The sequence below is a fragment of the Candidatus Phytoplasma fraxini genome (genome assembly GCF_038024965.1).
Classification (GTDB): Bacteria; Bacillota_I; Bacilli_A; order Acholeplasmatales; family Acholeplasmataceae; genus Phytoplasma; species Phytoplasma fraxini.
On the sequence record NZ_CP146843.1, the window covers coordinates 1 to 57,671 of the forward strand.

General features: G+C 23.5%; 63 protein-coding genes and 1 pseudogene (1 of these 64 running past the window's edge). 50 read left to right on the plus strand and 14 right to left on the minus strand.

Going from position 1 to position 57,671, the window contains the following annotated elements:
* Window positions 1-14 precede the first annotated feature (14 nt).
* From dnaA to trpS, 4 genes are all read left to right on the plus strand, one after another.
* A complete protein-coding gene (gene dnaA / locus AADV48_RS00005) occupies window positions 15-1,364 on the plus strand; it encodes a chromosomal replication initiator protein DnaA (RefSeq protein ID WP_341266570.1) in 1,350 nt (449 codons plus the stop codon).
* A gap of 40 nt (window positions 1,365-1,404) precedes the next feature.
* On the plus strand, window positions 1,405-2,541 hold the full coding sequence (dnaN, locus tag AADV48_RS00010; protein WP_341266571.1) for a DNA polymerase III subunit beta: 1,137 nt from the start codon (window positions 1,405-1,407) through the stop codon (window positions 2,539-2,541).
* Between the two features lie 359 nt (window positions 2,542-2,900).
* Window positions 2,901-3,449 (plus strand): hypothetical protein, encoded by a 549-nt coding sequence (locus tag AADV48_RS00015; RefSeq protein WP_341266572.1) that lies wholly within the window; start codon window positions 2,901-2,903, stop codon window positions 3,447-3,449.
* Between the two features lie 20 nt (window positions 3,450-3,469).
* Window positions 3,470-4,492, plus strand: a complete 1,023-nt coding sequence (gene trpS / locus AADV48_RS00020) for a tryptophan--tRNA ligase (protein ID WP_341266573.1) — start codon at window positions 3,470-3,472, stop codon at window positions 4,490-4,492.
* 65 nt (window positions 4,493-4,557) lie between these two features.
* Here the strand turns inward: trpS and AADV48_RS00025 are convergent, their stop codons facing one another.
* From AADV48_RS00025 to rpsT, 14 genes are all read right to left on the minus strand, one after another.
* Window positions 4,558-5,730 (minus strand): NAD(P)-dependent malic enzyme, encoded by a 1,173-nt coding sequence (locus AADV48_RS00025; protein ID WP_341266852.1) that lies wholly within the window; start codon window positions 5,728-5,730, stop codon window positions 4,558-4,560.
* Between the two features lie 706 nt (window positions 5,731-6,436).
* Window positions 6,437-7,411, minus strand: a complete 975-nt coding sequence (gene holA / locus AADV48_RS00030) for a DNA polymerase III subunit delta (RefSeq protein WP_341266574.1) — start codon at window positions 7,409-7,411, stop codon at window positions 6,437-6,439.
* Window positions 7,412-7,439: 28 nt separating this feature from the next.
* Window positions 7,440-8,342: a tyrosine recombinase gene (locus AADV48_RS00035; protein ID WP_341266575.1), complete on the minus strand. Its 903-nt coding sequence runs from the start codon at window positions 8,340-8,342 to the stop codon at window positions 7,440-7,442.
* A gap of 43 nt (window positions 8,343-8,385) precedes the next feature.
* Window positions 8,386-9,174 (minus strand): YitT family protein, encoded by a 789-nt coding sequence (locus AADV48_RS00040; protein ID WP_341266576.1) that lies wholly within the window; start codon window positions 9,172-9,174, stop codon window positions 8,386-8,388.
* Between the two features lie 43 nt (window positions 9,175-9,217).
* Window positions 9,218-11,974 carry an isoleucine--tRNA ligase gene (gene ileS, locus AADV48_RS00045; RefSeq protein WP_341266577.1) on the minus strand — a complete coding sequence of 919 codons (2,757 nt, stop codon included), beginning with the start codon at window positions 11,972-11,974 and terminating at the stop codon, window positions 9,218-9,220.
* Window positions 11,975-12,019: 45 nt separating this feature from the next.
* Entirely contained in the window at window positions 12,020-13,135 is a 1,116-nt protein-coding gene (gene ychF / locus AADV48_RS00050) for a redox-regulated ATPase YchF (RefSeq protein WP_341266578.1), read from the minus strand.
* Between the two features lie 176 nt (window positions 13,136-13,311).
* A complete protein-coding gene (ftsH, locus tag AADV48_RS00055) occupies window positions 13,312-14,892 on the minus strand; it encodes an ATP-dependent zinc metalloprotease FtsH (RefSeq protein ID WP_341266579.1) in 1,581 nt (526 codons plus the stop codon).
* Complete coding sequence (locus AADV48_RS00060) at window positions 14,873-16,012, minus strand: hypothetical protein (protein WP_341266580.1); 1,140 nt, start codon at window positions 16,010-16,012, stop codon at window positions 14,873-14,875. The genes ftsH (AADV48_RS00055) and AADV48_RS00060 overlap by 20 nt, the downstream gene beginning before the upstream one ends.
* A gap of 483 nt (window positions 16,013-16,495) precedes the next feature.
* Window positions 16,496-17,083 (minus strand): lambda-exonuclease family protein, encoded by a 588-nt coding sequence (locus AADV48_RS00065; RefSeq protein ID WP_341266581.1) that lies wholly within the window; start codon window positions 17,081-17,083, stop codon window positions 16,496-16,498.
* 71 nt (window positions 17,084-17,154) lie between these two features.
* A complete protein-coding gene (gene argS, locus AADV48_RS00070; RefSeq protein WP_341266582.1) occupies window positions 17,155-18,846 on the minus strand; it encodes an arginine--tRNA ligase in 1,692 nt (563 codons plus the stop codon).
* Window positions 18,847-18,979: 133 nt separating this feature from the next.
* Window positions 18,980-19,879 (minus strand): RluA family pseudouridine synthase, encoded by a 900-nt coding sequence (locus AADV48_RS00075; RefSeq protein WP_341266583.1) that lies wholly within the window; start codon window positions 19,877-19,879, stop codon window positions 18,980-18,982.
* A gap of 193 nt (window positions 19,880-20,072) precedes the next feature.
* On the minus strand, window positions 20,073-22,031 hold the full coding sequence (gene ftsH / locus AADV48_RS00080) for an ATP-dependent zinc metalloprotease FtsH (protein ID WP_341266584.1): 1,959 nt from the start codon (window positions 22,029-22,031) through the stop codon (window positions 20,073-20,075).
* 63 nt (window positions 22,032-22,094) lie between these two features.
* Window positions 22,095-23,369, minus strand: a complete 1,275-nt coding sequence (gene serS, locus AADV48_RS00085; RefSeq protein ID WP_341266585.1) for a serine--tRNA ligase — start codon at window positions 23,367-23,369, stop codon at window positions 22,095-22,097.
* A gap of 128 nt (window positions 23,370-23,497) precedes the next feature.
* Window positions 23,498-23,764 carry a 30S ribosomal protein S20 gene (gene rpsT / locus AADV48_RS00090; RefSeq protein ID WP_341266586.1) on the minus strand — a complete coding sequence of 89 codons (267 nt, stop codon included), beginning with the start codon at window positions 23,762-23,764 and terminating at the stop codon, window positions 23,498-23,500.
* Window positions 23,765-24,488: 724 nt separating this feature from the next.
* On the opposite strand from rpsT, the gene AADV48_RS00095 reads away from it, so the two are divergent.
* The 46 genes and pseudogenes from AADV48_RS00095 to AADV48_RS00320 form a co-directional block, all read left to right on the plus strand.
* Window positions 24,489-25,655 carry a hypothetical protein gene (locus AADV48_RS00095; RefSeq protein WP_341266587.1) on the plus strand — a complete coding sequence of 389 codons (1,167 nt, stop codon included), beginning with the start codon at window positions 24,489-24,491 and terminating at the stop codon, window positions 25,653-25,655.
* Window positions 25,656-26,192: 537 nt separating this feature from the next.
* A complete protein-coding gene (gene ftsH / locus AADV48_RS00100) occupies window positions 26,193-27,968 on the plus strand; it encodes an ATP-dependent zinc metalloprotease FtsH (RefSeq protein ID WP_341266588.1) in 1,776 nt (591 codons plus the stop codon).
* Between the two features lie 387 nt (window positions 27,969-28,355).
* Window positions 28,356-28,712 (plus strand): annotated as a pseudogene (locus AADV48_RS00105) (Panacea domain-containing protein); the annotation flags it as partial.
* Between the two features lie 24 nt (window positions 28,713-28,736).
* Window positions 28,737-29,261, plus strand: a complete 525-nt coding sequence (locus tag AADV48_RS00110) for a hypothetical protein (protein ID WP_341266589.1) — start codon at window positions 28,737-28,739, stop codon at window positions 29,259-29,261.
* 866 nt (window positions 29,262-30,127) lie between these two features.
* Window positions 30,128-30,358, plus strand: coding sequence for an acyl carrier protein (gene acpP, locus AADV48_RS00115; RefSeq protein WP_341266590.1), 231 nt, complete (start codon window positions 30,128-30,130; stop codon window positions 30,356-30,358).
* Window positions 30,359-30,411: 53 nt separating this feature from the next.
* Window positions 30,412-32,853, plus strand: a complete 2,442-nt coding sequence (gene leuS, locus AADV48_RS00120) for a leucine--tRNA ligase (RefSeq protein ID WP_341266591.1) — start codon at window positions 30,412-30,414, stop codon at window positions 32,851-32,853.
* Between the two features lie 38 nt (window positions 32,854-32,891).
* Window positions 32,892-33,515 carry a guanylate kinase gene (gmk, locus tag AADV48_RS00125; protein ID WP_341266592.1) on the plus strand — a complete coding sequence of 208 codons (624 nt, stop codon included), beginning with the start codon at window positions 32,892-32,894 and terminating at the stop codon, window positions 33,513-33,515.
* A gap of 13 nt (window positions 33,516-33,528) precedes the next feature.
* A complete protein-coding gene (rpoZ, locus tag AADV48_RS00130) occupies window positions 33,529-33,744 on the plus strand; it encodes a DNA-directed RNA polymerase subunit omega (RefSeq protein WP_341266593.1) in 216 nt (71 codons plus the stop codon).
* 49 nt (window positions 33,745-33,793) lie between these two features.
* A complete protein-coding gene (rsmH, locus tag AADV48_RS00135; RefSeq protein ID WP_341266594.1) occupies window positions 33,794-34,720 on the plus strand; it encodes a 16S rRNA (cytosine(1402)-N(4))-methyltransferase RsmH in 927 nt (308 codons plus the stop codon).
* A gap of 389 nt (window positions 34,721-35,109) precedes the next feature.
* Window positions 35,110-35,463: a 30S ribosomal protein S10 gene (gene rpsJ / locus AADV48_RS00140; protein ID WP_423064655.1), complete on the plus strand. Its 354-nt coding sequence runs from the start codon at window positions 35,110-35,112 to the stop codon at window positions 35,461-35,463.
* 219 nt (window positions 35,464-35,682) lie between these two features.
* The gene (rplC, locus tag AADV48_RS00145) at window positions 35,683-36,336 is read left to right on the plus strand and encodes a 50S ribosomal protein L3 (RefSeq protein ID WP_341266596.1); all 654 of its coding nucleotides are present in this window, start codon (window positions 35,683-35,685) and stop codon (window positions 36,334-36,336) included.
* The gene (gene rplD / locus AADV48_RS00150) at window positions 36,336-36,977 is read left to right on the plus strand and encodes a 50S ribosomal protein L4 (protein ID WP_341266597.1); all 642 of its coding nucleotides are present in this window, start codon (window positions 36,336-36,338) and stop codon (window positions 36,975-36,977) included. The genes rplC and rplD overlap by 1 nt, the downstream gene beginning before the upstream one ends.
* Window positions 36,977-37,273: a 50S ribosomal protein L23 gene (gene rplW, locus AADV48_RS00155; RefSeq protein ID WP_341266598.1), complete on the plus strand. Its 297-nt coding sequence runs from the start codon at window positions 36,977-36,979 to the stop codon at window positions 37,271-37,273. Before rplD ends, rplW begins: the two co-directional genes overlap by 1 nt.
* 44 nt (window positions 37,274-37,317) lie before the next feature.
* The gene (gene rplB, locus AADV48_RS00160; protein ID WP_341266599.1) at window positions 37,318-38,148 is read left to right on the plus strand and encodes a 50S ribosomal protein L2; all 831 of its coding nucleotides are present in this window, start codon (window positions 37,318-37,320) and stop codon (window positions 38,146-38,148) included.
* Between the two features lie 18 nt (window positions 38,149-38,166).
* On the plus strand, window positions 38,167-38,448 hold the full coding sequence (gene rpsS / locus AADV48_RS00165) for a 30S ribosomal protein S19 (RefSeq protein WP_341266600.1): 282 nt from the start codon (window positions 38,167-38,169) through the stop codon (window positions 38,446-38,448).
* A gap of 18 nt (window positions 38,449-38,466) precedes the next feature.
* Window positions 38,467-38,841: a 50S ribosomal protein L22 gene (rplV, locus tag AADV48_RS00170; protein ID WP_341266601.1), complete on the plus strand. Its 375-nt coding sequence runs from the start codon at window positions 38,467-38,469 to the stop codon at window positions 38,839-38,841.
* Window positions 38,825-39,586 carry a 30S ribosomal protein S3 gene (gene rpsC / locus AADV48_RS00175; protein ID WP_341266602.1) on the plus strand — a complete coding sequence of 254 codons (762 nt, stop codon included), beginning with the start codon at window positions 38,825-38,827 and terminating at the stop codon, window positions 39,584-39,586. Before rplV ends, rpsC begins: the two co-directional genes overlap by 17 nt.
* A 27-nt stretch (window positions 39,587-39,613) precedes the next feature.
* On the plus strand, window positions 39,614-40,033 hold the full coding sequence (gene rplP, locus AADV48_RS00180) for a 50S ribosomal protein L16 (RefSeq protein ID WP_341266603.1): 420 nt from the start codon (window positions 39,614-39,616) through the stop codon (window positions 40,031-40,033).
* Window positions 40,033-40,344, plus strand: coding sequence for a 50S ribosomal protein L29 (gene rpmC / locus AADV48_RS00185; RefSeq protein ID WP_341266604.1), 312 nt, complete (start codon window positions 40,033-40,035; stop codon window positions 40,342-40,344). The genes rplP and rpmC overlap by 1 nt, the downstream gene beginning before the upstream one ends.
* A gap of 115 nt (window positions 40,345-40,459) precedes the next feature.
* Window positions 40,460-40,726 carry a 30S ribosomal protein S17 gene (rpsQ, locus tag AADV48_RS00190; RefSeq protein ID WP_341266605.1) on the plus strand — a complete coding sequence of 89 codons (267 nt, stop codon included), beginning with the start codon at window positions 40,460-40,462 and terminating at the stop codon, window positions 40,724-40,726.
* 1 nt (window position 40,727) lies between these two features.
* Window positions 40,728-41,108 (plus strand): 50S ribosomal protein L14, encoded by a 381-nt coding sequence (gene rplN, locus AADV48_RS00195; RefSeq protein ID WP_341266606.1) that lies wholly within the window; start codon window positions 40,728-40,730, stop codon window positions 41,106-41,108.
* A gap of 8 nt (window positions 41,109-41,116) precedes the next feature.
* The gene (gene rplX, locus AADV48_RS00200; protein WP_341266607.1) at window positions 41,117-41,461 is read left to right on the plus strand and encodes a 50S ribosomal protein L24; all 345 of its coding nucleotides are present in this window, start codon (window positions 41,117-41,119) and stop codon (window positions 41,459-41,461) included.
* A gap of 19 nt (window positions 41,462-41,480) precedes the next feature.
* Window positions 41,481-42,023, plus strand: coding sequence for a 50S ribosomal protein L5 (gene rplE, locus AADV48_RS00205; RefSeq protein WP_341266608.1), 543 nt, complete (start codon window positions 41,481-41,483; stop codon window positions 42,021-42,023).
* A 45-nt stretch (window positions 42,024-42,068) separates the two neighbouring features.
* On the plus strand, window positions 42,069-42,338 hold the full coding sequence (gene rpsN / locus AADV48_RS00210) for a 30S ribosomal protein S14 (protein WP_341266609.1): 270 nt from the start codon (window positions 42,069-42,071) through the stop codon (window positions 42,336-42,338).
* Between the two features lie 14 nt (window positions 42,339-42,352).
* Complete coding sequence (gene rpsH / locus AADV48_RS00215) at window positions 42,353-42,727, plus strand: 30S ribosomal protein S8 (RefSeq protein ID WP_341266610.1); 375 nt, start codon at window positions 42,353-42,355, stop codon at window positions 42,725-42,727.
* 549 nt (window positions 42,728-43,276) lie between these two features.
* On the plus strand, window positions 43,277-43,819 hold the full coding sequence (rplF, locus tag AADV48_RS00220) for a 50S ribosomal protein L6 (RefSeq protein WP_341266611.1): 543 nt from the start codon (window positions 43,277-43,279) through the stop codon (window positions 43,817-43,819).
* Window positions 43,820-43,840: 21 nt separating this feature from the next.
* The gene (rplR, locus tag AADV48_RS00225; RefSeq protein ID WP_341266612.1) at window positions 43,841-44,194 is read left to right on the plus strand and encodes a 50S ribosomal protein L18; all 354 of its coding nucleotides are present in this window, start codon (window positions 43,841-43,843) and stop codon (window positions 44,192-44,194) included.
* Window positions 44,194-44,730: a 30S ribosomal protein S5 gene (gene rpsE, locus AADV48_RS00230; protein ID WP_423064662.1), complete on the plus strand. Its 537-nt coding sequence runs from the start codon at window positions 44,194-44,196 to the stop codon at window positions 44,728-44,730. Before rplR ends, rpsE begins: the two co-directional genes overlap by 1 nt.
* The gene (gene rpmD / locus AADV48_RS00235) at window positions 44,727-44,924 is read left to right on the plus strand and encodes a 50S ribosomal protein L30 (RefSeq protein ID WP_341266613.1); all 198 of its coding nucleotides are present in this window, start codon (window positions 44,727-44,729) and stop codon (window positions 44,922-44,924) included. The genes rpsE and rpmD overlap by 4 nt, the downstream gene beginning before the upstream one ends.
* Before the next feature lie 3 nt (window positions 44,925-44,927).
* A complete protein-coding gene (gene rplO / locus AADV48_RS00240) occupies window positions 44,928-45,365 on the plus strand; it encodes a 50S ribosomal protein L15 (RefSeq protein WP_341266614.1) in 438 nt (145 codons plus the stop codon).
* A gap of 11 nt (window positions 45,366-45,376) precedes the next feature.
* The gene (gene secY, locus AADV48_RS00245; protein WP_341266615.1) at window positions 45,377-46,627 is read left to right on the plus strand and encodes a preprotein translocase subunit SecY; all 1,251 of its coding nucleotides are present in this window, start codon (window positions 45,377-45,379) and stop codon (window positions 46,625-46,627) included.
* Window positions 46,628-46,675: 48 nt separating this feature from the next.
* Window positions 46,676-47,449 (plus strand): type I methionyl aminopeptidase, encoded by a 774-nt coding sequence (gene map, locus AADV48_RS00250; RefSeq protein WP_341266616.1) that lies wholly within the window; start codon window positions 46,676-46,678, stop codon window positions 47,447-47,449.
* A gap of 22 nt (window positions 47,450-47,471) precedes the next feature.
* Window positions 47,472-47,684, plus strand: coding sequence for a translation initiation factor IF-1 (locus AADV48_RS00255; RefSeq protein WP_341266617.1), 213 nt, complete (start codon window positions 47,472-47,474; stop codon window positions 47,682-47,684).
* Window positions 47,681-47,797 carry a 50S ribosomal protein L36 gene (gene rpmJ / locus AADV48_RS00260; RefSeq protein ID WP_121463671.1) on the plus strand — a complete coding sequence of 39 codons (117 nt, stop codon included), beginning with the start codon at window positions 47,681-47,683 and terminating at the stop codon, window positions 47,795-47,797. Before AADV48_RS00255 ends, rpmJ begins: the two co-directional genes overlap by 4 nt.
* 21 nt (window positions 47,798-47,818) lie before the next feature.
* On the plus strand, window positions 47,819-48,214 hold the full coding sequence (gene rpsM / locus AADV48_RS00265) for a 30S ribosomal protein S13 (RefSeq protein WP_341266618.1): 396 nt from the start codon (window positions 47,819-47,821) through the stop codon (window positions 48,212-48,214).
* 2 nt (window positions 48,215-48,216) lie between these two features.
* Window positions 48,217-48,630, plus strand: a complete 414-nt coding sequence (gene rpsK / locus AADV48_RS00270) for a 30S ribosomal protein S11 (protein WP_341266619.1) — start codon at window positions 48,217-48,219, stop codon at window positions 48,628-48,630.
* A 34-nt stretch (window positions 48,631-48,664) separates the two neighbouring features.
* Window positions 48,665-49,615 carry a DNA-directed RNA polymerase subunit alpha gene (locus AADV48_RS00275; RefSeq protein WP_341266620.1) on the plus strand — a complete coding sequence of 317 codons (951 nt, stop codon included), beginning with the start codon at window positions 48,665-48,667 and terminating at the stop codon, window positions 49,613-49,615.
* A gap of 86 nt (window positions 49,616-49,701) precedes the next feature.
* Window positions 49,702-50,058, plus strand: coding sequence for a 50S ribosomal protein L17 (gene rplQ / locus AADV48_RS00280; RefSeq protein ID WP_341266621.1), 357 nt, complete (start codon window positions 49,702-49,704; stop codon window positions 50,056-50,058).
* A 52-nt stretch (window positions 50,059-50,110) separates the two neighbouring features.
* A complete protein-coding gene (locus AADV48_RS00285) occupies window positions 50,111-50,932 on the plus strand; it encodes an ATP-binding cassette domain-containing protein (protein WP_341266622.1) in 822 nt (273 codons plus the stop codon).
* Complete coding sequence (locus AADV48_RS00290) at window positions 50,908-51,777, plus strand: ATP-binding cassette domain-containing protein (protein WP_341266623.1); 870 nt, start codon at window positions 50,908-50,910, stop codon at window positions 51,775-51,777. The genes AADV48_RS00285 and AADV48_RS00290 overlap by 25 nt, the downstream gene beginning before the upstream one ends.
* Window positions 51,764-52,798, plus strand: a complete 1,035-nt coding sequence (locus tag AADV48_RS00295) for an energy-coupling factor transporter transmembrane component T (protein ID WP_341266624.1) — start codon at window positions 51,764-51,766, stop codon at window positions 52,796-52,798. Before AADV48_RS00290 ends, AADV48_RS00295 begins: the two co-directional genes overlap by 14 nt.
* A gap of 350 nt (window positions 52,799-53,148) precedes the next feature.
* Window positions 53,149-53,769, plus strand: coding sequence for a dTMP kinase (gene tmk, locus AADV48_RS00300; RefSeq protein WP_341266625.1), 621 nt, complete (start codon window positions 53,149-53,151; stop codon window positions 53,767-53,769).
* Window positions 53,770-53,771: 2 nt separating this feature from the next.
* On the plus strand, window positions 53,772-54,728 hold the full coding sequence (locus AADV48_RS00305) for a hypothetical protein (protein ID WP_341266626.1): 957 nt from the start codon (window positions 53,772-53,774) through the stop codon (window positions 54,726-54,728).
* A 1-nt stretch (window position 54,729) separates the two neighbouring features.
* Window positions 54,730-55,578, plus strand: a complete 849-nt coding sequence (rsmI, locus tag AADV48_RS00310) for a 16S rRNA (cytidine(1402)-2'-O)-methyltransferase (protein ID WP_341266627.1) — start codon at window positions 54,730-54,732, stop codon at window positions 55,576-55,578.
* Window positions 55,579-55,599: 21 nt separating this feature from the next.
* Window positions 55,600-57,159, plus strand: coding sequence for a methionine--tRNA ligase (gene metG / locus AADV48_RS00315; protein WP_341266628.1), 1,560 nt, complete (start codon window positions 55,600-55,602; stop codon window positions 57,157-57,159).
* A gap of 476 nt (window positions 57,160-57,635) precedes the next feature.
* On the plus strand, window positions 57,636-57,671 hold the 5' portion of the coding sequence (locus tag AADV48_RS00320; RefSeq protein ID WP_341266629.1) for a hypothetical protein. Its footprint extends 204 nt past the window's final position; 36 of the gene's 240 nt are visible here — the first part of the coding sequence; the start codon lies at window positions 57,636-57,638; the stop codon falls past the right edge of the window.

A 57,671-nucleotide genomic window follows, 5' to 3' on the forward strand; every position in this document is an offset into this window, starting at 1 on the left:
AAAGGTAAATTCAAATGAAAGATAAAAAATTGTTAAATAAGGAAATTTGGGAGCATATTTTAAAAGAATTATCTTTTATTTATAGCGAAAAAGTTTTTGAAGAAACTTTTGCTAATATACAATTATATAAAACAAAAAATGAAATTTTTTTTATTTTAGTTGATAATGAATTTGTTAAAAATAAAATTTCACGAATTTATTTAAGTAAAATAAATGAAATTTCTGAAAAATATTCACAAGAAAAAATATTTTTTCAATTAGTTACTAAAAAAGAAATCCAAAATGAAGAAAAAGAAAATAAAAAAAATGATTTTAATAATTATCACCAAGGTTTTTTAGAATCAAATTATACTTTTGAAAATTTTGTTTCTGGTTTAAGCAATGTTTTTGCTTTTGAAATGGCTAAAAAAATTGCTAGTTCGGAAAAAGTAGAAATAAATCCTTTGTATATTTTTGGTTCTGTTGGTTTAGGAAAAACACATTTAATGCAAGCTATTGGAAATTATATTTTCAAAAAAAATCCTAATAAAAAAGTTTTATATATCAAAGCAGATGGATTTATTGAAGATTTTACTAATAAATTAAGACAAAACAGAATAGATGAATTCAATGATAAATATAGAAGTCTCGATGTTCTTTTAGTTGATGATATCCAAATAATGTCAGAAGCATCTAGAACACAAATGGAATTTTTTAAACTTTTTGATTATCTTAATTTAAATAAAAAACAAATAGTAATTACGAGTGATAAAAACGTTTCAGAATTAAAAAATATTATGGAAAGATTGACTAATCGTTTTAAAGCAGGTTTAGTGGTAGATATTAAAAAACCTGATGCTAAACATCGTATTGATATTTTAAAAAAAAAAATATTTACGTTCAAAGATGCGGGTATTAGATTAAAAAAAGAAATTTTAAATTTTATTTCGACTAATTTTTATGATAATATAAGAGAAATGGAAGGAGCTTTGTTTAGACTTTTTAATTATTTTCAAATTTATAATTTAGAAATTAATTTAAAAAATACAAAAGAAGCTTTAGAACCTTTATTAAAAACTAAAAAAATTGTTACTCAAGAAGAAATAACTTGTGAAAAAATTAAAAATATAATAAGTAGTTTTTATAATATTAATGTTAGAGATTTGATTAGTAAGAAAAAAAATTCAAAATTTACTTTACCACGCCATATTACTATTTATTTTTTAAAAAAATTGAATAATTTTTCTTATAAGATGATAAGTTTTGTTCTTGAAAAGAAATATTCTTCCATTTTAAAAGCTTATAAAAAAATTGAACAAAAAATTGAACAAAATCCAGAATTAAAACAAGTAATAGAAATTATTTTAAAAAAAATAAATAATTAAAGAAATTTAAATTATTTTAAGGAAAATAAGAAATTGAAATATGAATTTCGAAATAAAAAAAGAAGTTTTTTTACATTATTTAATGCAAATTCAAAAAATACTTCCTCAAAAAACTTTTTTTCCTATGTATTATTGTATAAAATTGGAGCTAAAAGAAGATGCTCTATTTTTAGAAATTAATAATAGTCATATCGCTGTTAAAATAAAGATACAAGATGAAAGTTTAAGAATAGAAGAAGAAGGAAGTTTATTAGTATTAGGTAAAAATTTTATTGATATTATTAAAAAAATAGATTATCTTGATATTAAAATGAATTCTGTAGAAGATAATTTTTTGATTATTAAAAATGATTTTTCTCAATATAAATTGAAATTGATGGATTTAAATAATTTCTCTTCGGTTGATTTTGATTTCGATTATCAAAATTATTTCGAAATAGAAACAGAGTTATTTAGAAAAATAATTAAAGAAATAAGTTTTATTTGTTCTAAAGAAAAACACAAAAATGTTTTGACTGGTGTTAATTTTGTTTATAAAGCTCCTTTTTTAATTACTACAGCCACTGATTCTTTTCGTTTAGGACAAAAAAAAATAGAATTAAAAATAGATTATCATGATTTTGATATTATTATTCCTGGTAAAAATTTAGAAGAATTAATTAAACTTTTAGAACATCAAAAAGATGAAAATGTTCAAATATCAATTACAAAACAAAAATTTTTTTTGAAAACAAGTTCTTTGTTTTTTCAATCACCTCTTTTAGAAGAAAATTATCCACAAATACCTTTTTTAAAAAAAGAAAGTTTAGTTAATTTTTTTAAATTAAATAGAAATAAATTAATTAAAGTTTTAGATAGAGTTTCTTTATTTTTACCTAAAGAAAAAAATTTTTTGGATAATGTTGTTGAATTTAGAATTTATCTAAATAATAAATTAGAAATTTATTCTGATAGTGAAGAAATAGGAAATGCTTTGGAAGAAGTCGAAATTTTACAATTTTCTTTTATAGAACAAACAAAACTTTTTTTTCATGTTAAATATTTAGAAGAAATTTTAAAAGTTTTTCAAGGAGAAGAAATTATATTTTTTTTCGAAAACCCTGCAAAACCATTTCTTATTATGAACGAAGAAGATGAAACAATTTTATATTTAATTTTTTCTTTTCATTTTAAATAATTAATTCACTTTAAGGATTTTTATATGTATGTTATCATCTAAAACAAAAAAAAACAAAAAAAATGTAGAATTTTTATTTTCTTCATTCGGTTTTAAAACAAAAATTTATTTTTTCTTTATATTGTTATTAACTTTATATACAGTTATAGCTGATTTTATAAACAAAATAATATATAAAGATAAAAATATTATAGAAACATTTTTAAAATATTTTAAATATTTTACAAATCATACAATTTTGACTGTTTTAATAATTTTAATTATTTTGTTAAAAACAACAAAAAAAAAAAAAAATTTCTTTTTTTTGTTTTTTAGTTTTAGTAAATGTTTTGTTAACTTTTTTTGTTTTTAATTTGTTTTTGAGCACATATAAAAAAGTCGGAAAATATCGGCATCCTATAATTAAAGTTTATCAAGAAATTAAAGATTATCAAGACATAAAAAAAAGAGACACAAAAGTAAATATTTTTTTGAATAAAAATATTATTAGTGTTTCACAACATGTATTAGTACCTTTATTTTATTTTATTCTTTTTTTCTTTTTCATTCCTTTTTCGTTTAAAGATTTTAAAAGATTTTTCTTTGTTCTTTTACACCCATTATTATATTTAATGTGGTTTTATTTTCAATTATTATTTATGAATGGTTCATGTGAAAGCCAACATCCCGAAAATTGTTGGTTACCTTATCCTAATATTCAATGTAATATACATGGTACAGTATTATTCAAATGTGATGATAATAAAATATGGGTTCTTACAAGAATAATTATTTTATGTTTTGTTTTCAGTTTGTTGTTTTTTAAAATTTTTTTGTTAAAAAATAAATTTAATGAAAAATATTTTAATAATAAAAAAAGAAATAAAAAAATAAATATAAAAATAAATATAAAAAAACAAAAAAAATAAAATAAATAAAAAAGGCTAATATGAAAAAAATAATTTTTAAAAAAAAAAGATTAATCACAGCTATTAAACCAACAGGAGAATTAACTTTAGGCAATTATTTAGGGATAATTAAACCTTTAATTTTATTTCAAAATAAATATAGTGAAGAATATGATTTTTATGTTTTTATCGCAGACTTACATTCTTTAACTAATTTTCAAAAACCAAATATATTAAAAAAAAGAATTCGCGAAATAATATATCTTCTTTTGGCTTCGGGATTAAATTTAGAAAAAACAAATTTATTTATTCAATCAGAAATAAATCAACATACTTATTTGCATTATATAATGGAATCTAATGCTTATTTAGGGGAATTGAATAGGATGATCCAATTTAAAGAAAAAAAACATTCTTTAAAAGAAGTTAGAGTTTCTCTGTTTACTTATCCACTTTTAATGTCTTCTGATATTTTACTTTATGATATTGATGTTGTTCTTGTAGGCCAAGATCAAAAACAACATTTAGAATTAATACGTTCTTTAGCTAAACGTTTTAATAATTTGTATGGTGATACTTTTGTTGTACCAGAATTTTTGCAATTAGGAGCTATGATTAAATCTTTGATTGAACCTCAAAAAAAAATGAGCAAAAGTTCTTTTTTAAATAATTATGATGATAAGGGTTGTGTTTTTCTTTTAGAAAATTTAGAAAATATAAGAAAAAAAATTTTAAAATCCATTACTGATTCAGAAGATAATATTAAATATGATTTAGAAAAAAAATCCGGTTTAAGTAATCTTTTAACTATTTATTCTTCTTTAACAAATTGTACTTTAAATGAAGCTGTAAAATATTTTCAAAAATTTTCTTATAAAGCTTTTAAAGAAGAAGTAGCTAATGTTTTAATAGAAGAAATTAAAATTATTCAAACAAATTTTTATGATTTACAAAAACAAAATAATTTAGAAAAAATTTTAGAAAAAGGAACTCAACAAGTTAAGGTTATGGCTGAAAAGAAATTAAAAGAAATTAAACAAAAATTAGGTTTAGATTTAAATTAATTTTTGTTTAATAATTTTTTTTATTTTCATGAATTCAATTTAAAATTTAAATTGAATGATTAATATTATTTTCTATTCATTTTAGTTTCTATAGCTATTTTAGCAACAGTTTTAGCTATTATTTCAGTTGCTCTTTTGTCAAAAATAGAAGGTATTATATTTTCTTCATGTAATTCTGAATCTTTAATAACTGAAGCTAAAGCATGAACAGCAGCTATTTTCATTTCTTCTGTAATTTGAGTTGCTTTCGCATCTAAAGCACCACGGAAAATTCCAGGAAAAGCTAAAAGATTATTTATTTGATTTGGGAAATCAGAACGTCCTGTAGCAATTATTCTAGCGTTACCTTTTTTTGCTTCATCATACATAATTTCAGGAACAGGGTTAGCTAAAGCGAATACTATAGAATCAGGCGCCATAGTAGAAACCATTTTAGCAGTTAAGATATTAGGTTTTGATACACCAATAAAAATATCTTTGTTTTTGACAGCGTCTTTTAAAGAACCTATTTCGTTTTTTAAATTAGTTACTAAAGACATCTCTTTTTGAGCTTCATTTAACCAAGGACAATCTTTTCTAATAATACCTTCTTTATCTACTAAAATTATATTTTTAACTTTTAATAGAAGAAGCATTTTAGTTATAGCTATTCCTGCGGCACCTATACCCGTGATAACTATTTCAACATCTTGAATATTTTTTTTAACTATTTTTAAAGCATTCAAAATCCCAGCACAAACAACAATAGCTGTTCCATGTTGGTCATCATGAAAAACTGGAATATTTAATTTTTCTTTTAATTTTTTTTCAATATAAAAACATTCTGGAGATTTAATATCTTCTAAATTAATTCCTCCAAACATGGATGATATTTTAGAAACGATATTAATAAATTCGTCTGGATCTTCAGAGTCAATACAAATAGGAAAAGAATCAATATTAACGAATGTTTTGAATAAACTTGCTTTTCCTTCCATTACAGGAATTGAAGCTAGTGCACCAATATTTCCTAAACCAAGAACAGCTGTCCCGTTGGTAATAATAGCTACATTATTTCCTTTTGTTGTATATTTATAAACGTTTTCAGGATTTTTTTTTATTTCAAGACAAGGTTCTGCTACTCCTGGAGTATAAATTAAAGCTAGATCTTGTAAATTATTAATTTTTATTTTATTTTGTATTTCTAATTTACCTTTATATTTTTCGTGAATTTTTAAAGCTTCTTCTTTTAAATTTATAGACATTTTTTTAACCACCTGATTACATTAATTTAAATTTAATATTTGTGTCAAATGAAAGATTTTTTGAAATTATTATTTATTTAGTTTGTATAAAATTTAAAATAATAAAATAATTTTTGTATATTAAATTTTAATAAGAAAATTTGAAAATATATTTATATAAAATATATTCATTATTATTATAAATAATAATGAATAATTAAAACATATAATAAATTATTTTATAAAATTTAAAATTAGTAATCGAGTTAGTTTACATTTTATTACAAGTTTTCTAGATGCCAAGGACATCATATTCGTTCCTATGATTTTATTAAAAGATAATAATTTGCTAGTTTGATAAGGTTTAAATAAGTTTAAGTTTTTGTTTTCTTCTTTTGATCAAAAGATAAATATTTATCATTTTTAACTCATTCGTTTTTTGCTTTTGCATTTTGTTATTTCTCTTTTGGTTTTAATTTTTTTTAATAATAAGTTTTTAATTGAAAAAGGCAAAACATAACCTAGCTTTGCAGGTTTTGGATTGTTGCATTATTTGGTTTTGATGCTCGAAATGTAAGACAAATTAATATAAATTGATTTAAAGCAATATTAATGGTTATTACTTTAAATTGAAATACTTTAATTTTGACTTCTTGTGATAAAAGAAAAGGAACTTTGATTAAGTTCCTTTGTTGATTTTTGAGATTAAATTGTATTAAGTTTAAATACGATTTATTATAAGAAATTTTAAACCTTGTGTTCCGTTTATATGTCCTTTTTTTATTTTGTAATATAAATTAATAAATTTTAAAAGTAAATTTTTTATTTTATTGATAGATAAAAATTTCATTTCTTTTATTAAAAAAAAAGTTTTTTCTGTGTGATATTGCAAAATATTACTAATTTCGTTTTCTGTTTTTCCTTCATTTAATAAATGTTGCAACAAAATCATATCTTGCAATTTGTGTAAAATTTGATAAATGATATAGACGGGATCTTTTTTGTTATTTATTATACTTTCTAATAATAAAAAACTATCTTTTGCATTTGAATTATTTATAATTGATTTAATAAACGAAAATATATTTTCGTCTTTGATAAATATCAATTGTTTTATAATTTCGATGTTATTAATTTGTTTATCTGATATAGATGCATAATATAATTTAATTTTTTGAATGTCTTGTTTTAATAAAGATAAATTTTTTTTAGTTTTTTTATGTAAAAAAGAGATGACATTCGGATGTATTGTGAAACCTTCTTGTTGAAAATTGTTTTTAATATAATTAAATAAATTTTGATCATTTAATTTATATTTTTTTTTAATATTGAAATTAATATTTATTTTTTTTTGTATATCTTCTGGAAAATTATTTTGTTTTGTTTCGTTCAAATGAATGATAATATTTTTGTTGGGTTTGCCAAAAAAATCTAATAAAAATTTTAAATTGATATTTTTTTTAAAAAATAAAAAAGAAATATTTTCTATAAAAAGAACTTTTTTATTATATAAAAAAGAACCAGTAAATAATTCTTTAGCGATATTTTTAGCCATCGTCATATAATTATCTTCTTGGATAGAGAAAAATAAAAATTGATAATTTTGTTTTTGACATAAATCCTTTAAATTATGTTTTGCTTCTTTTAAAGCATTTTTTTCTTCATAAATGAACAAATTTAAATAATTATTTTTCACAAAACAAAGACCTCTTGATCAGATAAAATTATAAAGCTCTAGGATGATATTTTAAATATGCTTTTTTTAAATATTTTTGTGTAATATGAGTATAAATTTGAGTAGTTGAAATATTTTCATGACCTAAAATCTGTTGCAAAGTTCTTAAATCTATACCATTTTCTAATAAATGAGTGGCAAAAGAATGTCTAAGTGTATGTGGCGAACATTCAACTCTTAAATTAGCTTTTTTGGCTATTTTTTTAAAAATTTTATAACATCCTTGTCTTGTTAAATGTTCGCCGTTTTGATTTAAAAAAACAAAGGTATTTGTTTTTCTTTTTGCAATTTCAGGACGCACCTTTTTTAAATATTTCTTTAATATTTGTGTAGAATGTTTAGTAATAGGGGCCATTCTTTCTTTAGAACCTTTCCCTTTGATAATAATGTAAAATTCTTGTAAATGTAAATCGATTAGATTTAAATTTAAGATTTCTGATATTCTTAAACCAGAACCATACATTAATTCAAACAAAGCTTGATTTCTTAAAGAACATGAAATATTTTTTTTATCAGGGATACATTTTAAAAATAAAAAAACTTCTTTTAAAGATAGAACCAGTGGCAATTTTTTTTCTATTTTCGGTATTTTTAGAATAAGAGTTGCATTATAATTGACTTTTTTTTCTAAAAATAACAAATAATGAAATTTTTTGATAACAATAATTTTTCTTGCCAAACTTCTACTACTTATATTATGTAAATTAGTTATATTTTCTAAAAATAAAGAAATGTCTTTTTGTGTTATTTTATTTATTTGTTTTATTTTTAAATTAAAAGTTATAAAATTTAAATATTGTTTTATGTCATTTAAATAAGCTTCAACAGTGTTCGGAGATAATAATAGTTCGTGTTCGATATAAAATTTGAAATTGTCAAGAATGTTTTTCATATTTCAATTAAAACTTTCTTTCATATTTAGAAAATTATTATTTTTAATTATTATATTTATCTTTAAATTTATTTAAGACTAAATATACAATATAAGAAGTTATTGATAATTTGATAAAAGTTAATAATAAAGAAATATAATCTAGTTTTCGATGATAAATATATAAAAAAGTAATCGAACATATAGCTATAATATAATTTAATATATTAATATAAAAAGATATATTTTTATTTTTATAAACAGATAAATATTTAGCTATAATATCTATTCCGCCAGTAGAACTGCCTTGTTTAATACACAAACTAATAGTTAAACTTGTAGAAATAGAAACAATAATAACTCTTAATAAAGATAATCCGAAACCACTGTCTTTTTTGATCAAACCAAAACAATTACTTAAAAAGTGTAAACATCCTTCGTTTGTATTTATTAAAAAAGTAAACATAAATAAGAAAATAACAAAAGCTATAGTATTAATTAAAGAATTTATACTAAATTTTAAATCTAATTTAGGAAAAGAAATAAAAGTAAATAAAAAGAAATTAACGCAACCAAAAAACATAGCGGCAAATAAACCATTAAAAGCGGTATTTTTTGTGAAATAATCAGGTTTAATTTTTATTAAAATTTTCGCAATAGCGTCGCCAATACCATGGATACCTGTCGTATATATTGTGGTTGTGTAATCACCGCTCATAAAAATAACATCAATTAAACTATATATTGCTATTAAACATAAAGATATAAAAATTGTTTTAATATTTTTTTTGGTGAAAAATTTATCATTAAAATTTTTATAATTTTGTGACATGTTGAGGATTTTGTCTTTCATTTGATGTTTATTTTTATTTCTATATTCCTTTATTTTATTTTTCTTATTCGAAATATTTTGAACAACGACAACATAAATTATTTACATTTTTGTTTTTTATAATATTCCAACATCTAGGGCATTCAGTGCCTGAAGCTGTTGTAATATTAATATCTAAAGAATTTGATTCTATTATATCTAATTGAGAAACAATTAACAATTGATTTAATTTGTTTTTAATTTCTAAATTATCTAGCATTTCCATATATTCTTTTGGTAATTTTAAAATTAATTTAGCTTGTAAAGATTTGTTAATAATTTTTTTTGTTCTAGATTCTTCTAATTTTTTTAAAATTTTTTCTCTAAAATTAAAAAACAATTTATAATGATTTTGTTTTTGATGAAAATTTATATTTTTATAATGAATAGCCAAGGATTCTTGGATTTCTTGTTTTTGTGGAATTGATTCTAAATAGATATCTTCTTTGGCATTAAAAGATAAATGTTGATATACTTCTGAAGTTGTATGTGGAATAATAGGAGTTAAAATTTTTAATAAAGCAATTAAAATATCGTATATATTAGATTGAATAATATTTCTTTCTTGATTATTTTCTTTTTCAATATATAAAATATCTTTGTTGAAATCTAAATAAAAAGCACTTATTTTATTGGAAATAAAAGGATATAATAAACTCATAATTTTATCAAAGTTATAATTTTCATAAAAATCTAATATTTGGAGATAAATATTTTGGAATTCTAAAAAAAATAATTGGTGAAATAATGGTCTTTTTGTTAACGGAATATAACATTCTTGATAAGGTTTGAAATTATTTAAATTACCTAACATAAAACGAAAAGTATTTCTTATTTTTTTATATTTTTCTTCTGTTTGAGATAAAATGTTATTATCTAATCTCACATCCACATTATAATCAATATTAGCAACCCATAATCTTAAAATATCAGCACCTTTTTGTTTTATAATTTGTAAAGGATCTACGACATTATTTAATGACTTACTCATTTTTTGACCTTTTCCGTCTAAAACAAAACCATGAGTAACAATTGTTTTATAAGGTGCTTTTTGGAAAGCGGATACAGAAGTAACTAAAGAAGAATTAAACCAACCTCGATATTGATCTGCTCCTTCTAAATAAACATCAGCTGTATTATAATTATTATATAATTTTTTTAAAATATTATAAGAAGTTCCAGAATCAAACCAAACATCTATAATATCGGTTTCTTTTTGAAAAATATTATTGGGACTTTGGGGGTTTGTATAATTTACAGGTAATAATTGAGAAGCATCCCATTCAAACCAAATTTCTTTGCCATGTTCTTCTATTAAATTAGCTACATGGTCTATTATATTTTTATCTAAAATAGGTTGCCCATCTTCTGTATAAAAAATAGGAATTGGAACACCCCAAGTTCTTTGACGACTGATAACCCAATCTTTTCTATCTTTGATCATATTAAACATTTTAATTTGACCCCATTCCGGAATCCATTGAATTTGTTTGATCTCTGATAATAATTTTGTTTTGATTTGTTCGATATTTAAAAACCATTGTGGAATAGCAAAAAAAATAATTGGTTTCTTTGTTCTTTCGTCGTGAGGATAAGAATGATTTAATATTTCTGAATTAATTAATAGATTTTGTTTTTTTAAATCTTCAACAATAATAGGATTTGCTTTTTGATAAAATATTCCTTGGTATTTATTGGCAATTTCTGACATAAAACCTTTTTGATCAACACTTAATAAAATATCTAAATGATATTTTTCACTTAATAAAAAATCATCATGTCCATGGCCAGGAGCTATATGCACTATTCCAGTTCCTTCTTTATCTGAAACAAAAGTATCTAAAACAATTTTCCCTTTCTTGTTGAAAAGTTTATTTTCGTAATTTAAATCATTTAAAATAACACCTTTAAAAGTTTTAATAATTGTTATATCGGACCATTGAAATTTTTCTTTTAATTTATTTAAAACAGAAGCTCCTATGATATATTTTTTGTTATTTAATTGTATTAATTGATAATCTTGGTTTGGATGAATACAAATAGCTACATTAGCTGGTAAAGTCCAAGGTGTTGTTGTCCACACTATTAAAGAAGCATCTGCGAAAAGATTTTCTTTTAAATTTATATTCAAAAGTGGAAAAAGGACGAAAATAGATAAAGATTGATGATTTTGATATTCTATTTCTGATTCAGCTAAGGTAGATTGCAAAAAAGGAGACCAATAAATAGGTTTTAATTTTTTAAAAATTAATTTATTATTAATCATTTTACCAAAAATACGTATTTGATCAGCTATAAAAGAATTATTCAAGGTTAAATAAGGTTGATCCCATTGTCCTAAAATACCCAGTCTTTTAAAATTTTTTTTTTGTTTTTCTACGAAAGTTAAAGCTATTTCTTTACATTTATTTAAAAAAAATTTTTTAGAAGCTAATTTATCTTTAGAATATTTTTTTAATATAACTGTTTCGATAGGTAGACCGTGACAATCCCAACCTGGAATATAAGGAGTATAAAAACCTTGCATCGTTTTAAAACGTATTATAAAGTCTTTTAAAATTTTATTCAAAGCATGTCCTATATGAATTTCCCCATTAGCATAAGGAGGGCCATCATGAAGAAAAAAACAAGGGTTATTTTTGTTTTTTATTAAATTTTTTTTGTATAATTCAATTTCTTCCCATTTTTTTTCTATTTCAACTTCTTTTTGGCTTAAATTTCCTTTCATAGGGAAATTGGTAAAAGGCATTAACAAAGTATTTTTATAATTTTGGTTTTCCATAATATTGTTCTCCTAAAATAAATTACGAAATAATTTATAAACATTTTATTTATTATTTTTTTGTTTAGAAACATTAAAATAAAAAGTAATGATATCTCCATCTTGAACTATATAATTTTTACCTTCTAAACGCAATTGTCCTTGTTGTTTAATTTTATTAAAATTTTGAACACGTGCTAAATCTTCAAAATGACAAACCTCTGCCTTAATAAAACCTCTCTCAAAATCACTATGAATTATACCGCCACATTCAGGAGCGGTCATGCCTTTAAGAAAAGACCATGCTTTTGATTCTTGTTTGCCTGCTGTGAAATAAGTTTGCAATCCTAAAAGTTTATAACTTTTTTGAATAATTTCTTGTAAAGCATTATTTTTTAAATTATATATTGATAAAAAATTTTTTTGTTCTTCTTTTTTTAAAATAGATAATTCTTTTTCTAATAAAACACAAATAGGAATAAATTCTCTTTCTTTTTTTGTAGCGTGTTTGGACATTTGTTGAAAAAAAGAATTATTTTCTAAATCTGATAAATCTTTTTCTTCGAAATTACCAATATAAATCATAGGTTTTAAAGACAATAAATTAAAATTTTTAATTATTTTTTTTTCTTGATCGTTTAAAAAAATTTTATTAATATTATTTTCTTTTTCTAAATGAAATTTTATTTTTTTTAATAATTCTTCTTCTAATAATTCTTTTTCTAGAGAAGGTTTTTTTTGTTTCATAAGTTTAGATAAACGTTTTTCAATTTGTTCTAAATCTGACAGAATTAATTCTGTTTCAATAATAGCACTTTCTTCGATCGGATCTACTTTATCATTAACATGAATAATGTTTGGGTTTTCAAAACATTTTACTACATGACAAATAGCATCAACATCTCTGATATGATTTAAAAATTGATTTCCTAAACCTTCTCCTTTAGAAGCATTTTTGACTAAGCCTGCGATATCTATAAATTGAATTTGAGTTGTTATAATTTTTTGAGATTGAAATAAATTAGCTAAAAAATTAAGACGTTTATCTTGAACATCTACGATACCAACATTAGGTTTTATGGTTGCAAAAGGGTAATTCGCTTCTAATACTTGCATATTTGTTATTGTATTAAATAGTGTTGATTTTCCGACATTAGGTAAGCCTATAATTCCGACTTTCATAATTTTATTGTTAAACCTTTCAAATTTTAAAATTATAATTATTTTTTATATTTTTTTAAAACAAATTTTTGAAAATAAATTTAAAAAATATATTGTATATAATATATTTTAACTGTAAAAAAAATTTTAATATTTAATTTATGAAATAATTTTATTTTATCGAGATATTTTAACATTTAAACTAATTTTTCTATTTCTTCTTTATTGATTGTTTCTTGTTTTAATAATAAATTAGCTATTTTATCTAATAAATCTTTGTTTTCTTTCATAATTTTTTTGGCTATATTCATACATTCATCTATTATTTTTTTAATTTCAGTTTTAACTATTTCGTCATTATAAAAAACATTGTCTTGAGTTTGAATAGGACCTAAATCACTCATCCCTAATTTAGTTACCATTTTGGTCGCTATTTGAGTGGCAGCTTTAAAATCTCCATAAGCTCCATTAGAAATATCATCAAAAATTAGTTCTTCTGCCGCTCTTCCTCCTAAATAAGAAATGATATTCGCCAACATTCTTTTTTTAGAAGAAAAGAAAGTTTCTTTCTCAGGCAACATTAAATTATAGCCACCAGCATTTCCTCTAGGAATAATAGTGACTTTGTGTACTTTTTGAGCATGTTCTAATTTTAAACCAATAACTGCATGTCCGGCTTCATGATAAGCTACCATTTTTTTTTCTTCTTCATCATATTTACGGGATTTCTTAGCTGGCCCCATTAACACTCGATCAATTGCTTCATATAATTCTTCATTAGTAATTAATTCTTTTTTATTTCGAATAGTTAAAATAGAAGCTTCATTTAAAACAGAGGCTAAGTCAGCACCACTCATGCCTGGTGTTTGTTGAGCTAATTGATGAAAGTCAATATTAGCATCTATTTTTTTATTTTTTGCATGAACCTTAAGAATAGCTTCACGAGCTTTAATATCAGGTAAACCAACAGTAAATTTACGGTCAAATCTTCCTGGTCTTAATAAAGCAGGGTCTAACATATCAGCTCTATTAGTAGCTCCAATAATAATAATTCCTTTAGAAGTAGTAAAACCATCCATTTCAGTTAAGAGTTGGTTTAGAGTATTTTCTCTTTCTGAATTACCTATATCTTTTCCTCTTTTACTACCAATAGTATCTATTTCATCAATAAAGATTACACAAGGAGCATTATATTTAGCTTCTTGAAATAATTTTCTAAGTCTTGCGGCACCTACACCAACATATATTTCTACAAATTCAGAGCCACTAACCGCATAAAAAGGTACTCGAGCTTCACCAGCTAAAGCTTTTGCTAATAAAGTTTTACCTGTTCCAGGAGGACCTTCTAATAAAACTCCTTTTGGAATAGAAGCGCCTATTTGTTCATATTGAATAGGATTTTGTAAGAAATCAATTAATTCACGCATCTCTTCTTTTTCTTCTTCGTTTCCGGCAACATCTTGGAAAGTAAATTGAGATTTTTGTTTATTAGAAATAGATTTGTTAGGAGAAGAAGTATCTTGTAAAAATCTTTCACCCCAATATCCTAACAACAATAAAGTTGAAATAGGCCTCAACAAAGTATCTACTTTTCTTAAAATATCCATTTTAATAAAAAAAACAATTTTATTGAATTTTTGAAATTTATATATGTTTTGTTCTAATTGTGGATTTAAAAAATATTCATTTAATATATCTAATATAAAAACAATAAAATAAAAAGTAATACAAATTAAAATAATGTTTCTTAAATTAATTTTAGAAAAATATTTTTTCATAAAGTTTTTCTCTTAATTGTTTTAATTCTTCATCAGAATTTTGTTTTGGAATAGTTGTTCGTGGTAATAAATCTAAAATATTTGCACAATAAAAGTCGAAAAAATTAGTTAAAGTGTCTTTATACAACCCTGTATCACGTGATATTCCAGAATAGAATGTATCATATTTAAAATTTATTTCTTTAGTTTTGCCTTGAAAAAATTCAGGCTTTATTGTTTTCCCCGATGATTCTTGTTTGCATAAATAATCTTTTAACATTGAAAAATCAAATGTTATCGGAATATTATAATCTGTTAAATAATGACTATAAGAATTTATACAATACCAATAATAATCTTCTGCATTATATTCATCTTGAGGAGGAACAATGTCAATGTTTATATCCATATTTTCTCTTGTTTGTTGGTCTGTTATATCTTTTTCTATTATTAATGAATTTCTGTGTAAATTATTTTGACTTATAAATGTTTCAAATAAATTATTTATTTGCTGAATAATATTATCAATAAAATTCGATTCATAAATTTTTGGTAAATCATCATTAAACACAGGATCGATGTAGAATTTAAATTTATAACTTTGTGATTTTTGTGTTTCTGTTAATGAATCCCAACTGTATTTTAATAAATTTAAAGCTTTATCAAAATTAAAACCATAATGACATAAATCATCGTTTGTATAAGTTGGTTCAGATGCTTGAAAAGGAATCTTTGGACAAGGAAAATATGCTGGATTTTTATAATAAAAGTTTTGATTGAATAAAAGAGAGGTAGGTTCTATAGTCAATGATGGGTTATCTGTTTTTAATTTATTTCTATCTATAGCATGATATATAGCTTTTCGAAAATTATTTTGTTGTTTTAAAATATTATTATCATTTTTATTTAAAATAAAAGTGAAAAATACTAATTCTCCTTCCTCTGGTATATATTGTTTAAAAGTTAAAGGAGTGGAATTATATTGATTTTTGTTGTCTGAATCATTTTGGTTAGAAGTATCCAAATAATCTTTTATGAAAAAATAACATATTGCAACCGAAATTATTAATAAAGATACAATAATTATTATTTTTTTATTAAAATTAAATTTGGTCTTTATATTTAAATTTTTATCATTCATAAAATGTTTTAACCTTTCTTAAATTAAAAAAATAAACTTTTGAAATTATTGTGTAATACAATTTTAAACAAATTTTATAATTATATTTATTTTCAATGCCTCATTTCATTTCAAAATTTTTATAAAAGTTTTAAAAGATTTATAAAAAAATTAAGTGTTCTATTTTTAATTGAATTAAATCTTTAAAAATTTTAAAATCTTTTATGTTTTTATTAAATTATACATATAAAAACATTTTATTCTTTAATAAAATATATTTCTTTTGTTTATTTGTATCAAAAAAGGAAATTATAATTTGAAATTATTAATAAATTCAAATAGTTTTTTTGATATTTATTTGTTTTTATAAATTAAAAAAAGAGACAATTAAAATAATGTCTCTTTTTTTAATTTATAAATAATTAATTTTTTAGAAATAATTGTTATTTTCTAACGCGCACTGCTACCTTGTTTAATAATTTTTTTTATTTAAACAAAAAATCATTAACTTAATTGTTTCATTTTTTCTTTAAAGTCTATTAAAATTTCATAAAATTCCAAACACTCTTTATACATTTTGTTAATAAATAACTGATTTCTAGGAACTTCTTTAACTTTAGCATTTTGATAATTACCGAATACTAAAAAAAAAGCTTTTTCAGCATTAGAACAATAAATTTGTGCTTGTACTTGCGCATAATAATACATAGGAATTTCATCATAAAGAAAAAATTTTTTCCAAGTATTAGAATTTAAAAACTTAGGGCATTTAATTTCTAATAAACTTTTATTTTCATCGTTCCAACCATCTAAAGAAGCTGATAAAAATTTTTTTACAAAAACCATAGGTTTAAATTGTTTTTTATTAATGTCGTTAAAAAAAAGCCTAGCTGATGGTTCTAAAGCTCTTCCGTAAATCATAAATTCATTATCTTCTATTTTTTCATCAAAAAGTTTTCTTTTTAAAAGATTTTTTTTATTTTCAAATGGATTTAAACCCATAATTATAGATACTTCTGACGCATTAATATATTTTTTTCTATGATCATGCCAATCATTAGAATTTTGTTCTAAATCCAAACAAATATTCATCATAAAACCTTTTCTTTAATTTAATATTTATTATTTTTATAGTATATATCTTAAATTTATAATATTTTTATTTACATTTGTTCTAAAATAGGAACTCCTAAAATCTTTAATCCTTCTTTTAAAACAATTACAAAACTTTTAATTAGCAAAACATTAGCATATTGTAATTTCAAATTTTCAACATTAACAATTTTTTCTTTTTCATAAAATTTATTAGCATGTTTAGCTAATTGAAACAAATATCTAGCTAAAATACTCGGCATATTAGTTTCTTGAACTTTATCCAATATGGAATCAAATTGATCTATTAAACGAATCAAAACATAGTAATGAAATGGTTTATAATAAACATTTAAGTTGTTTTGTATAAAGACATTATCATCGAATGCTATTTGCTGAAGAATAGAATTAAATCTAACTACTGTATATTGTAAATATGGACCTGTATTACCTTCGAATTTTAACATTGTTTTTAAATTAAATTCTATATCTAAATGACGATCGTTTTTTAAATCATTAAAAACAATGGCACCAATAGCTATTTTTTGAGAAATTTGATCAATCTTTTCTTGACTAAATTTTTTATTTTTTATGATGTTTTTTACTTCTGCTTGAGCTTTTTCAATAATATCAATCAACCGAAAAGAATTGCTTTGTCTTGTGGATATTTTAGTATTTTGAAATAAAATTAAACCAAAATTAATATGTTCTAACTTTAAATCATTAAAACCCATTTTTTTTATAACTAATTGTAATTGTTTATAATGTAATTTTTGTTCGTTGCCAACAACATATAAACATTTCTCAAAATGAAATTTTTGATAACGATACAAGGCACAAGCTATATCTCTTGTTAAATAAAGCGTACTGCCGTTTTTTTTCTTTATTAAAGCTGGTGGTATATCTTTATCTAAAACCATAATATAAGCTTCATCATCTAAAATAATCAAATTTTTGTTTTTTAATTCTTCTAATAATTCAATAACTTTATCATGAAAAAAAGATTCACCTAAATAATAATCAAAAGAAACACCTAATAAATCATAAATTTTATGAAATTCTTTTAAAGAAATCTTTTTAAAAAAATGCCATAAATCAGTTACTTCTTTATCTTTATTTTCTAAAAGATAAAAAATTTTTCTAGCTTCTTCATTTAAAGTCTCATCTTTTAAAGCTTCTTGATGAAATAAAACATAAACTCTTTGTAATTCGCTAATAGGATCTTTTAACATATTTTCTTGTTTTACCCATTTACGATATGCTACAATCATTTTTCCGAATTGTGTTCCCCAATCACCTAAATGATTAATACTAATTGTTTTAAAACCTAATTTTTGATAAACTTTTGTTAAAGAATGACCAATAATTGTAGAACGTAAGTGTCCAATAGAAAAATTTTTAACTATATTAGGCGAAGAGTAATCTAAAACTACTGTTTGTTGATTCATTTCTCTCTGACAATAATTATCACCGCTTTGTACAACATTTAACAAAATCTTTTGAGCAAAATAAATTCTATTTAATTTAATATTCAAAAAACTATTTTGAAAAAAAATATTTTCTATTTCTTTGTTTTGTACTAGTGTTTTTTTAAAATCTTCAAAAATTTCTAATGTTGTTTTATTTAAAATTGACACATATTTAAATAAAGGTAAAAAAAAATCAAACTTATCCTCTTTGAAATTAATTTGTAAAACTATTGAAAGTAGATACTTGTCATTTAAAACTTTTTCTATTTTCTTTTTCATTTCTTGTAAATACATATAATACTTACCTTTGATTATTTTATGTTTTGGAAAATTAATATTTAAAATTTTTATCCATCTAATAAAATAGACTTTTTTTATATTTTATTAGATAGATAAAATAAAATAATATTTTGAAAATTTTATTCAATTAAAAATTATCTAAAAATTTCTGAAAATGCAAAGACAAAGGAATTTCGAATTGTAATTGTTTATGAGTAAAAGGATGAATAAAATCTAATTTTTTAGCATGTAACATTTGTTGAGATATCGCTTGTTGCTTATTGCTGTATAAACAATCACCATAAATTGGGTGTTTTAAATAAGACAAATGAACTCTAATTTGATGTGTGCGTCCTGTTTCTAATTTTAATTCTAAGAGCGAAAAATCTTGTAATTTTTTTAAAAGTTGAAAATGGGTAACAGAAGGTTTTCCTGAAAAAGAAACTTCCATTTTTAAACGATTATGTGTACTTCTTTTGATAGGTAAATCAATCTTCCCGTAATCATAACCTAAATAACCATAAACAATAGCCCAATAAATTCTTTGAATACCTCTTTGACGAATTAAATTTTGTAACTTAGTTACTGCTTCTTCTGTTTTTCCGATAATAATTAAACCTGTAGTATCTTTATCTAAACGATGCACAATACCAGGCCTATCATTATCTTTATCTGAAATTAGAAAATCTTTCATTTGATAATATAACCCATTAATTAAAGTGATACCTGAATAACTATGAGAAGGATGAACTATCAAATCATAAGGTTTATCGATGATAGCTAAATATTGATCTTCATAAATTATTTTTAAATTCAAATTAATAGGTTTAAAACCTTTTATTAAATTTTTTGGTTCAATAATTGGCACTTTTATTATATCATTTTCTTTAACAAGATAACTTTTTTTTAATTCTTTGACATCATTAACAAACACTTCACCTGAACGAATCAAAGAATAACAATGATTTCTAGTAATTTTTAATTTTTGTTTTAAAAAAAGATCTAAGCGTAAATTTTTTTCTTTATCTTGTACAACCAATATTTTCATAATCCACCAAAATATTTCTAACTAAAATAATTCAAAAAATACTTTTTAAATAAAATAAAGAAAAAATGCATCATGTATAAAACATAGATACATTTTTATTTAAAAAATTGTTTAATTAAAAACCTCTGTTCCTCTGTAAAAAAGAAGATTCTTGCTACAATAAATTTTAGTTAAGACAAATTACAATAATATTTTAATCTTGTTTTTTTTGTTCTAATGAAGTTTCATCCACCTTAGAATCAGTTTCTTCTGGTTTTTTATAATCTGGAGTATTTTCTTCATTCGAACGTTTACCCAATTTTTCTTTTTCTTTTTGTTTATCGAACCAACCTAATTTATTAGTTTCAACTATTTCTTGAATATCTTTTTGATTTAAAGTTTCGATTTCCAATAAATATTCTGCAATTTTAAAAAAACATTCTTTATTTTCAGAAATTGTTTTTTTAGCTAATTCGTAACAATTCCATATAATTTTTTGAATAGTTTGATCGATTTCTAGAGCTTTTGGATCCGAAAAAGTTTTATGAAAACTATTTCCTTCTTCAAATTGAACCAAACCTAAATCACTCATTCCGAAAATAGTAACCATTTTTTTAGCAATATTAGTAGCCATTTTAAAATCTTGATAAGCACCACTAGAAACATCATCTAAAAAAAGTTCTTCTGCTGCTCGTCCACCTAAGAAAGAAGTAATTTCAGCTAATAATTGTTTTTTAGATGAAAAAAAACTTTCCTCTTCATTAGACATTAAATTATATCCACCTGAAAGACCACGCGGAATAATAGTGACCTTTTGAACCTTACGTGCATCTGGTAATTTGATTCCGATAATAGCATGACCTGCTTCGTGATAAGATATCATTTTTTTTTCTTTATCAGAATATTTAATACTTTTTTTAGCTAAACCAATTAAAATACGATCTGTAGCTTCACTAATAATCTTTTTATCGATAACTAAAGAATTATTTCTAGTAGCTAATAAAGCTGCTTCATTTAAAATACCTTCTAATTGAGCTCCGCTAAAACCTGGAGTTAATCTAGCTAATTCTTCTAAATCCACATCAGAAGCAATTTTTTTATTTAAAGAGTGTAATTTTAAAATCGCTTCTCTATCTTTAACGCTTGGTAAATTCACAATGAAACGACGATCAAATCTTCCTGGTCTTAATAAAGCTGGATCTAGAAAATCAGGTTGATTTGTGGCAGCAATAACAATAACTCCTTGATTTTGATTGTAACCATCTAACTCAATCAATAACTGATTTAAAGTTTGTTCTTGTTCAGTATTACCATAAGCCATACCTCTTTTGCGTGCTAAAGTTTCAATTTCATCTATAAAAATAATACAAGGAGAATGTTTTTGAGCCGATTTAAATAAACTTCTAATACGAGAAGCTCCTAAACCTACAAACATCTCTACAAACTCTGATCCTGAAACTGCAAAAAAAGGTACTTTAGCTTCGCCAGCAAGAGCTTTAGCTAATAATGTTTTACCAGTTCCAGGAGGACCAGATAATAAAACACCTTTAGGGATTCTAGCGCCCATTAAAAAATATTTTTTAGGATTTTTTAAAAAATCTACTAATTCTTGTAATTCTTCTTTTTCTTCTTCTGCACCCGCAATATCTTTAAAAGTTAATATTGGCTGTTTCATTGAATTTTTACTTTGTTGTGTTTTATTTTTATCAACAAAATGGTCCATTAATTGATTCGCAGTATTAGTTAAAAATTTGAACATAAGAAAATAAAAAATTATTGAAACAGATAGTTTTAAAGCTCCTAAAAAAGGTGCAAGGCCAAAATATGGAGTAGATTCCACAACACCTTTTAAAGAAATATCTGTATTTTGTATTTTTTGTGTAATTTCATTGTATTCTGATTTATTAATATTCAGCAATCTTATAGATTTATCATTCTTTTTTGTAATTTTTAAATCATACATTGTTTTCAAAGGATTATCTTGAAGATAAGGTTCTATTATTTGTATTTGGTTTTCATTAATTTCTGTCAAAAGGGTGTTTATATTATAATCTTTGTCTTTGGGCAAAAAATTCCAAATACACGCAATCAAACCCATTATTAAGATAACTGAAATTAAATAGACAATATGTTTCCAATTAATATTGTTAAAAAAATGTTGTATTTTGTTCATAATAAATTTTGTCCTTGTAATAACATTAATAAATATTAAAAAAATTTAAATAAATTTATCACTTTATTTAATCAAATCTATACCCATATATTTATGTAAAACTGTTGGGATTTTAATGTGTCCTTCTTTATCTTGGTAATTTTCTAAAATCGCCATCATTGTTCTGCCTATAGCTAAAGCAGAACCGTTTAAAGTATGTAAATATTGCCTTTTTGCTTTTTTATCTCGTATAAATTTAATGTTGGCTCTCCTAGCTTGAAAGTCTTCGGCATTACTTATAGAAGCTATTTCACAATATTTGTTTTGTCCTGGTAACCATACTTCAATATCATAAGTTTTACTCATGCTAAAACCTAAATCACCGGTAGATAAAACAACTACTCTATATGGTAATTTTAATTGTTGTAAAATGTATTCAGAATCTTTTAATATTTTTTCTAAAGCTGAATAAGAAAATTGCGGTTCTACAAATTGAATTAATTCTACTTTATTAAATTGTTTTTGTCTTAAAATACCTTTGGTATTTTTACCAGCAGCTCCTGCTTCTTGTCTAAAACAAGTAGTACAACTAACATATTTTAAAGGTAATTGAGAGATATCTAAAACATCGTTTCGATGTAAATTAATAATAGGTACTTCAGCTGTTGGATTTAAATACCAACTTTGTTTTTCTAAATTTAACTGAAAAAGTTCTTTTTTAAATTTAGGGAGTTGTCCTGTAGCAAACATAGATTGTTCATTCACAATAAAAGGTGGTAAAAATTCTTGATAACCTCTAGAAAGATGAGTATCAATCATAAAATTAATTAAAGCTCTTTCTAATTTGGCACCCGACCCTTTTAAAACAACAAATTTACTACCAGTTATTTTAGCTGCTTTTTCAAAATCTAAAATATTTAATTTAGTTCCTAATTCTACATGATCTTTAGGAGAAAAAGACATTTTATTATTTTCAGGAGAACGAAATATCTCTATATTATCTTGCTCAGATATACCATAAGGAACTGAATCGTGAGGCAAATTAGGAATGTTAGTTAAAATATCAAAAATATTTTGTTCAATTTCTTGACATTGTCTTTCTAATTCTTTTAAATTTTTTTTTAAAATTTGTTCTTTTTGGAAAAAACTATCATCTAATTTATTTTGTATCTTTAATTCTACAATATTTTTAGTTAAATTATTTTTGTAAAATCTTTTTTTTTCTATTTCTTGAATAATTTTTTTTCTATCTTTATCTAAATAAATAAGTTTCTCTAAAAAAGATGGTTCTATACCTCTCTTTTTAAGTTTTGTATAAACTAGATCTATATTACAAAGAATAAATTTCAAATCTAACATATAACAAAGAGAATTCCTTTTAATTAAATTTCAATTACTAATTTCGAATTATTTAAAATTTTAAATTTCTATTTTATTTTAAAACACAAAAAATATTTAAAAAATAATTTTTTAAATATAAGATTATTTCATTTAGACATGCTATTTAATAATTTAGACAAATGAGATTTATTCCTAGATATAAAATTTTTATGATAAATCTTTTTAGATTGACCTTTATCTAATTTTTTATTAATAATATTGAAAAGTAAATTAACTTTATCTTTTTCTCCATTAGCAATACATTTATTAAAATTACTAATAAAAGTTTTTAAAGAAGATTTAAAATTTTTTCTCAATAATCTACGTTTTTCATTTGTTCTAATGCGTTTTTTTTGTTGCTTAATATTTGCCATTTTTAATTATCCTTTTTAATATAAATTAAATTATTTTACATACAATAATATTTTATAACATTATTTATAATAATAACTAATATTATTACAATTCAATAACAATTATTATGATAAATTTTTATAAAACATAATACGTTTATTATAATATTTATAAATAAATTTAAAAAGTTATATTTTTTTTAAAGAAAAAATTTGTTTTATTATGTTTATATTGTTGTTGTTTTGATATATAATAAAAACATAAAAGATTTTAAAATTTTTAAAGATTTAATTCAATTAAAAATAGAACACTTAATTTTTTTATAAATCTTTTAAAACTTTTATAAAAATTTTGAAATGAAATGAGGCATTGAAAATAAATATAATTATAAAATTTGTTTAAAATTGTATTACACAATAATTTCAAAAGTTTATTTTTTTAATTTAAGAAAGGTTAAAACATTTTATAAATGATAAAAATTTAAATATCAAACCAACATTTAATAAAAATACAATAATTATTGCAACTTTATTAATAATTTCAGTTGTAGGAATAGCAGCAGCTTGTCATTTTTGTAACAAAACAAAAACTCCAGAAGCAACAACAGCAGCTCAGCCAGAAGTAACACAACAAGCAAAAGATGCAACAGTTGCTAACAAACAAGAAATAGCAACTCCAGAAGCAACAACAGCAGCTCAGCCAGAAGTAACACAACAAACAACAACAGAACAAAAAGTTGAAACTTTGAAAGATGTATTAATATTTTGTAAAAACAAAGCAAATTATACACCTAAACAATTATTAGATTTTTTTGCAAAAGATAAATTAAGCGACGTTCAAAAATACTTAGAAAATGCACATAAAGATGTAAAAACCTTTGTATTCGAAGCTCAACCGAAAGATTTAAAAAATATTCATTATACAGCTAAAGAATTTAAAGATGATAAAATTGATGTTACAACAGCAAAAGAAGCTGGATTTACAGCTACAGAATTAAAAGATGGCGGATATACAGCTAAAGAATTAAAAGATGCTGGATATACAGATGAAGACTTAAAAAAAGCTGGATGTACAGAAAAAGAAATAAAATTTCTTCGCACGGATCAGACAAAAAACACAGTTCAAAACTTTAAATGGAAAGCTCAAGATTACAAAGATGCTCAAGTGACAGTTCAAAACTTAAGAACAATGTTATTTACATCTAAAGAATTACAAGATGCTGGATATACACCTAAAGAATTAAAAGATGGCGGATATACAGCTAAAGAATTAAAAGATGCTGGATGTACAGTTGAAGACTTAAAAAATACTGGATTTACAGCTAAAGAATTAAAAAATGCTGGATGTACAGATGAAGACTTAAAAAAAGTTGGATATACAGATGAAGACTTAAAAGATGCTGGATTAACAGAAGACCAAATAGAAGAAGTTAATAAAAAAAATAATTTAAACAATGAATTTACAGCTAAAAAATTAAAAGATGCTGGATATAGTTTTGCGGAAACCTTTCAATATAAAACATGGTCAGATACAGAATTAAAAGATGGCGGATATACACCTCAAGACTTCGTAGATAATAAAAAATATAACGAATTAAAAAATAGCAAATTTAATGCTCAAACTTTAAAAAACTCAATCAATTGTCCAATTAAAGATTATAGAGAAAAATATAGTTTTACATATATAGACTTCAAAGATGCTGGTTTTTCACCTCAAGACTTCATCGACGCTGGTTTTTCAAGCGAAAACTTAAAACAAGCTAAATTTACAGCTCAACAATTCCGTGATTCCGCAATAACTGCTCAAACATTATTTGAAGACCATAAATTTACAGGTCAACAATTAAAAGAAGCTGGATTTACAGTTCAAGAATTAAAAAACGCAGGTTTGACACCTGAAAAATTCAAATAAAATTGATGTCCTGATACAACATTTTTAAAATAAAATACAAAAATAACAACAAAGAAAAACATTTAATAGAAAACTAAATGAAAACTATAAGTTATATTTAACAAAAATTAAAAGATAATACATCAATAAGTTAATGTATTATCTCAATATATAAAAAAGATCTTTTAAAAAGATCTTTTTTTTTTATTTTATAAACAAAAGAAATTATATTTAATATAACATTAATCTGCTATGTTCCTAAAGTTTAGACATTTTTTTGCTTTTTAAAAATTCTTTAAGACTAACTATTAAGTTAGTTTTTTTTATTGAAATTATATTTACAAAAAATTTCTTTGAAATTATGAATTAAATTTATTTATGTTCTTCAATGCATAACAATAATTTTATTTAGTATTCATTTTAATATTAAATTTATAATATAATTAATAGTAGTTAGTAAAAAATCGATTTCTAAATATTTTTTTATGTATTTTTCTCTTATTATAAAAAATAATATATTTTAGATTAATTTTATATAAGAAAGGATATTTTTCAAAAATGATCAAAAATATTTTTCATTTTATAAAGAAAAAAAAAATAATTTTATTTATTATAATTTTATTTTTAAATTATATTTTTAAATGGGACCCGCAAGGACAAAAAATTCCATTAAGAGAAATGAAAAAAAAATTTGAAAATCGATTAATTACAAATTTTCAATATACAGGACGTAGAGATATAACTAATTTATTTTATTATTTATTAGAAGCCCAAGACATTAATAATGTATTATACACAACAGAAATATTAGAGCCTGAAGGTAATAAAATAATTAATCAATTTAAAACATATAATATAAAAGGATACGAATATAAAAAAGAATTTTATCCTTTCTTTTTATTAATAAATAAAATCCCTATATTATCTTTTTTTATAAATATTTTTCGTTTTATTTATCCACTTCTTTTAGGTTACAACATTTTTCTACTTATCTCTTTAAGAACAAACTCAAATTCAATTCACAAAAAAATTTTAATTTCTAATAAACAAAAATCTCAATTTACTTTCCAAGATGTTGCCGGAAACGAAGAAGAAAAAGAAGAGATGCGTGAATTAATTGATTTCTTACAAAATCCTATTAAATATGAACAAATAGGCGCTTCTATTCCAAAAGGAGTTTTATTAGAAGGTCCTCCTGGAACAGGTAAAACTTTATTAGCAAAAGCTTTAGCTGGTGAAGCTCGAGTACCTTTTTATGCGGTTAGTGGCTCTGAATTTGTAGAAATATATGTTGGTGTAGGTGCCGCAAGACTTAGAAAATTATTTCAAGAAGCTAAATATAATGCTCCTTGTGTAATCTTTATTGATGAAATAGATACTATTGGTAGTAAAAGAGGAAAAGATATAGGTAATTCAGAAAGAGAAAATACTCTAAACCAACTCTTAACTGAAATGGATGGTTTTACTACTTCTAAAGGAATTATTATTATTGGAGCTACTAATAGAGCTGATATGTTAGACCCTGCTTTATTAAGACCAGGAAGATTTGACCGTAAATTTACTGTTGGTTTACCTGATATTAAAGCTCGTGAAGCTATTCTTAAGGTTCATGCAAAAAATAAAAAAATAGATGCTAATATTGACTTTCATCAATTAGCTCAACAAACACCAGGCATGAGTGGTGCTGACTTAGCCTCTGTTTTAAATGAAGCTTCTATTTTAACTATTCGAAATAAAAAAGAATTAATTACTAATGAAGAATTATATGAAGCAATTGATCGAGTGTTAATGGGGCCAGCTAAGAAATCCCGTAAATATGATGAAGAAGAAAAAAAAATGGTAGCTTATCATGAAGCCGGACATGCAGTTATTGGTTTAAAATTAGAACATGCTCAAAAAGTACACAAAGTCACTATTATTCCTAGAGGAAATGCTGGTGGCTATAATTTAATGTTGCCTGAGAAAGAAACTTTCTTTTCTTCTAAAAAAAGAATGTTGGCGAATATCATTTCTTATTTAGGAGGAAGAGCGGCAGAAGAACTAATTTTTGATGATATTTCTAATGGAGCTTATGGAGATTTTAAAGCTGCCACTCAAATAGCGACCAAAATGGTAACTAAATTAGGGATGAGTGATTTAGGTCCTATTCAAACTCAAGACAATGTTTTTTATAATGACGAAATAGTTAAAACTGAAATTAAAAAAATAATAGATGAATGTATGAATATAGCCAAAAAAATTATGAAAGAAAACAAAGATTTATTAGATAAAATAGCTAATTTATTATTAAAACAAGAAACAATCAATAAAGAAGAAATAGAAAAATTAGTTTAAATGTACAAGTATAAAAGATAGGTGGACATATATACAAGAAGAAACTTTTCTAAGAATAATAAATCAATGTTTACTTTAATTCTAATTTAATTATTTAAATTCTTTTTCTTTTTTATTTAGAAGATTTAATTTATAATTAATTTTCTAATAGAAATGTTTATCTTTTCAAAAAACTGCAATGCTCCAAAAGTTTAGACATTTTTTTGCTTTTTAAAAATTCTTTTAAACTAACTTAAAAATGTTATCATAACAATAATTCAAAAAAATTAAAAAAAGGTGTTTGTTGTGAAAAATAAAAATAATCAAATTAATGTTTTTGATGTTGCTCATTTTTTTGTAAAAAAAGATAAACATATCAACAAAACAAAAATGTAAAAATTACTTTATTATGCGCAAGGTTATTTTTTAGCTAAATATAACAAAGTTTTATTTCAAGAATCGATCGAAGTATGGCCTTATGGTCCTGTGATTTCTGCTGTTTATGCAGAAACTTTAAAACAAGAATTTCAAAAACAAAATTTTCAATTATCTTTTGATTTCAGTGACAAAATGACTAAGTTATCTTTGAATAAAGAACAAAAAGAAATTTTAGAACAAGTTTTTAATGATTTTGGTCATATGAATGCTACACAACTTAGCGAATCAACTCATAATGAATCTCCATGGAAAGATGCTTACGATCCTAAAATTAAATTATTTTCGACATGTGTAATCACCCCAAGATGTTTTATTCAATTTTTTTAAAAATAAAAAGAATAATACATAATTTTGGTTTTGATAAAACAAGATGAAATATTAGAAATAATGCAATTTTTAGATAAAATTATGACAAATTTTGAAAGTAATGAAGATTTATTGAAATCTTTCCATGAAACTAAATTTGATGAAGATTTTATGAATTCTTATATTTCAGAAAATTTCGAAAACATAGGTAAAAAAGTTTATAGAGAATCTAAAAAAGGACATAGTAAAGTAGATGTTTTAATTTCTTTAGATGATGATTTGGAATATATTATTGAAACTAAGAATTATTATAGTCCATCAGATTTAGAATTTGTTTATAAACAAATTATAAGTAGAATTCATCATCGTTTTCTTTACGCTTCAATTGTTTTGTTAGTGAATGGATATCAAAAAGACAAATTTAAACAAATTTTAGAAAAAATTAATGAATGGATTGAGTTGAAAAATGGTATAAAAAAAATCAAAAAAATGAGAATTTTTTTATTGTTTAAATACCCCACCTTGATACTGGTTATGATACTTTTCTTAATATTACTTGTTATCATTTAGAATTAAATATTAATCATTCTAAAAAAGATTCTGGCATTGAAGACAACGAATATAAAGAAATTCAAAAGCAAAGTTACAAATTTCTAGAATCACTTAATAAAATAAATAGTTTGGATTCAACAGAAATAGAAAAGCATGTTTAAATTTTAAAGAAAGAATTTGTTAAAATTATACATTCTTGTTATGAATATAATGAATATTTTCTAAAACCTAAAAAAAATAATTCAAATAATAAAAATAAAAAATCTTAAAACGAACTTGAAATTCACAAGTTTTTTATTTCAAAAACATAATAAAATTAACCAAAAAAATTTATTTTTCATCAAATCAAGATTCTCATTTTGAGAGTCTTTTTTTGTACTCGATTGAGTTTCAAAATATAGAAACATTAGAAAATTTCGATTAATTCTAAAAAAATTACTTTTTAGAAATTAAAATTGTTTATTAATTATTTGCGTATTAACATAAAAAAATTATTTTTGTTATTTGTATGATTTTTTAATTTTTTAATTAAATATATAGTTTAGGGGTAAAAATATTAGAAAAAATATTTTTGAAAACTAGTGAAATATAAAAAAGCTTAAACTCTTTCTAAAATACAAATTATATTTCTTTAATTCTATGAGATATGGTATTATTTATTTCATTTACAGTCTTAAAGAATAATTTTAATAGTTGAAATTTTTTAAAAAAAGAATAACTTAGTCTCTTATTAATAAGTATGAATTTATTTATGTATTATATAACGAAAAATATAAAAAAATATTATATAATAATATATAATTTTAGTTCTATTTAATTTATTTAAATTTAGTTAATTTTCAAATAAAGATGTTAATAACAATTTATGCAAAGGATTATTGATAATGGTTTTTGAGAAAATTCAGCAAATTATTTCTGAAAAGAAATCTATTAAAGAAGAAATAATTTTGTTAGAAACAAGATTAAAAGAAGATTTAAATTTAGATTCTTTTGATGCTGTTGAATTAGTTATCGAATTAGAAAAGACTTTTAAAATTAAAATTAGCGATGAAGCTATGCAACAATTTAAAACAATAAAAGATGTTGTCAAACATATTCAAAGTTATTTGTCATAATTTTAATTATTCATTATATACATTTTTATATGCTGTAGGAAAAAAGGGTTTTTATGTTGAATTATGATTTTCATCAGATAGAATTAAAATGGCAACGTCATTGGGAAATAAAAAAAATTTTTCAAACAAAAAAAGATTTTTCTAAAAAAAAATTTTATTGTTTAGATATGTTTCCGTATCCTTCTTCTTCTGGTTTACATATTGGTCATATCGAAGGTTATACTGCCAGTGATATTGTTAATAGGTTTAAACGTATGCAAGGATATAATGTTTTACATCCTTTTGGTTGGGATTCTTTTGGTTTGCCTGCTGAACAGTATGCTTTAAAAACAGGACATAATCCTAGATCTTTTACTTATCAAAATATAAATAATTTTAAAAAACAAATTAAAATGTTAGGAAAAGGAGTTGACTGGGATAAAGAATTGTCAACTTCTCATCCTTCTTTTTATGGTTGGACCCAATGGATGTTCAAAAAATTTTATGAAAATAAAATAGCAGTTTTACAAGATGTAGAAGTGAATTTTTGTGAAAAATTAGGAACAGTTTTAGCTAATGAGGAAATTATTTCAACAGAAAAAGGTCTTTTTTCTGAAAGAGGAAATTATCCAGTTGTTAAGAAAAAAATGAAACAATGGGTTTTAAAAATTACTTCTTTTTTGGATAGACTTTTAAAAGATTTAGAATTATTAGATTGGCCTTCTCAATTAAAGAATATTCAATCGAATTGGATAGGTAAAAAGAAAGGTTTTATTTTTTACTTTTCTGTTTTGTCGGAATATAATGATATTTTAGAAATTTTCACAACTAAACCTATGACTATTTTCGGCGTTAGTGCTTTAGTATTATCACCTGAACATTCTTTAGTTTTTAAATTAACAAAAAAAGATCATATTGATGATGTTAATGTATATTTAGCTGAAACTAAAAATAAAACAGAATTGAATAGACAAATTAATAAACAAAAAACAGCTGTTTTTACTGGTAGTTATGCTATTCATCCTTTTACTAAAAAACAAATTCCTATTTGGATTTCTGATTATGTTTTGCCTTATTATGGTACAGGCGGTGTTATGTCTGTTCCTTTTTGTGATGAGAGAGATTTTGATTTTGCTAAAAAATATAATTTAGAGATATTGTCGATTGTTGAATGTAAAACAACTGATTCATGTTTCCAAAATTTAGAAAAATATTATCCGATATCAGACAAAGATATTTTAGCAAATAGTTCTTTTTTAAACGGTTTAAATGTTGAAGAGGCTAATAATAAAATTATTGAAATATCAACCAAAGATAAATTAGGGCGAATTCATTTCACCTATCAAATGCGTGATTGGATTTTTTCACGTCAAAGATATTGGGGCGAGCCCTTTCCTGTTTATTATGATGAACAAAATAATATTTATCTTGAAGAAGATGCGAATTTACCTGTAGAATTGCCTTTATTAAATAAAATCCATAATTCAGGCGACGAACAATCTCCTTTATCTAAAGTTGATTCTTGGTTGTATTTTCAAAAAAATGGTCAAACATATAAAAGAGATTCTAATACGATGCCACAAACTGCTGGTAGTTCTTGGTATTATATAGGTTATATTTTGCAAAATCTTCATGGTATGCAAAAATTAAATACTGATGAAGCTAAACAAAATTTAGATTATTTTTTACCTGTAGATCTTTATATTGGTGGTAAAGAACACGCTGTAGGTCATTTATTGTATGCTCGTTTTTGGCATAAATTTTTATATGATTTAGGTTTGATTTCTGTTAAAGAGCCTTTTCAAAAAATTGTTAATCAAGGTATGATTTTAGGCAAAGATAATTTAAAAATGAGCAAATCTAAAGATAACAGTGTGAATGCTTCTATAATTTTAGAAAAATATGGCGCGGATGTTACAAGACTTTATATTATGTTTTTAGGACCTTTAGAAGATGATAAAGTTTGGAATGAATTAGGTTTTAAAGGAATTCAGCGTTTTTTAAATAGAGTTTATAATATGTTTTCGTTATTTTTAGTAGAGAGTGAGTGCGTTGACTTAGAGCTTTTATTAAATCAAACTATCAAAATTATTACTGATAATTATGAAAAATTGAAATTTAATAAAGTTATTAGTCAATTAATGATTTTTACTAATCAAGTTTATAAAAACAAAAAAATAAATCATTATCAAATGAGAATTTTTTTACAATTATTAAATCCTATTGCTCCTCATTTGACAGAAGAGTTAAATAAAATGTTTTTACATTCTAAAGAAGAGTTAGTTTATTCTTCTTGGCCTTCTTTTAATGAAACATTAATATTGAATAAAAAAATTGAAATTGTTATTCAAATAAATGGTAATTTAAAATCTAAAATTTGGATTCCAGAAAATGAAAATCAAGATGAAATTTTTCAAAAAGCTTTAAAAGACAATAAAATTAGTTTTTTAGTAAAGAATCGCAAAATTTTAAAAGTTATTTATATTAAAAATAAGTTGTTAAATTTAGTTATTTGATTTTTGAAAAATTTATATAAAATGACAGAGGGTAAATTATGGAATCACATAAAAAAGGGTTTATGATAATAATTTCAGGACCTTCTGGAGTTGGTAAAGGAGTCATTACAAAATCTTTATTAAAACAAGAGAAAAATAATTTTTACTATTCTGTTTCTTACACTACAAGAGAACCAAGGATTGGGGAAATAGAAGGTAAAGATTATTTTTTTATTAGCAAACTAGATTTTAAAAAGAAAATAAAAGAAAAATTTTTTTTAGAACATAGTAAATTTATTGATAATTATTATGGTACTCCTTATAAACAAACTTTACAAAAAATTGAAGAAGGTAGAGAAATTCTTTTAGAAATTGATATTAAAGGTGCTTTACAAATAAGAAAACATAAAATTAATAAAGATTGTGTTTTTATTTTTATCTCTCCTTTGACTAAAGACATTTTAAAAGAACGTTTACAAAAAAGAAATACTGAAACAGAAGAAAATCTGCAAAAAAGAATATTAAAAGCAGATCAGGAAATTAAATTAGCTTATAAATATGATTATATTGTGTTGAATGATGAAATAGAAAATGCTGTTTATAAAATTAATTCTATTATTGTGGCCGAACGTTCTAAAACTAAAAATAGTATTGGTTATTATTTTAAAGATATTTTACAATAAAGGAAGTGTTCATATGTATAAAGAAAAAAAAGAAGGTTTGAATTATCCTTCTATCGACGAATTATTAAAAGTAATTGATTCTAAATATAAATTATCTTATGTATCTGCTAAAATCGCTCATGTTATGGAAACTGAACAATTAGATGTTTCCGATATTGAAGGTAAAAAAATATTAAGTAAAGCTTTATCAGAAATTATTAATAATAATTTTGAAATTGTGTTTAAATAAAAACATTTAATTCACAAAACAATTTAGATAATTATGAGGTTGTACAAAATTGTCATTAGTTAAACACGTTCCAGTTTTAAATAAAGAAATTATAGAATATTTAAATATAAATCCGCAAGGTATATATGTAGATGCTAATTTAGGCGATGGAGGACATAGTGAATCTATTTTAAATCAAATCCATGAAGGTTTTTTATATTCTTTTGATTGGGATTATTTAGCGATTGAAAAATGTCAAAAAAAATTTAAGAATAGAAAACAAATATGTTTGATTCATAATAATTTTGCTTATTTAAAAAAAGAATTATTAGAACGAAATATTTCAGCTATTGATGGTATTGTTTTTGATTTGGGTTTGTCCTCGTCTCAAATTGAAGATGATAACAGAGGATTTAGTTATTTACGTGATTCTTTTTTAGATATGAGGATAGATACACAACAAAAAATAAATGCAGCTTATATTGTTAATACTTATAGTTTCTTAGATTTAAAAAAAATTTTTTTTCTTTATGGCGAAGAACCTAAAGCTTCTTTAATATCTCGGGAAATAATTAAAAGAAGACCTTTGAGGAATACTTTAGAATTAGTTTCGATTACTGATAAATTTTACCCCGCTTATATGAATAAAAAAAGAGGTCATAGTGCCAAAAGAATTTTTCAAGCTTTAAGGATAGAAGTTAATCAAGAATTAAAAAATTTAGAAGAAGCTTTAAATCAAAGTCTTCAATTATTAAACCCTAATGGTAGAATTTTAGTTATAAGTTTTCATTCTATAGAAGATCGTATAGTCAAACATTTTTTTAAAAAAAATAGTCAATGTCAAATACATCCTAAAATACCAATTTTAGAAGAACAATTACCACCTAATCCCTTAAGAATTATTAATAAAAAAATTATTTATCCAAGTAAAGAGGAAATAAAATTAAATTCTAGAAGTGCTTCCGCTAAATTGAGAGTAGCCTCTAAAAATTTTTAAATATTCTTTTTATAAAAAAACCTTGTAAAAAATTAATTTTTTGTTTATTTTCTTATCTATTTTAATGTTTTTTTGTTAATATTTATTATATAAAGCGTTTTAATTTAAAAAAATTATATGATAATATCAATTTAATTTTTATTGTAATGATATATTTTTTTCGTATATAATTAAGATGATTGTCTTTTTTAATAAATAATTACCTTTTTATAAAGGTATATATGAATTTTATATTTTATAATATTGAATTTTTCTGAATTTTTAGCATTGAATATTAAAAAATATAAAATTGTTTTTTATTTTATTAAAAAAAACTTCTTATTTTAAAAATATTTTTTTATTTTAACACAAAATTATAAAATTATTTTTAATATTGTGAATATATTTTTATGAAGGGTGTATTAATTACAGTGTCTCAGAACAAGGAAGTTATAAAAATTATTTTAAAAACTTATGATCATTTTTTAATTGATCAAGCAGCAAAAAAAATTATTAATAGTATTACTAAAATAGGGGCAAAAATTAAAGGTCCGATACCTTTGCCAACAAAAAGAGAAATTTTTACTGTAATTCGTTCTCCGTTTGTTAATAAGGATAGTAGAGAACAATTTGGACGTTTTACACATAAACGTTTAATTCAAATTATTGATCCTGGTTCACAAATAATAGACGCTTTAATGTATATCAATTTACCTTCTGCTGTTAATATTTTTTTAAAGAAAAAAAATAAAATAAAAATTTAAAAAATACTAATAGTTATATTAATAAAATAAAATATTGTTAAAAATATTAAGACAATAAGTATGTTTAAATATCTGTTAAAGTAGATATTGTATCTGTGGAGGTGTGCATGAGTAAACCTGTGAAGCAGAAACTGCACCGAAACTAAAATATTTTAGTATTAGGAATTTCCTTCTTTTAGGGGAGGATGTCAATTTGTCTATTTAAAGAAAGAGGATAAGATGGCTAAAGGAATTTTAGGAAAAAAATTAGGCATGACTCAAATTTTAACTGAAAAAGGTTTTTTTATTCCTATTACTGTGGTTGATATTTCTGGTAATGTTGTTTTACAACAAAAAACTATTGAAAAAGATGGTTATCAAGCTACTCAATTAGGATTTGATTCTAAAAAAGAAAAATTAACAAACAAACCTTTAAAAGGTCATTTTAATAAATCCAACACTGAACCTAAGTATTTTGTTAGAGAAATTTCTTTTGCATCTCATGAAAATAATGAATTGAAAGATTTGCAAGAAGGAACTGTTTTAGATAATAATTTTTTTGTTTCTAAAGAAATAATAGATGTTATAGGAATCAGTAAAGGAAAAGGTTTTTCGGGTTCTATTCAAAGACATAATCAAAGTCGTGGTCCTGAGAGTCATGGTTCTAGATATCATAGAAGACCTGGTTCTATGGGACCTATTAAAGGTAATATTACAGGTAAAAAATTACCAGGGCAGTTGGGTAATGAACAAGTTACTATACAAAATTTAACACTTTATGATGTTGATATAGAAAAAGGGTTGTTTTTAATTCATGGAAGCATTCCTGGAAATAAAAAAAGTTTTGTAGTTATAAAATCTGCTGTTAAAAAAAATGATAAGGAAGTTGCATAATGCCTAAGTGTAATGTTTTCAATCAACAAGGCGAATTTATATCAGAAATAGTTTTATCTGAGAATATTTTTGGCATTAAACCTAATCAACAAGTTTTATATGATGTTGTAAATCAACAAAGAGGAGCTATGCGCCAAGGGACTCATTGCACTAAAAATAGAGCTAATGTTTCAGGTGGTGGTAGAAAACCTTGGGCCCAAAAAGGAACAGGTAATGCTCGTCATGGTTCTATTCGTTCTCCTTTATGGAGAGGTGGTGGAGTTGCTTTCGGACCTAAACCAAGAAAATATTCTTTTAAGATTAATGCTAAAATTAGAAAATTAGCTATGAATTCTGCTTTGACTTTGCAAAAAGAAAAAGATAGTTTAATTGTAATCGACCATTTCGAAATGGATAATTATAAAACAAAAAATTTTCAAAATTTGTTAAATAAAATGAAAATAGGAAAAAATAAAGTTTTAATAATAGTAGACGAACTACAAGTGGATGATTTTAATAATAATTTAATTCGTTGCACTAATAATTTACCACAAGTAACTTTAGAAACTGTTTCACATGTTAGTGTTTATCAAATTTTAAGTGCAAAATTTATTCTTATGACTAAGAAATCTATTGATATTTTAGAAGAGGTCTTTAAATAATGTTGCAATATTATGATATAATTCAAGCTCCTATTACTACTGAAGTTACTAATAAAAAAATGGAAAGTCATAATGAATATACTTTTAAGGTTAAAAAAGATTCTAATAAGATAGAAATAAAAAAATATATAGAACGTATTTTTAAAGTAAAAGTTGTTTCTGTGAATATTATTAATGTATTACCTAAATTCAAAAAAAAAGGTAAATTTCAAGGGTACACTTCTGCTTATAAAAAAGCAATTGTTAAAATAGTGCCGGGTCAAAGAATCAAAATTTTTACTGAAGATAATAAATAAAATATATTATAACTTTTGTCAAATTCAAGAAAGGTTTATTATTTATGGCTATTAAAACATATAAGCCTACATCTAATGGACGTCGTAATATGAGATTACAAGACTTTATAGAACTTACGACGTCTAAGCCTGAAAAAAGCCTATTAGTTGCTCAAAAGAGTACAGGAGGTAGGAATAACCAAGGGAAGATAACAGTAAGACATCGTGGTGGCGGAGTTAAACAAAAATACCGTCTTATAGATTTCAAGCGTAATAAATATGATATCCCTGGGGTATTATCTACTATAGAATACGATCCTAATCGTAATTGCAATATTTCTTTAGTTAAATATATAGATGGCGAAAAAAGATATATTTTGACTCCTAAAGATATTAAAGTAGGAGATAAAATATATTCAGGAGAAAAATCTGATATTAGAGTTGGTAATTCTTTGCCTTTAAAGAATATTCCTGAGGGTTTTTTAGTTCATAATGTCGAATTAAAACCTGGTAAAGGTGGTCAATTAGCTCGTAGCGCGGGTACTTCAGCACAAATTGTTAAAAAAGAAAGTAAATATGTTGTTTTAAATTTATCTTCTGGACAAATAAGAAAAGTTTTAGCTGAATGTAAAGCGACAATAGGTATTATAGGAAATGAATTTCATAAATTAATTCGTAATGGTAAAGCGGGAAGAACTCGTTATTTATCTATAAGACCTACAGTTAGAGGTTCAGCTATGAATCCTAACGATCATCCTCATGGTGGTGGTGAAGGACGTGCTCCTATCGGTCGTAAAGCTCCTATGACTCCTTGGGGTAAAAAAGCTCTAGGTGTTAAAACACGTAAAAAAAATAAAAGTTCTAATAGTTTAATTTTAAAAAGTCGTAAAAAATAGAATGGAAATATAATAAATATGGCTCGTTCAATTAAAAAAGGTCCTTTTTGCGATAAATCATTATTGATGAAAGTAATGAAACAAAATAAGGATAAAGTAAAAAAAATTATTCAAACGCATTCACGCAGAAGTATAATTTTACCTGATTTTATCGGTCATAAAATTGCTGTTTATAACGGAAATAAGTATATAGTCACTTCTATTATAGAAGATATGGTTGGTCATAAATTAGGAGAATTTTCACCTACTCGTGTTTTCCGTGGTCATTCTAAAGGCGATAAAAAAAATCCAAAAAAATAATTTAAAGAAGGTATTTAAATGAAAGTTAAAGCTGTTGCAAAACAAGTACCTGTAACACCTAGAAAAACACGTTTAGTTGTCGATTTAATTCGTGGCAAAAAAATTAAAGAAGCTGAATCTATTTTAATGTTTACTCCTAGATCTGCCTCTCCAATTTTGGCTAAATTGTTAAAAAGTGCTGTTGCTAATTCTGTTCATAATTTTAATTTTAATATAGATGATTTATATGTAGAGGAAATATTTGTTAATGAAGGTATTCGTTTACCTCGTTTGTTTCCAAGAGCAAAAGGTAAAACAGATAAAAGAAAAAAGAGAACAAGCCATATAACAATATTTGTTTCTAATTATAAAAAAGAAACTCAGGAGATGAAAACAAATGGGTCAAAAAAGTAATCCTAATGGTTTAAGATTAGGAATAATTAGAACTTGGGAATCTAAATGGTATGGCGAACATAAACAAGTTCCTGCTTTAATTGTTGAAGATTTTCGAATAAGAAATTTAATTAAAAATCATTATCCTAAAGTAACTATTTCACAAATAGAAATAAAGCGTTTGAAAAAATCTAATGATGAATTTGTTGAAATTGAATTATATACTTGCAAAATAGGTCTTGTTCAAGGTCAAGAAAATAAGAATAAAATTAATTTGATTCAGAAAATAGAAAAATTAATCAATAAAAAAGTTCAAATTAATGTTTTTGAAGTGAAAGCAGTTAATAAAATCGCTGTTTTAGTAGCCCAAAACATTGCTATGCAATTGCAACAAAGAGCTTTTTATAAAGCTGTTCAAAAAAATGCTATGCAAAAAGCTTTAAGAAGCGGCGTTAAAGGTATTAAAATCATTATTACAGGTCGTTTAGGAGGCGCTGAAAAAGCTAGACAAGAATCTGTTGCAATGGGCGTTGTCCCTTTGAATACTTTAAGAGCTGATATCGATTATGCTTTTGAAGAAGCTCATACAACTTATGGTGTTTTAGGCGTTAAAGTGATTATTAATCATGGAGAAGTTTTACCTAATAAGACTATCGCAGATACTAGACAAATATTTGCTGCTCAACCTAATCCATATGAAAATAGAAAAAATTTTAATAAAAGAAAATTTACTGAAAAGAAAGATTTTCAAAAAAATACGTCTTAATATAATAAAAAAGGGGACATAATAATTATGTTAATGCCAAAAAAGACTAAATATCGTCGCCCTCATCGTATAAGTTACGAAGGCAAATCTAAAGGTAAAAACAAAATAATCAATGGTAATTATGGTTTAATAGCTAAAAAAGGAGCTTGGATTACTAGTCAACAAATAGAATCTGCTCGTATCGCAATGACACGTCATATGAAAAGAGAAGGAAAAGTTTGGATTAATATTTTCCCGTTCTTATCTTTAACTAGAAAACCTTTAGAGGTGCGAATGGGTTCTGGTAAAGGTAGTCCTGAACTTTGGGTTGCAGTTGTCAAAAGAGGCAAAGTTCTTTTTGAAGTTAGTGACGTTAATAATTTAGATAAGATAGAAATAGAAGCTTTGAGATTGGCTTCTCACAAATTACCTATTACTACTAAAATAGTTAAAAGAGGCCAAGAATAATGACAATCGAACAAATTCGTAAATTATCTAAAGAAGAAATGGATAAAAAAATTTTTTCTTTAAAAGAAGAATTATTTAATGCAAGAATGGAATTAAATTTAGTTAAATTGAAAGATACGTCTCGTATTCGTAAAATAAAAAAAATTATAAAACAAATCAAAACAATTATACGTGAAAAAGAAATTGCTAAAATTAATAATGTAGATGAAAATACAAAAGTAAAAAATCAATCAGTTTCTACTTTAGATCATGAAAATTCTGTAGCAAAAGAAGATTCTATACAAAAAAAAGATAATTCTTTAGATAAATAAAACAATTTTTCTTAAATTATTAATTTGTAAAAATATCAAAGAAATATTTGAATGAGTTTATAATTTTTTGACATTGGAGTTTTATAAAATATTTTTATAAAAGAGGTTAAAAAGTATGCGTGAGAACAATAGAAAAACTCTTAGAGGTGTTGTTGTTTCTGATAAAATGCAAAAAACAATTGTTGTTGCAGTAGATTATTATAATAAAGATCGTTTATATGGTAAAAGAATCAAACAAACAAGCAAATTTTATATTCATGATGAAAATGAAGCAGCTAAATTAGGTGATTTTGTTTCTTTTGAAGAAAGCAGACCTAAATCTAAAACTAAAAAATTTCGTTTATTGAATATTATTTTAAGTAAAAACAAGGTAAATAAATAATATGATTCAAAGAAATACTCGTTTAAAAGTAGCTGATAATAGCGGAGCTAAAGAAGTTTTGGTTATTAATATTCCTGGTTCAAGTAAAAAACGTTATGCTCAGATAGGCGATGTTGTTGTAGTTTCTATTAAAAAAATTATTCCTTCTGGTTTAGTTAAAGCAGGGGAAGTGACTAAAGCTTTGATTTTAAGAACTAAACAAGGTTTATCTGGTAAAGATGGTTCTTATATTAAATTTGATGATAACGCTGTAGTTATTATTAAAGATGATATGACTTTAAAAGGAACAAGGATTTTTGGTCCTGTAGTTAAAAATCAAAAATTAAAAGATAGTAAATTTTCTAAATTTATTTCTTTAGCTGAAAAAGTTTTTGTAATATGAGGAAAAAGATGTATATTAAAGTTGGAGATATAGTAACTATTCTTTCAGGTAAAGATCGTTTTATAATAGATGAGCACGGTAATAAAACTGTTAAAACTGGTAAAGTAATAAAAATTTTTTTTAAAGAACAAAAAGTTTTAGTTGAAGGTATAAATATAGCTATTAAACACAAAACTTCCTCTAAAGACGGTGAAAAAGGTAATATAGTTCGAGAAGAGATGCCGATTCACATTTCTAATATATCTTTAATAGATCCTGAGAAAAAAGTTCCAACTCGTGTAGGTTATCGTTATGAATCAGGCCGTAAAGTTCGTTATTCAAAAAAAACAGGCACTTTAATAGATGTTTCATAATGAAGAAGGTAGAAAGTAAATGAAAAAAGAAAATATTGAAAATACCACAAAAAATTCATTTTTTGCTTTAAAAGAAATTTTTAATTTTAAATCAGTAATGCAAGTTCCTAAAATAGATAAAATAGTTATTAATATGGGTATTGGTACAGCTGTTGCTAATGAGAAAATTTTAGATGATTTTCGAGAACAATTAACTTTAATTAGCGGACAAAAACCTGTAGTTGTTAAAGCTAAAAAATCAATTTCTAATTTTAAATTAAGAGAAGGAATGCCTATCGGATTAAAAGTTACTTTAAGAGGGCATAAAAAAGAATTTTTTTTACATAAATTAATTAAAATAGTTTTGCCTAGAACAAGAGATTTTAGAGGAATTAGTCCTAAATCTTTCGATGGTAGAGGTAATTATTCGTTAGGAATAAAAGAACAAATTGTTTTTCCTGAAATTGATTTAGATAGAGTTCAAAAGGTTTATGGAATGGACATTTGTATTGTAACTACAGCTAAAAATGATGTAGATGCTAAAAAATTGTTATCATTTTATGGTATGCCTTTCAGAAAATAAAATATTTTACTCAATAAAAATAAAAAAAGATTAAGGAGATGTTTTGTGGCGAAAAAATCTAAAATTGTGAAAAATCAAAAACAAAGAGAAATTTTTTTAAAATATAGAGAAAAACGTCTTGAATTAAAAAAGAACAAAGATTATAAAGGTTTATCTCTTCTTCCAGTACAATCTTCGCCAGTGCGTTTAAAAAATATAGATCAAATTGATGGTCGACCAAGAGGATATATTAGAAAATTCGGAATCTCCCGAATTAAATTTCGTGAATTAGCAAATAAAGGTGAATTACCTGGTGTTAAGAAAGTTAGTTGGTAAAGGATCAAAAGAATATGATTACAAATCCTATTGCTGATTTATTAACAAGAATACGTAATGCTAATATTATGTATCATAATACAGTTACAGTTCCTGTTTCTAAATTAAAAATAAAAATGTTAGAAGTTATTAAACAAGAAGGCTTTATAAGAAATTTTTATTTAGATAATTCTAAAAGAAATATCATTATTAATTTAAAATATAATGGCAAAAATCAAAGAACCATTGTAGGTTTAAGAAGAGTATCTAATCAAGTTTCTGTTAAAAATATACCTAGAGTTTTAAATGGTTTAGGAATAGCTTTGATTTCAACTTCAAAAGGTATTTTAACAGATTATGAGGCTTTATCTCAAAATGTAGGTGGAGAAGTTTTAGCTTATATTTGGTAATTCTAAAAAATATTTTATAAACTTTTTTAGGAAAAGGATATAAGATATTCTATTTTATTAACAGATAAATATAACGCTAATTAAAGCGTGAAGCATTAAAATAATAAAAATATGAAATTCTTTAGATAATCTACAATAGTAAATAAAAAAATTAATTTACTATTGTTGATTTTAGTTTAAATGTAATTTAAATTTAATATTCATAAGATGGTTCTTTTTATAAAAGTATATATTTTAGTCTATACTATCTAACAATATTCTAAATGTCAATATATTTATAAATATAATCAGAAATATCAAGTGATTATTATTCCAAACATTTTAATAAGAAAACATATTTAAAAATAGCTAAATTAACAAAATAAAATATTGTTAAAAATATTAGGGCAGAGTATGTCCAAATGTTGTTTAAAGCAGATAATCTATCGTATCTGCGAAGGTTTATGTTAGTGAACTTGTGCTACAAACCTCATCAAAACTAAAATTTATTTTAGTGGTTGGGACCCCCTAAATTTTATGAAGGGGAAGGTGTTAAATAAGGAGTTTTAAATGTCACGAATAGGTAAAAAAGCCATTTTAATTCCTGAAGGAATAAAAGTTGAACTTAAAGAAAATAATTTAATACATGTTATGTCTTCGGCGCATCATCTAAAATATCAAATAAATCCGTTGTTACAAATTGATATTAAAGATAATTTAATTCATATTTCAAATTCTCATGATCAAGTTTTTATGAAAAAAATTCATGGTACTACAAGAGCCATATTATTTAATATGATTCAAGGTTTGATCAAATTATTTGTTAAAAAAATTGAAATTGTTGGTTTAGATTACCATGTTAAAAAAGAAGGTTTAAATTTAATTTTTAATTTAGGTTTCTCTCATGCTATCACTGTACCTATTTATGATAATGTAGAAGTGGAAATTATCAAAAATAAAGAAATTATTTTAAAAGGTATAGATAAACAAATTGTAGGTGAAATGAGCGGTAAAATATTGAAATTACGAAAACCGGAACCTTACAATGGAAAAGGAATCCATTTATTCGGTGCTTATGTTCATCGTAAAGCAGGAAAAAGTACTAAAAAATAAGAAAGGATATCTATTTTAAAAATGATAAATAAAGAATCATCTAAAAATTTACGTAAAAAACGCCATTTACGTTTAAGAAAAAAAATAATAGGTACTTCTGAAAGACCTCGTTTGAATGTTTTTTATTCTAATAAATATTTTTATGCTCAAATAATTGATGATCAAAAAAGAATTACTTTATGTAGTGCTCATAGTAAAGAAAATAAAACTAGTATAGTTAATATAAAAGTAGCGATAGAAATTGGTAGAATCATCGCCAAAAAAGCTCTTAAACAAGGAATTAAAAAAGTTGTTTTTGATCGTGACGGACGTTTATATCATGGACGCATCAAAGCTTTAGCAAATGTTGCAAGAGAGGAAGGATTAATATTTTGATAAATGAAAACAATCCAAGATATAAATTTAATCCTAAAAAAATTAATAGCGTTTTTAAAGAAAAAGTTATTTTAATTAACAGAATTACTAAAGTAGTTAAAGGCGGACGCCGTTTAAGATTTTCTGCTTTAGTTGTTGTTGGTGATAAACAAGGTCAAGTTGGTTTCGCGAGTGCAAAAGCTCAAGAAATTTTAGATGCTATTAGAAAAGCTTTAGAAAAAGCTAAAAAAAACTTAATTAAAGTGTCTTTATCAGGTACTACTATTCCACACGAAATTATAGGTAAGTTTGGCGCTTCTAAAACTTTATTAAAACCTGCTGTTAAAGGAACAGGCATTATTGCTGGTGGAGCAGCTAGGATTGTTTTTGAATTAGTAGGTATTCGTGATATATTAGCTAAGTCTTTAGGTTCAAGAACTTCTATAAATATCTTAAGAGCTATCATGGATGGTTTACAAAAGTTAAGAACTATAAAAGATATTGAAAAAATCAGAAATATTAATTTGATTTCAAGATTCAAAGGTAAAAACACATGAAAAAGTTAGAAATTACTTTAAAAAAAAGTTTAATTGGAAGAACCCCTAATCAAATTAAAAATGCGAATGTTTTAGGTTTAAAAAAAATTAATCAAAAAGTTATAAAAGATGATGTGCAAATTATTAGAGGTATTCTTAAAAAAATTAACCATTTGGTTTTGATTAAAGAAATTGTCAGTAAAGAGAGCGATTAAAAAATGTTATTGCATTCATTAAAACCAATTAAAGGGGCTCGAAAAACAACTAAACGTTTAGGACGCGGCCCTGGTAGTGGTAATGGTAAAACTTCTGGTAAAGGTCATAAAGGTCAGTTAGCTCGTACTGGCGGTGGAACTAGATTAGGTTTCGAAGGGGGCCAAACACCTTTTTTTCAAAGAATACCAAAAAGAGGTTTTCATAATTTTAATCAAATTAAATATTGTGTAGTTAATTTAAAAGATTTAGAAATTTTAGAAGATGGTACTATTGTAACAAAAGATCTTTTAACTAAAAAGAAAATAATTAAAAATAATAAATCACTTGTTAAAATTTTAGCTAATGGTGATTTAACTAAAAAATTAATTATCAAAGGTTGTCAATGTTCTCAAAAAGCAAAAGATGTTATCAATAAAAATGGTGGTAATATAGAAGTATAAGGTAATTTTATATGATAAAATTAATTAGTTTGTTGTCAAACAAAAAGAAAATAATTAAAAAAATTTTATTTACTTTAGTGATTATTTTTATTTATTTTATTGGTACCCAAATTTTTATTCCTTTTCATGAAAAGTTAGAATATAATATTTATAATAAGCTTAATTTCAACAACAAAAATAACTTTTTTTCTTTGTTTGACAATAGTAATAGTTTAACTCTTTTGTCTTTAAGTGTTTTTCCTTATGTTACTGCTTCTATAATAGTTCAATTAGGTCAAAAGATTTTACCTTTTTTAATAGAATGGCAAGAACAAGGAGAAAAAGGGAAGTATAAAATTAATATAGTTACTAGAATTTTAACTATTTTGATTGCTCTAGGTCAAAGTTGGACTATTATCAAACGTTGTTTGGTGTATGATCCAAACTACATTTTTATTGATCTCTTTTTTTTAGTAGTAGGTGTTTTTATTTGTATTTGGTTTGCAGATTTAATAACATCTAAAGGCTTAGGTAATGGTATTTCTATCTTAATAGCTATAGGTATATCAGATAAATTATATAAAACTTTTTCATATTTGTTTGATTTCCAGGAACATAAAGATGTATTAGTGATACATTTATTAATTATATTTTCTTTTTTATGTTTATTGATATTAACGATTATCTTAAGTTTAGCTTATTTAAAAATTCCTATTCATTACGCTGTAGATAAAAAAAATGATAAAATAGATAATTATATACCTTTTAAATTAAATACATCTGGTATTTTACCTATTATTTTGGCTGATACTTTTTTACATATACCTTCTTATATACAGCTGTTATTTAACGATAATGCTGGTATTAATAATTTTGCAAATGCTTTTTATAAATCAAATTCTGAATTAGGTGTATATTTTTTTCTTTATTTATTATTGATTTTATTATTTTCTTTTTTTGCATCCTTTATGGCTATTAATCCAAAAGATGTTGCAGAACATTTGTCTAAACAAAATGCTTATTTAAAAGATGTTAAACCAGGAGCACCTACTGTTAAAAAAATAACTCATGAAATATTTAAATTAACTTGTATCGGGAGTTTATTTTTAACTTTATTAGCTGCTTGTCCACAAATAATTAATTATTTTGTTGGTCATGATATATCTAAGAATATTGAGTTTGGTGGAACTAGTTTTTTGATTATTGTTGGTGTTGCTATAGAATCTATACAAAATCTTAAGACCAATGATGATGTTAAAAAACAATATAATACATTTTTTTGATTTTTAAAAAAATTACTTATTATACAAATTAGAAGTTGTTAATTTATTATGGCATTAATTAAAACTTTAAACGAAATTACTATTATGAGAGAAGCAGGTAAAATTTTATCTTGTATAAGAGAAGAAATTACACATTTTTTCAAAATAGGAATTTCTACTTTTGAATTAGATATTATTGCTTCAGATATAATTAAAAAACATGGAGTTGTTTCTGCTTTCAAAGGTTATCAAGGATTTGGTGGTCATATTTGTATTTCTGTTAATGAAGGTGTAGTTCATGGATTGCCTTCAAAAAAGAAAATTCTTAAATTCGGTGATATCTTTACTTTAGATATAGGTATTAAACATAAGGGTTATTTTGTAGATTCTGCTTGGACTTATGTTTTAGGTCAAGTTCCTTCTAAAGTGCAAAAGTTATTAGATCAAACTCAAGAATCTTTATTCGCAGGTATAGAACAAGTTAAACCTGGTAATAAAATTTCGGATATTTCACTAGCTATTAGTAAAATTGGAACTTCAAATAATTATGGTATAGTAGAAATTTTTTCAGGTCATGGTATAGGAAAAAAACTTCACGAAAAACCTTATATTTTTAATTTTGATTTTGTACCTGAAGATTATGTGTTAAAACCAGGTATGACCTTTTGTATAGAACCTATATTTACTTTGGGAAGTGAAAAAGTTAAAATATTAAAAGATGGTTGGACTGCTATTACTTTGGATTCTAGTCTAAGTGCTCATTTTGAACATACAGTTTTAGTAACTGATACAGGATATGAAATTTTAACAAAAATTAACAAAAGAATGAAGGAGAATTATTAAGATTATTAAAGAGAATATTAAGATGACTAATGATAAAGTTTCCGATGCTATAGTTGTCGAAGCATTGCCTAATGCAAAATTTACATTAAGATTACCTGACGGAAGAAAGATTATTGGTTATATTTCTGGAAAAATTAGAATGAGTAAAATAAATATATTAGAAGGTGATACAGTACAAGTTGATCATAAAGGACGTATTGTTTATCGTTTTATTAAGAAGGAGTATCATAAATGAAAGTAAAAGCTTCTGTTAAAAAACGTAGTGATGATGATATTGTTGTGCGTCGCAAAAAAAGGGTTTATGTTATAAATAAAAAAAAACGTCGCCATAATCAAAGACAGGGTTAAAAGAAAGTGAAAATTGTTTAAATGAAAAAGATTTCAAAAAAAATTCCTCCAAATAGACAAGTAGATATTTACTTAAAACAAACTATTTATGGTATTGGTATATCAACTGCTACAAAAATATTAAAACAATTAAATATCGATCCTAAATCTAAATTTGGTGATTTAAGCGAAAATCAATTATCTAGTATTCGAAACGAATGTAATAAATTAAATATAGAAGGTAATTTAAGAAGAGAAATTGCTTTAAATATTAAAAGATTAAAAGAAATAGGATGCGATAGAGGAATTCATCATCGTAGAGGTTTACCTGTTAGAGGTCAAAAAACTAGAAACAATGCTAAAACTGCTAAAAAAAGTCGAAAAAAAGTTTCTACAGGAACTACAAAATTTAGTAAAGGAACAGGAAAAGTATCTTAATTATGTCTCAAAAAAACGTTTCAAATAGTAAACAAAAAAAAAAAATTAAAGTAAAAAAAAATAAAATAAATGTTCCTATAGGAATAGCTCATATTCAAGCTACATTTAATAACACTATTATAACTATTACAGATTTAAATGGTAATGCTGTTGCTCGTTGTAGTGGCGGTTTAGTCGGTTATAAGAATAGTAAAAAATCTACTTCATATGTTGCTCAGCAAGTAGCTAAAAAAGTTTCTTTTTTAGCAAAAGAAAAAGGAATGAAACAAATTGAAGTTTATGTAAAAGGTCCTGGAACAGGTCGCGAAACTTCTATTCGTTCTTTGCAAGAATCTGGTTTAGAAATTACTGCTATTAAAGATGTTACTCCTATTCCACATAACGGTTGTAGACCTCCTAAACGTCCTCGTGGATAATACAAATTTATGAAAGAGAATATAATTGTTTATAATGAAAAAATTAAAATTTATAAAACCTAATATGATGGTTCAACAAGAAGAATCAGATTTATCTTTCGGCAAATTTATTATCCAACCTTTGGAAAAAGGATTAGGCCTTACAATAGGTAATTCTTTGAGAAGGATTTTGTTATCTTCTTTACCAGGGGTCGCTATTGTTAATGTTAAAATTGAAGGTGTTGACCACGAGTTTAGTGTTATACCAGGCGTTTATGAAGACGTTATATCGATTATTTTAAATTTAAAAAAAGTTATTATTAGTACAACTTCACAAGAAGAAGATTTTGAAACAAAAATTTATATTGATGTTGTTGGAGAACAAGTAGTAACAGCAGGTGATTTCCGTTTCAATGAATATATTGATATTTGCAATAAAGAACATGTCATTGCGCATTTATCTTCTGATATCCCTTTTAAGTTAGAAGCAACTGTTAAAAAAGGTATTGGTTATGTATCTTCTGAAAATAACGAAGTTTATAATAAAAATCAATTTGGAGTTATTGCAATCGATTCTTTATACACTCCAGTTTTAAAAGTTTCTTATTATGTAGAAGAAAAAATAAGCAATAAAGAAGAATTAGTTATGGAAATAGAAACAAACAAATCTATTTTACCTAAAGAAGCTTTGTCGATAGCATCTAAAATTTTCATTGATCATTTAAATGTTTTAGTGGATTTATGCGACCAAACTAAAGAAAAAGAATTCATATACGAACCGAAGATAGATAATTTTAATCATGCTTTGAATTTAAAAATCGATCAATTAGACATATCAGTTAGATTATTTAATAGTTTACACAAATCAGGAATTAATACAGTTCAAGATTTAGTAAATAAAAATGAAAAAGATATTTTGCAATTTAATAGTTTAGGAAAAAAATCTTTCGAAGAATTAAAACAAAAAATGAAAGAATTAAATCTTAAATTTAAAGATAATAATTAATTTAAATAAAAATTAAATATTAAAAATGAAATTAAAATATATATAATAAAAATTATTTTAATAGTTAAAAAAAGGTGTAAAAATATATGGCTTATAGCAAATTAAGATGTGATACATCTCATAGAAAATCTTTGTTAAAAAATTTAGTTGCTAGTTTAATTATGCACGAACGCCTTGTTACTACCGAATCTAAAGCCAAAGAAATTAAAAAAGTAATTGATAAAGTAATTACTTTAAGTAAAAAAAATACTTTAGATTCTAAAAGATTAGTTTCAACTTTGTTATTTAACAAAAAGATTGATTCAGACAAAACTGTTTTAAAAAAATTATTTCAAGAAATAACACCTAAATATCAAGATAGAAATAGCGGTTATACTAAAGTTGTTAAAAGTGTATATCGTAGAGGCGATGCTGCTTCGATGGCTATTATTCTTTTTGTTTAACTTGTAGAAAATTATGTTTGTAAATTAAAGAAAATTAAAAGGTCTATTTAAAATGATAATTGTTAAAAATTTAAGTTTTAATTATAAAGATAAACAAATTTTTAATGACTTGAATTTTGAAATTTCTATGGGCAAATGGGTTTCTGTTATCGGCGATAATGGTTCCGGGAAAACTACATTAGTTAAAATTTTAATTGGTTTATTAAGACAAAATCAAGGTCAAATTTTTATTAATGGTAAAGAATTAACAGAAAATAATTTGTTTGAATTACGTACTTCGATGGGTATTGTTTTTCAAAACCCTGATTATCAATTTGTGGGTTACGATGTCGAGAACGATATTGCTTTTGGTTTAGAAAATAGATTATTATCGCGAGAAGAAATGAAACAAAAAATTAATAAATACTCTCGTATGTTTAATATTCAACATTTATTAAGTTCTAAACCTAATGAATTATCTGGAGGACAAAAACAAAAAGTAGCAATAGCTTCTGTTTTAGCTATGAATCCAGAAATTATTATTTTTGATGAACCTACATCTTTTTTAGATCCTCAAAGTTCTCAAGAAATATTCAATATTATTCAAACGATTCATAAACAAAAAGATAAAATTTTGATTACAATAACTCATGATTTATCTTTTGCTTTAAAGAGCGATGAAATTATGATCTTGGATGAAGGTAATTTAATAAAAAAAGAGGCAAGTTCAAATTTATTAAAAGATATGTCGTTTATAAATAAACATTTTGAACATTTACCTTTAGGACTTAAACTTTATTATGAATTGGAAAAAATAAAAGATTTATCAGGTATAAATCTCAAAAAAACTAGAGAATTACAGGATTTTTTATGGCAATACAATTTAAAGATGTAACTTTTTATTATAATAAAAAAAAAAAATTAGCTTTAAAAAATATTAATTTAAATATAAATGAAAAAGATGATTTTATAGCTATAATTGGCCGAATAGGTTCTGGAAAATCCACTTTAGTTCAATTGATGAACAGTTTATTAATTCCTTCTGAAGGTTATTTGAATATTTTTGGACATAAAATAGATAAAAAAGCCTCTCCACAAAATTTAACTTCTTTAAAGCAAAAAATAGGTTTAGTTTTTCAATTTCCTGAATATCAGCTGTTTGAGAATACTGTTTTGCAAGATGTTATGTTCGGACCTAAAAATTTTAATATAAATAATGCCGAAGTAAAACAAAAAGCTATTCAAGCTTTAAAACAAGTAAACATACATGAAAATTTATTCAATCAATCTCCTTTTAAATTGTCTGAAGGTCAACAAAGAAAAGTTGCGATTGCTGGTGTTTTAGCTATTGATCCATCTATTTTGATTTTAGATGAACCCACTAGAGGTTTAGATGTTAATAGTCAAAAAGAAATCATGACTATATTAACAAATAAAAATAAAAAAGAACGTAATACTATTATTTTTATTACTCATGATATGTATTTAGTTTCTGAATATGCTAATAAAATTATTTTGTTAGATCAAGGGCAAATTGTGTTTTTCGGTTTAAAAGAAATTTTTTTTATGAAATATAAATTATCAGAATTTGGATTATCTGAACCACAAAATTTAAAGATTTTAAAATCTTTAAATAGAGAATTAGACGTTCCTTTTGAACCTAAGTTTTCATATGAAGAATTAGTTAAATATTTGACAAAAATTTGTAAAGGTTATGAAAAAACAAATGGAGATGATTAATAAAAAAGATGTTGAAATCATAGCCAATATAAAAGATAAATCTTTTATATACAGAATACATCCCTCTGTCAAAATTATTTTGTTTCTTTTTATTTTTAAAATCATTTTTAGTTTTAATTTTGATTTTGGTGTCGAATTTAAATTCACATTACAAAAACAAATATTTTATTTTCTTTATTTTCTTTTTTTTATTTTTATTTTTTTATTTTTATCAAATGTTGTTCCGAATTTTGGTCGTAAATGTATAAGACAAATTTGGAATTTTCGTTTTTTTTTATTTTTTCATTTATGGCTTAATATGAAGTCATTTAACAACACAGGTCCAAATAATGATTTATCTTTTTATATGTTTAATATGGATACAACATTATTTATAATTATTTTTGTTTTTTTATATTTTATATCGTTTTTTTTTATCCAAAACAAATATAAAAAATTTTATGTATTTATTATGTTTCTTTTGATGTTTTGTGTACCTTCTATTTTAGTTGTTTTGTTTCCTGATAAATCAAATGATTTCGCACACTTTTATGTTGAGAAAAAAGTTTTTTTTAATATTTTTTTGATTTTTTTTCGTATTTGTATTTTTTTTATGTTGAATTTATTAATTATTCAAACAACTTCTTTTATTGAAATTAATGATGGATTAGAAATTATTTTAAAACCTTTAAAAATTCTTAAATTTCCTATTGAAGTTTTTTCTCTTATGATGTCTTTGATTTTTATGTCTATTCCTTTTTTGATAGAAGAAAGTCAAAAAATTTTAAAAGCTCAATTATCTAGAGGTCTTAATTTTTATACGAAAAACATTATAAAAAAAGTTTATTATTTGATTTCTTTGTTAATTCCTATTTTTATTTTGGTTTTTAAAAAATCTTTTACTTTAGCTAATGCTATGGAAACTAGAGGTTATGTTTTAGGTAATAAACGAACAAAATTGAATATTTATAAAATAACACGAATTGATTATTTGGTTTTTATTTCTGTTTTATCGTTTTTTTTATTAAGTTTTCATATTTAATATATAAAGAGGTTTTTATTTGGAAACTTTCAATTATAAATTAATTTTGACTATAGATGATACTAAGGATTATAATTATCAAAAAAGATTTGGCTCTTTGTACTAGTAATACGGAGTTGATTTATGAAGTTTTTGTTAAAGAAAATCCAAATCAGTTTATTTTGTCATGAAAAAGGTTTTTTAAAACAAATGATTCTATTTTTAGCAAGTTTTTTAATTTTGTTCAATCAAACCCAAAAACTTTAATAGATGTTAAAACAATGTTTAATGTTAAAAAAATAAGAAATTATTTTTTAGAGCGCCTGATAATAGTCTTTGTTTAAAAAAAATTTTATTAAAAAGGAAAATATATGATATTTATTTCTTTTGAAGGATGTGAAGGAACAGGCAAAACCACCTTATCTACGTTTTTATGGAAAAAAATGCGTCAAAAATATGAAGTTCTTTTAACTAAAGAACCAGGAAGTGATCATTTGACTTTTAATACTGAAATAAGACAGCTTTTGTTTCGATTTTATAATAAAATTGATTTTTATACAGAATCCTTATTATATGCTGCTGATAGAACAGAACATTTAAAAAAAACAATTATTCCTGCTTTGAAAAAAGATCGAATTGTTATTTGCGATCGTTATTTAGATTCCTCTATTGCTTATCAAGGATATGCTAGAAAATTAGGTGCAGATTTAATTAAAAAAATTAATTTTTTAGCTATGCAGTATTTACCTCATATAACTTTTTATTTAGATATGGATCCTATTATTGGTATACAAAGGTTAAATATTAAAAGAAAAGAAAAAATGGAATATTTTGATTTAGAACAAAATAATTTTCATAACGAAGTAAGAAAAGGCTATTTAGCACTTTGTAAAGAATATCCTAATAGAATTTATAAAATCAATGCTACCCTGCCTTTAGATAAAATAAAATCAATAATCGAAAAAAAAATTGAAGAATTATTACAAAAATAACAATGATTAAGATAAATGAATTAATAGAAAAATTTAAAATCATTATTCAAAAGAAAAAATTAATGCATCTTTATTTGATAGAAGGTTCGAATCCAAAAGAACAAAAAGCATTAATGTTTGATTTAGTATATGAATTTTTAAAAAATAAAAATTCATCTGAATCTTTGAAAACACTTATAAGAACATTTTCTTATCCTAATTTTTATTATTTAGAATTCCGTGATAAGAAAATAGCTAAAGAACAAATTTTAGAAATGCAATCTTATTTCAATCAAACTTCTTTAATACAAGAAAAAAAAGTTTATGTTATTGATGGTTTAGAAAATATATCTCATAATCATTCCAATAGTTTATTACATTTTTTAGAAAATCCTATAAATGAAAATATTTTAGGTATTTTGTTAACTAAAGACCGTAATTTGTTACTTCCAACTATTTTATCTCGTGCTCAAATTTTTTCTTTGAAAGATGAATCTTATCAGGATTTATCTTTAATTAAAGATATTGAACAATTAAATGAATTAGATAAAATTTTAATTTCTTTATTAAAAAAGAATAGAAAAATAGAAATAAATGATTATTTTTATGATTTGAAAAATTTTTTTGTATTTTTTTTAAAAACTTTACCAGAAAAAGAAAGATTTTCTAAATTATTTTTTCATGTTCGTTTTTTAATAAAACAACAAGATTTTATAGATGATTTTATATTACTTATGATCAATTTCTTTTTAGATTTATATTATCGCAAAAATGATCTTTTTTTTATTTTTCCTTGTGTTTTATCAGACAAACCTTTTTATAATACATTATCTTTGTCGTTGATTATTGAAATTTGTCATTGTTTTTTGGAAATAGAAAGAAAAAAAAATATTTTAGATGTTCGTTCGTGTTTTGTTTTGTTATTAATAGAAATAGATATCAAAATAAAATCTTTTTTAGAAATATTTGGTTCTAAATAATATGGTTACGATTCAACAAACTTTTATTCAAAATAAAAATATTTTGTATTTAGTGGCAACACCAATCGGAAATATGTCTGATTTAAGTTTTAGGGCTTTAGAAACTTTAAAAAAAGTTGATTATATTTTCACCGAAGATACTAGAATGGCTTTGAAAATTTTACATTTTTATAATTTTAAAAATAAATTGATTTCTTTACATAAATATAATGAAAAAGAACGTCTTCAACAAATTTTATGTTTGTTAAAAGAAGGAAAAAATTTAGCTTTAATTAGTAACGCTGGCACTCCTTTAATTAGCGATCCAGGTCTTTTTTTAGTGCAAGAAGTTAAAAAAGCTGGTTTTTATGTAACTGTTATTCCTGGTCCATCTGCTTTTTTGGCTGGTTTTGTTCTTTCTTCTTTTGAAACTCCTTTTTTATTTTTAGGTTTTTTATCTAAAAAAAAAGAGATGAAGAAAAAAATTTTATTAAAATATCGTTTTTTTGAAGGTTCTTTAATTTTGTATGAATCTGCTCAGAGAATTAAAGAGACATTGTTATTAATTCATGTTTGTTATGGAGAAAGAAATATTTCTTTATCTCGAGAATTAACTAAAAAATTTGAAACTATTATCACTGGTTCTTTAGAAGAAATTTTACAACAAGAATTATCTTTAAAGGGAGAATATGTTTTAGTTATAGAAACGAATAAAAATAATGATTTGTATCAAGATGTTAGTTTAGAAGAACATGTTATTTTTTTCTTAGAGCAAGGTTATACTGAAAAAGAAGCTTTTATTAAAGTAGCACGAGAACGCAAAATATCTAAAAAGATACTTTTTAATAAATTTAAGATTGCTAAAAATTAAAGAAAGATTTTAAACAAATACATGAATAATTCATTTGATAAAAAAAATTTTTATATAGCTACTTCTATTGTTTATGCCTCTGCTATTCCACATATTGGTAATATTTATGAAATGATTTTAGCTGATGTTATAGCAAGATTTAAACGATTAGAAGGTTATAAAGTTTATTTTCAAACAGGAGTTGACGAACATGGTCAAAAAATAGAAAAAAAAGCGTTACAAGCCAATTTAGATACCCAAAATTATGTTGATCAAATTTCTGATAAAGTTAAAACTATTTATGAACAAATGAATATTAAATATGATTTTTTTATAAAAACAAGTGCTTTGTCTCATCAAAAAAAAGTTAAAATGATTATTGATAAACTTTGGCAACAAGGAGATATTTATTTAGGTTTATATGAAGGCTGGTATTCTGTTAATGATGAAAGTTATATTTCTGAAAAAGATTTGATTGATGGAAAAACAGCGGCCGGAGAAACTCCTATTTGGACTAAAGAACAAGTGTATTTTTTTAAATTATCTAAATACCAAAATAGATTATTACAGTATTTAGAAAACGATCCTTATTTAATTCTTCCAAGTCATTTTAAAAAAGAAATTTTAAATTTATTAAAAACTCCTTTAGAGGATCTATCTATTTCAAGAACCGCATTTAAATGGGGTATTAAGTTGAATATCAATCCTGAACATGTAGTTTATGTTTGGATAGATGCTTTAAGTAATTATATTACAGGATTAAATTATCCTTTTTTTGAGGGCGAAGATAATTTTAAATTTAAACAATTTTGGCCTTGTGATGTTCATGTTATCGGTAAAGATATTAATAAATTTCATTTGATTTATTATCCTATTTTATTAATGGCTTTAGATTTATTTTTACCAAAAAAATTTTTAATTCATCCTTGGATTTTATTTAATAATAAAAAAATGTCTAAATCTCTTAATAACACCATTTATGCAGATGATTTATTAAAAATTTTTCCTGTAGATGCTATTCGTTATTTTGTGTTACATGAAACTCCTTATACTTCTGATGGTATTTTAACTTATGATCTTTTATTTGAAAGATATAATACAGATCTCGTGAATACTTTAGGTAATTTATTAAATCGTACTTTAGGAATGATCGAGAAATATAAAAATAATAAATTAAATAAAAGTTTAAATGCTGTTAACGAATTTGAATCAATCAATTTAATGAAAGAAGCTTCTAATACTGTATCTTGTGTCCGTCTTTACATGGAACATTATAAAATAGGTGATGCTTTGGAATGTATTTTAAAATTATCTCGTTTATGTAATAAATATATTGATTTTACTAAACCATGGCATTTAACTAAAGATAAAGAAAATTTAGATAAATTAGATTTTGTTTTGTATTCTTTGATTGAAACTATTCGTTTTATAGGTGTTTTATTACAACCTTTTTTACCAGATACAGCTAGTAATATTTTAAAACAGATTCAAGCAGAAGAAATTACTTTTGAAAGTTTAAAAATATTTGGAGTGACTCAAGATAAAGAATTAAATGCGAAAATAAAGCTTTTTGAACGTTTAAATAAAGAAGATTTTTTATAAATTAAATTTACTTATTTATTGATAAAATTTCGATAAAGATAATAACTTCTTTATAAATTTTTTGAAAATACCTTTTTATTAAAGAATTCATAATTTATATGAAATTTTTGAAAAATGAAACGATTTTAAATTTTAACATAAGATAACTTTTTGAGTTATCTTTTTTTTATTTTCAAGTTAAATTCGAAATTTATTTTAATCATTTTTGAAATCAAAATAAGAAATGAATTGATGTTTTTATTGTATACAAAAATATATTTAATATTATGTTTATCTTTATATTAATTTATTTGAAAAATAAAAAAGTAATTTAAAATACTCAAAAAAATCATCTATAAATAGTTATTTTAGAAGTTATCGGTATATTTTTGGTATCTTATATACCGATTTTAATGTTGTAATATTTATACACGAGGTTTGAAATGAAAAAATTTAATTATCAAAAATTAGAAAAATTATTATTAAATTAAGAAATTGTGCAAATTTTAATTGAAATTACTAAATATCAAAAT

Bases quoted from the DNA above. Each gene is read 5' to 3' on its own strand.
- dnaA (WP_341266570.1), top strand. From the start codon at position 15: ATGAAAGATAAAAAATTGTTAAATAAGGAAATTTGGGAGCATATTTTA.
- dnaN (WP_341266571.1), top strand. From the start codon at position 1,405: ATGAATTTCGAAATAAAAAAAGAAGTTTTTTTACATTATTTAATGCAA.
- trpS (WP_341266573.1), top strand. From the start codon at position 3,470: ATGAAAAAAATAATTTTTAAAAAAAAAAGATTAATCACAGCTATTAAA.
- AADV48_RS00035 (WP_341266575.1), bottom strand. From the start codon at position 8,342: ATGAAAAACATTCTTGACAATTTCAAATTTTATATCGAACACGAACTA.
- AADV48_RS00040 (WP_341266576.1), bottom strand. From the start codon at position 9,174: ATGAAAGACAAAATCCTCAACATGTCACAAAATTATAAAAATTTTAAT.
- ileS (WP_341266577.1), bottom strand. From the start codon at position 11,974: ATGGAAAACCAAAATTATAAAAATACTTTGTTAATGCCTTTTACCAAT.
- ychF (WP_341266578.1), bottom strand. From the start codon at position 13,135: ATGAAAGTCGGAATTATAGGCTTACCTAATGTCGGAAAATCAACACTA.
- ftsH (WP_341266579.1), bottom strand. From the start codon at position 14,892: ATGAAAAAATATTTTTCTAAAATTAATTTAAGAAACATTATTTTAATT.
- AADV48_RS00060 (WP_341266580.1), bottom strand. From the start codon at position 16,012: ATGAATGATAAAAATTTAAATATAAAGACCAAATTTAATTTTAATAAA.
- AADV48_RS00065 (WP_341266581.1), bottom strand. From the start codon at position 17,083: ATGAATATTTGTTTGGATTTAGAACAAAATTCTAATGATTGGCATGAT.
- argS (WP_341266582.1), bottom strand. From the start codon at position 18,846: ATGTATTTACAAGAAATGAAAAAGAAAATAGAAAAAGTTTTAAATGAC.
- AADV48_RS00075 (WP_341266583.1), bottom strand. From the start codon at position 19,879: ATGAAAATATTGGTTGTACAAGATAAAGAAAAAAATTTACGCTTAGAT.
- ftsH (WP_341266584.1), bottom strand. From the start codon at position 22,031: ATGAACAAAATACAACATTTTTTTAACAATATTAATTGGAAACATATT.
- serS (WP_341266585.1), bottom strand. From the start codon at position 23,369: ATGTTAGATTTGAAATTTATTCTTTGTAATATAGATCTAGTTTATACA.
- rpsT (WP_341266586.1), bottom strand. From the start codon at position 23,764: ATGGCAAATATTAAGCAACAAAAAAAACGCATTAGAACAAATGAAAAA.
- ftsH (WP_341266588.1), top strand. From the start codon at position 26,193: ATGATCAAAAATATTTTTCATTTTATAAAGAAAAAAAAAATAATTTTA.
- acpP (WP_341266590.1), top strand. From the start codon at position 30,128: ATGGTTTTTGAGAAAATTCAGCAAATTATTTCTGAAAAGAAATCTATT.
- leuS (WP_341266591.1), top strand. From the start codon at position 30,412: ATGTTGAATTATGATTTTCATCAGATAGAATTAAAATGGCAACGTCAT.
- gmk (WP_341266592.1), top strand. From the start codon at position 32,892: ATGGAATCACATAAAAAAGGGTTTATGATAATAATTTCAGGACCTTCT.
- rpoZ (WP_341266593.1), top strand. From the start codon at position 33,529: ATGTATAAAGAAAAAAAAGAAGGTTTGAATTATCCTTCTATCGACGAA.
- rpsJ (WP_423064655.1), top strand. From the start codon at position 35,110: ATGAAGGGTGTATTAATTACAGTGTCTCAGAACAAGGAAGTTATAAAA.
- rplC (WP_341266596.1), top strand. From the start codon at position 35,683: ATGGCTAAAGGAATTTTAGGAAAAAAATTAGGCATGACTCAAATTTTA.
- rplD (WP_341266597.1), top strand. From the start codon at position 36,336: ATGCCTAAGTGTAATGTTTTCAATCAACAAGGCGAATTTATATCAGAA.
- rplW (WP_341266598.1), top strand. From the start codon at position 36,977: ATGTTGCAATATTATGATATAATTCAAGCTCCTATTACTACTGAAGTT.
- rplB (WP_341266599.1), top strand. From the start codon at position 37,318: ATGGCTATTAAAACATATAAGCCTACATCTAATGGACGTCGTAATATG.
- rpsS (WP_341266600.1), top strand. From the start codon at position 38,167: ATGGCTCGTTCAATTAAAAAAGGTCCTTTTTGCGATAAATCATTATTG.
- rplV (WP_341266601.1), top strand. From the start codon at position 38,467: ATGAAAGTTAAAGCTGTTGCAAAACAAGTACCTGTAACACCTAGAAAA.
- rpsC (WP_341266602.1), top strand. From the start codon at position 38,825: ATGGGTCAAAAAAGTAATCCTAATGGTTTAAGATTAGGAATAATTAGA.
- rplP (WP_341266603.1), top strand. From the start codon at position 39,614: ATGTTAATGCCAAAAAAGACTAAATATCGTCGCCCTCATCGTATAAGT.
- rpmC (WP_341266604.1), top strand. From the start codon at position 40,033: ATGACAATCGAACAAATTCGTAAATTATCTAAAGAAGAAATGGATAAA.
- rpsQ (WP_341266605.1), top strand. From the start codon at position 40,460: ATGCGTGAGAACAATAGAAAAACTCTTAGAGGTGTTGTTGTTTCTGAT.
- rplN (WP_341266606.1), top strand. From the start codon at position 40,728: ATGATTCAAAGAAATACTCGTTTAAAAGTAGCTGATAATAGCGGAGCT.
- rplX (WP_341266607.1), top strand. From the start codon at position 41,117: ATGTATATTAAAGTTGGAGATATAGTAACTATTCTTTCAGGTAAAGAT.
- rplE (WP_341266608.1), top strand. From the start codon at position 41,481: ATGAAAAAAGAAAATATTGAAAATACCACAAAAAATTCATTTTTTGCT.
- rpsH (WP_341266610.1), top strand. From the start codon at position 42,353: ATGATTACAAATCCTATTGCTGATTTATTAACAAGAATACGTAATGCT.
- rplF (WP_341266611.1), top strand. From the start codon at position 43,277: ATGTCACGAATAGGTAAAAAAGCCATTTTAATTCCTGAAGGAATAAAA.
- rplR (WP_341266612.1), top strand. From the start codon at position 43,841: ATGATAAATAAAGAATCATCTAAAAATTTACGTAAAAAACGCCATTTA.
- rpmD (WP_341266613.1), top strand. From the start codon at position 44,727: ATGAAAAAGTTAGAAATTACTTTAAAAAAAAGTTTAATTGGAAGAACC.
- rplO (WP_341266614.1), top strand. From the start codon at position 44,928: ATGTTATTGCATTCATTAAAACCAATTAAAGGGGCTCGAAAAACAACT.
- secY (WP_341266615.1), top strand. From the start codon at position 45,377: ATGATAAAATTAATTAGTTTGTTGTCAAACAAAAAGAAAATAATTAAA.
- map (WP_341266616.1), top strand. From the start codon at position 46,676: ATGGCATTAATTAAAACTTTAAACGAAATTACTATTATGAGAGAAGCA.
- AADV48_RS00255 (WP_341266617.1), top strand. From the start codon at position 47,472: ATGACTAATGATAAAGTTTCCGATGCTATAGTTGTCGAAGCATTGCCT.
- rpmJ (WP_121463671.1), top strand. From the start codon at position 47,681: ATGAAAGTAAAAGCTTCTGTTAAAAAACGTAGTGATGATGATATTGTT.
- rpsM (WP_341266618.1), top strand. From the start codon at position 47,819: ATGAAAAAGATTTCAAAAAAAATTCCTCCAAATAGACAAGTAGATATT.
- rpsK (WP_341266619.1), top strand. From the start codon at position 48,217: ATGTCTCAAAAAAACGTTTCAAATAGTAAACAAAAAAAAAAAATTAAA.
- AADV48_RS00275 (WP_341266620.1), top strand. From the start codon at position 48,665: ATGAAAAAATTAAAATTTATAAAACCTAATATGATGGTTCAACAAGAA.
- rplQ (WP_341266621.1), top strand. From the start codon at position 49,702: ATGGCTTATAGCAAATTAAGATGTGATACATCTCATAGAAAATCTTTG.
- AADV48_RS00285 (WP_341266622.1), top strand. From the start codon at position 50,111: ATGATAATTGTTAAAAATTTAAGTTTTAATTATAAAGATAAACAAATT.
- AADV48_RS00290 (WP_341266623.1), top strand. From the start codon at position 50,908: ATGGCAATACAATTTAAAGATGTAACTTTTTATTATAATAAAAAAAAA.
- AADV48_RS00295 (WP_341266624.1), top strand. From the start codon at position 51,764: ATGGAGATGATTAATAAAAAAGATGTTGAAATCATAGCCAATATAAAA.
- tmk (WP_341266625.1), top strand. From the start codon at position 53,149: ATGATATTTATTTCTTTTGAAGGATGTGAAGGAACAGGCAAAACCACC.
- AADV48_RS00305 (WP_341266626.1), top strand. From the start codon at position 53,772: ATGATTAAGATAAATGAATTAATAGAAAAATTTAAAATCATTATTCAA.
- rsmI (WP_341266627.1), top strand. From the start codon at position 54,730: ATGGTTACGATTCAACAAACTTTTATTCAAAATAAAAATATTTTGTAT.
- metG (WP_341266628.1), top strand. From the start codon at position 55,600: ATGAATAATTCATTTGATAAAAAAAATTTTTATATAGCTACTTCTATT.